The 40,962-nt window shown below is 68.6% G+C and carries 40 protein-coding genes and 1 riboswitch (1 of these 41 running past the window's edge); of the genes, 22 read left to right on the forward strand and 18 right to left on the reverse strand.

Annotation, left to right across the window (positions count from 1 at the left end; genetic code table 11):
* The 7 genes in view from H9Q09_RS19275 to H9Q09_RS19305 are tightly spaced (at most 2 nt apart) and all read right to left on the reverse strand, a layout consistent with a single transcriptional unit that may run on beyond the window.
* Window positions 1-565, reverse strand: the 5' portion of a protein-coding gene (locus H9Q09_RS19275; RefSeq protein WP_187392386.1) for a BatD family protein. Its footprint begins 656 nt before the window's first position; 565 of the gene's 1,221 nt are visible here — the first part of the coding sequence; it begins with the start codon at window positions 563-565; its stop codon lies off the left edge, out of view.
* Window positions 559-1,200 (reverse strand): tetratricopeptide repeat protein, encoded by a 642-nt coding sequence (locus tag H9Q09_RS19280; RefSeq protein ID WP_187392387.1) that lies wholly within the window; start codon window positions 1,198-1,200, stop codon window positions 559-561. Before H9Q09_RS19280 ends, H9Q09_RS19275 begins: the two co-directional genes overlap by 7 nt.
* Entirely contained in the window at window positions 1,200-2,126 is a 927-nt protein-coding gene (locus H9Q09_RS19285) for a VWA domain-containing protein (protein ID WP_187392388.1), read from the reverse strand. Before H9Q09_RS19285 ends, H9Q09_RS19280 begins: the two co-directional genes overlap by 1 nt.
* Window positions 2,123-3,079 (reverse strand): VWA domain-containing protein, encoded by a 957-nt coding sequence (locus tag H9Q09_RS19290; protein ID WP_187392389.1) that lies wholly within the window; start codon window positions 3,077-3,079, stop codon window positions 2,123-2,125. The genes H9Q09_RS19285 and H9Q09_RS19290 overlap by 4 nt, the downstream gene beginning before the upstream one ends.
* 2 nt (window positions 3,080-3,081) lie before the next feature.
* Window positions 3,082-3,513: a hypothetical protein gene (locus tag H9Q09_RS19295; RefSeq protein WP_187392390.1), complete on the reverse strand. Its 432-nt coding sequence runs from the start codon at window positions 3,511-3,513 to the stop codon at window positions 3,082-3,084.
* Window positions 3,497-4,435 (reverse strand): DUF58 domain-containing protein, encoded by a 939-nt coding sequence (locus tag H9Q09_RS19300; RefSeq protein WP_187392391.1) that lies wholly within the window; start codon window positions 4,433-4,435, stop codon window positions 3,497-3,499. Before H9Q09_RS19300 ends, H9Q09_RS19295 begins: the two co-directional genes overlap by 17 nt.
* Window positions 4,435-5,463: an AAA family ATPase gene (locus H9Q09_RS19305; RefSeq protein ID WP_187392392.1), complete on the reverse strand. Its 1,029-nt coding sequence runs from the start codon at window positions 5,461-5,463 to the stop codon at window positions 4,435-4,437. The genes H9Q09_RS19300 and H9Q09_RS19305 overlap by 1 nt, the downstream gene beginning before the upstream one ends.
* Before the next feature lie 195 nt (window positions 5,464-5,658).
* On the opposite strand from H9Q09_RS19305, the gene H9Q09_RS19310 reads away from it, so the two are divergent.
* Together H9Q09_RS19310 and H9Q09_RS19315 are read left to right on the forward strand one after the other, a co-directional pair.
* Window positions 5,659-7,014 (forward strand): ATP-binding protein, encoded by a 1,356-nt coding sequence (locus H9Q09_RS19310; protein WP_187392393.1) that lies wholly within the window; start codon window positions 5,659-5,661, stop codon window positions 7,012-7,014.
* Window positions 7,011-7,649 (forward strand): response regulator transcription factor, encoded by a 639-nt coding sequence (locus H9Q09_RS19315; protein ID WP_187392394.1) that lies wholly within the window; start codon window positions 7,011-7,013, stop codon window positions 7,647-7,649. Before H9Q09_RS19310 ends, H9Q09_RS19315 begins: the two co-directional genes overlap by 4 nt.
* Before the next feature lie 30 nt (window positions 7,650-7,679).
* Here the strand turns inward: H9Q09_RS19315 and dhaL are convergent, their stop codons facing one another.
* Window positions 7,680-8,318, reverse strand: coding sequence for a dihydroxyacetone kinase subunit DhaL (gene dhaL / locus H9Q09_RS19320; RefSeq protein WP_187392395.1), 639 nt, complete (start codon window positions 8,316-8,318; stop codon window positions 7,680-7,682).
* A gap of 39 nt (window positions 8,319-8,357) precedes the next feature.
* The gene (locus H9Q09_RS19325; RefSeq protein ID WP_081651922.1) at window positions 8,358-10,439 is read right to left on the reverse strand and encodes a bifunctional sugar-binding transcriptional regulator/dihydroxyacetone kinase subunit DhaK; all 2,082 of its coding nucleotides are present in this window, start codon (window positions 10,437-10,439) and stop codon (window positions 8,358-8,360) included.
* Between the two features lie 166 nt (window positions 10,440-10,605).
* Between H9Q09_RS19325 and H9Q09_RS19330 the strand changes: the two genes are divergently transcribed.
* The 9 genes from H9Q09_RS19330 (at window position 10,606) to H9Q09_RS19370 (ending at window position 20,110) form a co-directional block, all read left to right on the forward strand.
* A complete protein-coding gene (locus H9Q09_RS19330; RefSeq protein ID WP_230787045.1) occupies window positions 10,606-12,099 on the forward strand; it encodes a substrate-binding domain-containing protein in 1,494 nt (497 codons plus the stop codon).
* A 73-nt stretch (window positions 12,100-12,172) separates the two neighbouring features.
* Window positions 12,173-13,108 (forward strand): sugar ABC transporter permease, encoded by a 936-nt coding sequence (locus tag H9Q09_RS19335; protein ID WP_187392396.1) that lies wholly within the window; start codon window positions 12,173-12,175, stop codon window positions 13,106-13,108.
* Window positions 13,105-13,932, forward strand: a complete 828-nt coding sequence (locus tag H9Q09_RS19340) for a carbohydrate ABC transporter permease (RefSeq protein WP_024350929.1) — start codon at window positions 13,105-13,107, stop codon at window positions 13,930-13,932. Before H9Q09_RS19335 ends, H9Q09_RS19340 begins: the two co-directional genes overlap by 4 nt.
* Window positions 13,933-13,934: 2 nt before the next feature.
* Window positions 13,935-14,219, forward strand: coding sequence for a hypothetical protein (locus tag H9Q09_RS19345; protein ID WP_024350930.1), 285 nt, complete (start codon window positions 13,935-13,937; stop codon window positions 14,217-14,219).
* Between the two features lie 5 nt (window positions 14,220-14,224).
* Window positions 14,225-15,295, forward strand: coding sequence for an ABC transporter ATP-binding protein (locus H9Q09_RS19350; RefSeq protein WP_187392397.1), 1,071 nt, complete (start codon window positions 14,225-14,227; stop codon window positions 15,293-15,295).
* Between the two features lie 42 nt (window positions 15,296-15,337).
* Entirely contained in the window at window positions 15,338-16,399 is a 1,062-nt protein-coding gene (locus H9Q09_RS19355) for an ABC transporter ATP-binding protein (protein ID WP_009211308.1), read from the forward strand.
* A 17-nt stretch (window positions 16,400-16,416) separates the two neighbouring features.
* Window positions 16,417-17,370, forward strand: coding sequence for a sugar kinase (locus H9Q09_RS19360; protein ID WP_187392398.1), 954 nt, complete (start codon window positions 16,417-16,419; stop codon window positions 17,368-17,370).
* 139 nt (window positions 17,371-17,509) lie between these two features.
* Window positions 17,510-17,656, forward strand: a riboswitch (FMN riboswitch).
* Between the two features lie 81 nt (window positions 17,657-17,737).
* Window positions 17,738-18,199: a 6,7-dimethyl-8-ribityllumazine synthase gene (locus H9Q09_RS19365; protein ID WP_187392399.1), complete on the forward strand. Its 462-nt coding sequence runs from the start codon at window positions 17,738-17,740 to the stop codon at window positions 18,197-18,199.
* 165 nt (window positions 18,200-18,364) lie between these two features.
* Complete coding sequence (locus H9Q09_RS19370; protein WP_187392400.1) at window positions 18,365-20,110, forward strand: FAD-dependent oxidoreductase; 1,746 nt, start codon at window positions 18,365-18,367, stop codon at window positions 20,108-20,110.
* Window positions 20,111-20,155: 45 nt separating this feature from the next.
* Here the strand turns inward: H9Q09_RS19370 and H9Q09_RS19375 are convergent, their stop codons facing one another.
* Genes H9Q09_RS19375 through H9Q09_RS19385 form a run of 3 tightly spaced genes read right to left on the reverse strand, consistent with a single transcriptional unit; the run spans window position 20,156 to window position 22,166 of the window.
* On the reverse strand, window positions 20,156-20,617 hold the full coding sequence (locus tag H9Q09_RS19375) for an RpiB/LacA/LacB family sugar-phosphate isomerase (RefSeq protein WP_024350936.1): 462 nt from the start codon (window positions 20,615-20,617) through the stop codon (window positions 20,156-20,158).
* 14 nt (window positions 20,618-20,631) lie between these two features.
* A complete protein-coding gene (locus H9Q09_RS19380; RefSeq protein WP_187392401.1) occupies window positions 20,632-21,396 on the reverse strand; it encodes a triose-phosphate isomerase in 765 nt (254 codons plus the stop codon).
* Complete coding sequence (locus H9Q09_RS19385) at window positions 21,396-22,166, reverse strand: DeoR/GlpR family DNA-binding transcription regulator (RefSeq protein WP_187392402.1); 771 nt, start codon at window positions 22,164-22,166, stop codon at window positions 21,396-21,398. Before H9Q09_RS19385 ends, H9Q09_RS19380 begins: the two co-directional genes overlap by 1 nt.
* Before the next feature lie 285 nt (window positions 22,167-22,451).
* Between H9Q09_RS19385 and H9Q09_RS19390 the strand changes: the two genes are divergently transcribed.
* Window positions 22,452-23,420, forward strand: a complete 969-nt coding sequence (locus H9Q09_RS19390; protein WP_187392403.1) for a hydroxymethylglutaryl-CoA lyase — start codon at window positions 22,452-22,454, stop codon at window positions 23,418-23,420.
* A 51-nt stretch (window positions 23,421-23,471) separates the two neighbouring features.
* Here the strand turns inward: H9Q09_RS19390 and H9Q09_RS19395 are convergent, their stop codons facing one another.
* On the reverse strand, window positions 23,472-24,839 hold the full coding sequence (locus H9Q09_RS19395) for a diguanylate cyclase (protein ID WP_210315437.1): 1,368 nt from the start codon (window positions 24,837-24,839) through the stop codon (window positions 23,472-23,474).
* A 103-nt stretch (window positions 24,840-24,942) separates the two neighbouring features.
* Here H9Q09_RS19395 and H9Q09_RS19400 point away from each other — a divergent pair, with 103 nt between their 5' ends.
* The 6 genes from H9Q09_RS19400 to H9Q09_RS19425 all read left to right on the forward strand — a co-directional run bounded on the left by H9Q09_RS19400 (window position 24,943) and on the right by H9Q09_RS19425 (window position 29,911).
* Entirely contained in the window at window positions 24,943-25,182 is a 240-nt protein-coding gene (locus H9Q09_RS19400) for a sulfurtransferase TusA family protein (RefSeq protein ID WP_187392414.1), read from the forward strand.
* A 425-nt stretch (window positions 25,183-25,607) separates the two neighbouring features.
* Window positions 25,608-26,582, forward strand: coding sequence for a YVTN family beta-propeller repeat protein (locus tag H9Q09_RS19405; RefSeq protein ID WP_187392404.1), 975 nt, complete (start codon window positions 25,608-25,610; stop codon window positions 26,580-26,582).
* A 67-nt stretch (window positions 26,583-26,649) separates the two neighbouring features.
* Window positions 26,650-27,267, forward strand: coding sequence for a hypothetical protein (locus H9Q09_RS19410; protein ID WP_246716240.1), 618 nt, complete (start codon window positions 26,650-26,652; stop codon window positions 27,265-27,267).
* Between the two features lie 127 nt (window positions 27,268-27,394).
* Window positions 27,395-28,189: an ABC transporter ATP-binding protein gene (locus H9Q09_RS19415; RefSeq protein WP_246716241.1), complete on the forward strand. Its 795-nt coding sequence runs from the start codon at window positions 27,395-27,397 to the stop codon at window positions 28,187-28,189.
* A gap of 14 nt (window positions 28,190-28,203) precedes the next feature.
* Window positions 28,204-29,034 carry an ABC transporter permease gene (locus H9Q09_RS19420; RefSeq protein WP_035694996.1) on the forward strand — a complete coding sequence of 277 codons (831 nt, stop codon included), beginning with the start codon at window positions 28,204-28,206 and terminating at the stop codon, window positions 29,032-29,034.
* Window positions 29,035-29,098: 64 nt separating this feature from the next.
* On the forward strand, window positions 29,099-29,911 hold the full coding sequence (locus tag H9Q09_RS19425) for a hypothetical protein (protein ID WP_187392406.1): 813 nt from the start codon (window positions 29,099-29,101) through the stop codon (window positions 29,909-29,911).
* Between the two features lie 30 nt (window positions 29,912-29,941).
* Here the strand turns inward: H9Q09_RS19425 and H9Q09_RS19430 are convergent, their stop codons facing one another.
* The 3 genes from H9Q09_RS19430 to H9Q09_RS19440 all read right to left on the reverse strand — a co-directional run bounded on the left by H9Q09_RS19430 (window position 29,942) and on the right by H9Q09_RS19440 (window position 32,918).
* Window positions 29,942-30,730: an ATP-binding cassette domain-containing protein gene (locus tag H9Q09_RS19430; protein ID WP_024350947.1), complete on the reverse strand. Its 789-nt coding sequence runs from the start codon at window positions 30,728-30,730 to the stop codon at window positions 29,942-29,944.
* Window positions 30,727-31,797, reverse strand: a complete 1,071-nt coding sequence (locus H9Q09_RS19435) for an ABC transporter permease (protein ID WP_187392407.1) — start codon at window positions 31,795-31,797, stop codon at window positions 30,727-30,729. Before H9Q09_RS19435 ends, H9Q09_RS19430 begins: the two co-directional genes overlap by 4 nt.
* Window positions 31,798-31,910: 113 nt before the next feature.
* On the reverse strand, window positions 31,911-32,918 hold the full coding sequence (locus H9Q09_RS19440) for a sugar ABC transporter substrate-binding protein (protein ID WP_348646335.1): 1,008 nt from the start codon (window positions 32,916-32,918) through the stop codon (window positions 31,911-31,913).
* Window positions 32,919-33,217: 299 nt separating this feature from the next.
* On the opposite strand from H9Q09_RS19440, the gene H9Q09_RS19445 reads away from it, so the two are divergent.
* The gene (locus H9Q09_RS19445; protein WP_187392409.1) at window positions 33,218-34,471 is read left to right on the forward strand and encodes an ROK family transcriptional regulator; all 1,254 of its coding nucleotides are present in this window, start codon (window positions 33,218-33,220) and stop codon (window positions 34,469-34,471) included.
* A 220-nt stretch (window positions 34,472-34,691) separates the two neighbouring features.
* Complete coding sequence (locus H9Q09_RS19450) at window positions 34,692-35,756, forward strand: fatty acid desaturase (RefSeq protein WP_024350950.1); 1,065 nt, start codon at window positions 34,692-34,694, stop codon at window positions 35,754-35,756.
* Window positions 35,757-35,836: 80 nt separating this feature from the next.
* Here H9Q09_RS19450 and H9Q09_RS19455 read toward each other — a convergent pair whose 3' ends face one another.
* Both H9Q09_RS19455 and H9Q09_RS19460 read right to left on the reverse strand, forming a co-directional pair.
* Window positions 35,837-36,412 carry a DUF2585 domain-containing protein gene (locus H9Q09_RS19455; RefSeq protein WP_187392410.1) on the reverse strand — a complete coding sequence of 192 codons (576 nt, stop codon included), beginning with the start codon at window positions 36,410-36,412 and terminating at the stop codon, window positions 35,837-35,839.
* A gap of 71 nt (window positions 36,413-36,483) precedes the next feature.
* Window positions 36,484-38,085, reverse strand: coding sequence for a bifunctional metallophosphatase/5'-nucleotidase (locus H9Q09_RS19460; RefSeq protein ID WP_187392411.1), 1,602 nt, complete (start codon window positions 38,083-38,085; stop codon window positions 36,484-36,486).
* Between the two features lie 214 nt (window positions 38,086-38,299).
* Here H9Q09_RS19460 and betI point away from each other — a divergent pair, with 214 nt between their 5' ends.
* Window positions 38,300-38,896 carry a transcriptional regulator BetI gene (gene betI / locus H9Q09_RS19465; protein ID WP_230787013.1) on the forward strand — a complete coding sequence of 199 codons (597 nt, stop codon included), beginning with the start codon at window positions 38,300-38,302 and terminating at the stop codon, window positions 38,894-38,896.
* Window positions 38,893-40,596 (forward strand): choline dehydrogenase, encoded by a 1,704-nt coding sequence (betA, locus tag H9Q09_RS19470; RefSeq protein WP_210315438.1) that lies wholly within the window; start codon window positions 38,893-38,895, stop codon window positions 40,594-40,596. Before betI ends, betA begins: the two co-directional genes overlap by 4 nt.
* Window positions 40,597-40,962 lie beyond the last annotated feature (366 nt).

Here is a 40,962-nt window from a genome sequence, read left to right on the forward strand (position 1 = left end):
CGGCGACGATCGTCACTTTGCGCGTCGCGGTCTCGCCATTGGCCAGCATGGCCGGGTCCATGTCCCATTCGTCGCTGTAGCTCAGCGAACGGGCCGGCAGCCACCAGCCGCCCTCGGTCGCCGGGCGCGTGACGGCGGCGATGGTGACGGGCTCGGAGACGACATTGTGGACGAAGCGCTCGCCATTGTTGGCGACCAGCGTCAGCCGGTGGGTGAAGGCGCCGACGGTCAGGTCGCCGCCGCGTTCGGGGAAGATCGCCAGCCGCCGCTCGAAGACGGTCAGCTGGCGGCCGTCGATGCGCTGGGTCGTCCAGCTGTCGCGGCCAAGCTGCATCCAAGAGAAATTGCGCAGATCCGGCTGGACCAGCGTTTCCAGCGCGATGGTCACGTCGTAGAGGCCGCGAATGGTGACCAGCACCATCTCGTCCTCATAGGGGTCTGCCGGCATCGCATCGACCACCACCGCCAGCCGCGCGTCGCGCGCCGATATCTCCGGCGCCGCTTCGGCGGGTCCAGCCGCGGCGAAGAGGAACAGCGACAGCGTGAAAAGAAGCCGTCCTACCATGCGGTGTCCTCCGGCGGGTTGGCGAGGCCGAGATCCTGCCGGCGCTGATGCTCGGCGCGCAGCCGCAGCTTCAGGAAGGCGCCGGGATCGTCAGGCAGCGTCGTCAGCCAGTCCTCGCTGGCAACGACGCCCTGGCCGGTGCGCGGCCGCACGACGGAGCGCTGCTCGGCCAGTGTAAGCGCCTTGGGCACGTCGCGCTTGGTCGGTTGGGCGGCGGCGTCCTCGGCCTCGATATTGGCCGCGATACCGTCGATGTCGTTGGATTCCCCGACCACCGGGTCGATGCGGGCTGCGACGAGGGCGCGGTTGAAACGGGCGTCGGCATCGGACGGATCGGCGAACAGCACCGCGTCGAAATAGGCGACGGCCTCCGCGTAGCGACCGAGCGCGGCAAGCCCGACGCCGCGATTGTAGGTGGCCTCGGAGCCGGCCTCGCGAAACGCCAGATCGGCTTCGGCATAGTGTCCCGCACGGTAGAGCGCGACGCCGCGCACCGCCGGCTCGGTGGTGAGGCTGGCGGCCAATCCCGGCAGACCGGTGGAGAGCGCCAGCCGGCCGAAGGCGGCGGGACCGGCGGCGAGCGCTGCGGCAGTGGCCACGACCAGCGCGAGGAATGGCAGAACCCAGCGCCGCATCACACGCTCCTGCGGAACAGGGCGAGCGCCGGAAACAGCGCCAGCACGAGCAGATAACGGCCATAATCGGTGTAGTGCAGCACCGCGTAGTCGCCTTCCGCCAGCGCATCGGAGCGGCGCCGGCCGATCCCGTCCGCGACGGCGAGCGGCGCGGTGGCGTCGGCGAAGAAACCGCCACCGGCGGCGGCCAAACGCTCCAGCCCCGCCGGATCGGGCGGCGGCATGTCGCCGGGCCGCTGGCTCGGCGCCACATGGATCGCCGAGACGAAAGCGCCGTCGGCGCGCAAGGCCGCCACCTCGTCGAAGGCGGCGGGCCCCAGCCCCTCCCCGTCCGTGACCAGCACGACGTCGGCGCGCAGGATCTGCGCCTCGGCCAGCGTGCGGCGGGCCAGCGCCAGCGCCCGGTCGCTGCGGCTGCCGGGGTCGGGCACCGTCTCGCCGTCGAGGACCGCGACAAGGGAGCCGAGCGCCGCCGGATCGGTGGTGAAGGCCGTCGCCACATAGGCTTCGCCGGCATAGACGATGAGGCTGACCGGCCGGGTGCCGGCCCGCTGCAGGACAAGCTGCGCGGCGGCTTCGGCGTCGTCCAGGCTGCCGCCTTCGGCGATGGAGCGCGACAGGTCCATGGCCACGACGATGCCGTCGAGATTGCGGAAGGTCGGCGCGCCGCTGTCGCGCTGGGCGGGGCCGACGAGGGCCAGGGCCACCAGGCCGGCGACGGCGATGGGCAAAAAGGCGTGGCGGGCACTGCCCGGCACCAGGCGGCCCAGCCGCGCCAGCGCCGCCATCAGGGCGGGGTCGACGGCGCGCTCCCAGCCGGCGAGCCCCCGCGACCGGCGGGCGAAGACGACGCCGGCCGCGAGGGTCAGCACCAGGACCGCCAGCCACCAGGGCCGCAGCAGCAGAAGATCGCCTGGCAGGCTCATGCGCCGCGCCTCCATCCGATGACGAGGCCGAGGGCGCAGAGGAAGCCGAAGCCGGCCGGCCAGATCCAGTAGGAACTGTAGATTTCCGCCGCCGGCCGCTCGAAGGCGCTGGTCTCCAGCGCATCGATGGCGCGCGCCACCTGCCGCAGATCGTCGGTCGTGCGGACGCGGAAGGTCTCGCCGCCGCTGGTTTCGGCGATGGCTCTGAGGGTCGCCGTATCGACGGCGTCGCGGGATTTGGGGTCGCTCTCCAGATCCGCCGGCCCGAGCGCGATGGTGTGGACGCGGATGCCGAGCCGTTCGGCCAGCGACCCGGCATCGCGCGGCTGGACGGCGCCGGCATTGTTGACGCCGTCGGACAACAGGACGACGACGCGCGAGCGTGCACCGGAGCGGGCGAGCCGCTTCAGGGCGAGGCCCAGCCCGTCGCTGATCGCGGTGGACCGGCCGGAAATGCCGATCGTCGCCTGGTCGATGAGGCGGCCCACCGCCTCGACGTCGAAGGTCAGCGGTGCGGCGAAATAGGCGGTCTCGGCGAAGATCACCAGCCCGACGCGGTCGCCGGCCCGGGCGCGCACGAAATCGCGAGCCACCGCCTTCACCGCGTCGAGCCGGGAGACGGTTTTTCCGTCGAGGACGAAATCCTCCTGCTCCATGCTGCCCGACAGGTCGATGGCGAGGACGAGGTCGCGGCCGCTCGCCGGCAGGGCCTCGACGGCTTCGAGCTGCTGCGGACCGGCCAGGGCCACAACCAGCGCGATCCAGGTCAGCGCCGGCAGGAGCTGGCGGACGCGGGCGCGCATGCCGTCCGCTGCCCCGGTGGCCAAGCGCGCCGCGATGGAGCCGGGCACGACCAGCGCGCCGGTCGCGGCCTGGCGCGGCGGCAGGAGCAGCAGCGCGGCGAGCGGCAGCGGCAACAGAACCAGCGCGTAGGGGGTAGCGAAGCTCCACATGGTCACGCCCCTGCCCGCAGGCGCCGGCGGCCACGGGCCATCGTCAGGATCGCCGCGTCGATGGCATCGAGATCGGGCGTGGTGCCCGGCCGGTAGAGCGAGGCGCCGATGTCTTCGCGCAGGATTGCACTGGAATCGGGCCTGGTGCCTTGCCTCACCGGCGCGGCGTCGCGGCGCAGCCGGTCGATCAGCGCCGCCTGCCGGAACAGGCGATCCTCGGCCGGCAAAAGGCGCGCGGCGGCGATCTCTCGCCGGGCCATGGTCAGAGCGGTGTCGCGCCGGCGGGTGACGAGATGCAGCAGCGACAGGAGCAGAAGTCCGGCGAGGATGCCGAGCGCCACCGCGGCCAGCACTTCGGACCCGTCGAAGGCGGCGAAATCGGCCGGCAGCCGCACCGGGCGCAGCCGGGCGACGAGATCAGGATCGGTCGACATCGTCGCGCTCCAGAGCCTCGGCCATCCTGTCGTATTCGGCATCGGCCGCCACGATGCGCACCTCCGCGCCGAGCCGTTCCAGCCGTTCGCGGCGCGGATCGGACCTCGCGGCCGGGTCGGCGCCCGAGACGAAAGCCCAGCGCAGGCCTGGCAGCCCCGCCGGAGCATCGCCGGACAGGAACGGATAGGCACCGCGCGGCGGGGTCTCCTCGAAAGCATCGCGCACCAGGATCGTCACGATCCGGGCGCGGCGGCGCAGGGCCAGCGCCAGACCGTCGAAATCCGTGCCCGGCACGTCGAGGCCGGTGGCGAGGAATAGCGTGCCGCCCCGCGGCACCAGCCGGCCGGCGGGTTCGAGCAGCCGGTCGAGCGGCGCGTCGTCGAGATGGCCGGCGGCGGCGCGTTCGAGCGCGATGGCATGGGCGCGGGCGAGGCCGCCGGCGATCGCCGCCATGCCCTTCTCGCGGGCCTGCGGCGCAACATAAGCCGGCTCACCGAGGCCAAGGGCCAGCAGTCCCACACGGCCGCCCGCCTGCACGACACGCCATCCGGCCAGCATCAGAGCGTCGGCGGCGGCGACCGAGCGCAGGCGCCGGCGGGTACCCCAGAGCATGGCCGGGCGGAAATCGGCGACCAGCAGCGCCGTCTTCTCGCGTTCGTCGCGGAAGGTGCGCACATGCGGCCGGCCGGTACGGGCCGTCGTCGCGGCGTCGAGATGGCGGCTGTCGTCGCCCTCCGAAAAGGGTCGCACGTCGACGATCTCCAGCCCGTTGCCGCGGCGCTTGCCGGCAAAGCCGCCGGGCCGGCCGGTCGGCGCCAGCCGCTGCTCGGGGATGTGGCGGACGTAATGGCGCAGCCGGAACAGCGCGTCGGCATCGACGGCGATGCCGGCCTGGTCCGCCGGCGGAACGATGCGGCTCATCAGAGCGGCTGGACGAGGTCGACGAGCCGGGCGACGAGGCTGCGCGCCGTGACGCCGTCGGCCGCGGCCCGCCAGGTCGGCACGATGCGGTGGGCGAGAATGTCCGGGGCGAGCTCGCTCACATCCTCCGGCACGGCGTAGTCGCGGCCGCGCAGATAGGCACGGGCCTTGGCCGAGGCTGCCAGCGCCAGCGTACCGCGCGGCGACACCGGATGCTCGATCGCCTTGCGGATGTCGGGGGCCGGCTGGTCCTCGCGCGTCGCCATGACGAGGCGCACGATATAGTCCTTCAGGGCGGGCGCCAGATGCACCTTCGCGGCGGCCTGCCGGGCGGCGACGATCGCCGCGCTGGTCACCGGATGCGGCATCGCCGCCTCGGTCCCGCTCGCCTCGCGCTCGACGAGGTCGAGGATGGCGAGCTCGGAGCGGGCGTCGGGCATGTCGACAAGGACATGCATCAGGAAGCGGTCGAGCTGGGCCTCGGGCAGCGGGAACGTGCCCTCGTGCTCGATCGAGTTCTGGGTGGCCACCACCATGAAGGGATCGGGCAGCGCATAGGTCGTGCCGCCCGCGGTCACCTGCCCCTCGGCCATTGCCTCGAGCAGGGCCGACTGCACCTTGGGAGGGGCGCGGTTGATCTCGTCGACGAGGACGAGGGAATGGAACACCGGGCCCTGGACGAATTCGAAGACGCCCTTTTGGGGGCGGAAGACCTGGGTGCCGGTCAGGTCGGCCGGCATCAGGTCGGGCGTGCACTGGATGCGCGAGAAGGAGGATTCCAGCCCGTCGGCCAGCCGCTTGACGGCGCGGGTCTTGGCAAGACCCGGGGCGCCCTCGATGAGGAGATGGCCGCCGGTCAGGAGCCCGATCATCAGGCGTTCGACAAGGGGCTGATGGCCGATCAGGCCGGTCTCGACGGCTCGCTGCAGGGCCGAGAGGGCATGGGCGCCGCCGCCATCCGGCCCGTCGTTCGACAGAGCGGGTTCGGCGTCGCGCGAGACCGCGGTTGCATCCTGCATGGCACTCATATCCCGATAGATTCACGTCGGCGCCGCGGGCCGGTGCCACTCCACCCGGACGCCGGCACTATGTCGGATGCATCGGGTCTTGGGTAGGGCATCACGCCCGGCCGCACACAGGCAATTTGCCCGATCGGCGGCGCCCCCCTTGCGGCGGGGCTCCGGCTTGGGCCTGATCGTCGGATCGACAGGGGAGCGAACGCCATGAGCCTGATGATGGGGCTGATCCTGCGGCTCTTCGGCGTCGCCTGCGTGTGCCTGGCCGGCGCGATCGTCTATGTCGTCGCCGATACCCAGGCGGCGATCCGGACCGAGCTGAAGGCGACCGAGACCCGCGTCGCCTTCCAGCTCGAACGCATCTACATGCTGGGCAGCGGCGGCGTGGAATCGACCCATATCGCCCGGCGCTCCATCGAGATCGTCTCGGTGATGACCCCCGGCACCTGCGTCGCCTTCACCGAGCGCGATGGCGGGACGCGCCGCTTGTGCTCGGGCTGGAACGCCTTCGGCTCGGTCGCGCCGGGCTGGTTTCGCGCGGCGCTGGCCGCGGGCTTCCGGCATCCGGCGGCGGTCGAACGCGAGGTGCGCATCTTCGGCGAGGACGGGCGGCGGCTGCGCACCAGCTTCGATCCGGTCGCCGCGGCCACGCGGATCTGGCAGCAGGTGCGGATCGCGGCGGCGCTCGCGCTGGCGCTGGCGGCCGCGATGATCGCCCTGTCGAGCCTGGCCATCGCCCATGCGCTGCTTCCCGTGCAGGCGATCGTCGACGGGCTGAAACGGCTGGAGATGGGCGATATCGGCAGCCGGCTGCCCTCCTTCCGCACCGCCGAGTTCCGCCGCCTCGCCATCGCCGTCAATCGCCTCGCCAGCCGGCTGGAACGCTCCACCGCCGAGCGCGCGGTCTTGATGCGCAAGCTGTTCGAGGTGCAGGAGGACGAGCGCCGGACGCTGGCCCGCGAACTGCACGACGAGTTCGGCCAGTGCCTGACCGCCGCCGGCGCCATGGCCGCGTCGCTGGAGGCGGCCTCGCCACAGGGGCGCGACGACATCGCCGAGGACGCCCGCGCGATCGGCCGCATGGTGAAGCGGATGATGGCGACCCTGCGCGGTGCCTTCGTCCGGCTGCGGCCGCCCGACCTCGACCAGCTCGGCCTCGAGCCGAGCCTGCGCACCATGCTGCATGGCTGGGAGGCGAGCCTTGGCGGGCGGACCCGTTTCGTCCTGGAAACCGCGGGCGATCTCGCCGGCCTCGACGACGCGGCGGCGCTGAACCTCTACCGGATCGTGCAGGAATGCCTGACCAATGCCGCCCGGCACGGTTCGGCCCGGCGGATCGTCGTGCGCGTCGTCCGTGACAGCGCCGGCGGCGCGCCGGGTGTCGAACTGACTGTCATGGACGATGGCGGCGGACGGCCCGAGGCACTGGAGCGGGGTACCGGGTTCGGCATCGCCGGCATCCGCGAGCGCATCGCGGCGCTGGGCGGCACGCTCTCCATCGGCGAGGCGCAGGGCGGCATCCGCGTGGCGGCGACCATCCCCACCGGGGCGCTGCGGCCATGAGCGCCGCCCGGATCATGCTGGTCGACGACCATCCGATCGTGCGCGAGGGCTACCGCCGGCTGATCGAGCGGCGGCCGGGCTATGCGGTGGTCGCCGAAGCGGCCGATGCCGGCGAGGCCTATCGCCTGTACCGCGAGACGACGCCCGACATCGTGGTGATGGACTTGACCCTGCCCGGGCCCGGCGGGATCGAGGCGACGCGGCATATCCGGCAATGGGACGGCGGCGCCCGCATCCTGATCTTCACCATGCACCAGGGCGCGGCCTTCGCGCTGAAGGCCTTCGAGGCCGGCGCGTCCGGCTATGTGACGAAGAGCAGCGATCCGGCCGAACTGGTGCAGGCCATCGAGGCGATCCTCGCCGGCCGGCGGGCGATGAGCCCGGACATCGCCCAGGAGATCGCCGAGGAACGGGTCGACGGCCGTGCGACGGCGATCGCCGATCTGAGCCCGCGCGAGACCGAGATCCTGCGCATGCTCGCCTCGGGCATGACCTCCGACGAGATTGCCGCCGGGCTCTGCCTCAGCGTCAAGACCGTCCAGAACAACCACTACCAGATCAAGGCCAAGCTCGGCGCGCGCACCGACGCCCATCTGGTCTGGGTGGCGATCGAGGCCGGGCTGGTCCGCCGCTAGCGCAATCCCCCGATCGCCGGGACGCCGGGCTCAGCCGGTCAGCTGGGTCGCCATGACGCCGACGATCAGCGCCGTCGAGGCGGCGCCGGGGTCGATATGGCCGAGCGAGCGGTCGCCGAGCCGGGCGGCGCGGCCCTTGGAGGCCCGCATCGCCTTGGTCGCCTCGGCGCCCTCCTCGGCGGCCCGGGCGGCCGCCTGGAAGCACGCGGCCAGATCGTCGCCGCGGCCGGCCGCCTCGCTGATCGCCTCGGCCGCCGGCAGCCAGGCATCGACCATGGTCTTGTCGCCCCGCTCGGCCTTGCCGCGATCCTGGATTCCCTTGGCCATGGCGCAGAACGCGTCGACCATGGCGTCGCGGTCGAGCTCGGGCTTTCCCTTGGCCGCCGCGCCGGCCCGCATGAAGGCAGTGGCATAGAGCGGCCCGGAGGAGGCGCCGACGGCGTTGAGGAAGGTCTTTGCGGCGGTGTTGAAGACGACGGCCGGCTCGTTCTCGGCGGTGTCGAGCTGGCCCAGCGCCTCGCGGACGGCGGTGAAGCCGATCCCCATGGTCACGCCGTGGTCGGCGTCGCCGATGACGCCGTCCAGCTCCGACAGATGGTCCTTGTGTTCCTCGATGGCATCGGCGATCGCGACGAACATCGCGACGAGATGCTGGGTGGTGATGGTCATGGGCATGGTCCGTATCGGGTTGGCCGGGTCCGGCGAGGCTTAGCCAGCACGGAACATCGCACAATCGCAAGGGTGGTCGAGGAGCTCGGTCAGCTCGTCGTCGAGCAGGATCAGGGTCACGGACATGCCGGCCATTTCGAGCGACGAGCAATAGGTGCCGACCCAGGTGGCGTGCACGTCGATGCCCTTGCGCTCGAGGCGCTCGTGCACCCGCCGGTTGATCACGTAGAGCTCCATCAGCGGCGTCGAGCCGAGCGAGTTGATCAGCACCGCGACCTTCGAGCCCTTCCTGGCCGGCATCTCGGCGAAGATCCGCTCCAGCATGTCGTCGGTAACGTCGTCGGCGGTGCGCAGCGGCTCGCGCGTGACGCCCGGCTCGCCATGGATGCCCATGCCGATTTCCATCTCGTCCGGGCCGATCTCGAAATTGTGCCGCAGGGTCTGGGGCAGCGAGCACGGCGCCAGCGCCACGCCGACGGTGAAGGTGTGGTCGTTGGCCTTGCGGGCGACGCGCTCGCATTCGTCCAGCGACCACATGTGGTCGGCCGCCGCACCGGCGATCTTGAAGATGAAGAAATTGCCGGCGACGCCGCGGCGCTTCTCCTTCTGGTCGAGCGGCGCCGAGGCGACGTCGTCGGTGGAGAGCACCGTGCGGACCTCGATGTCCTCCATCGCCGCCATCTCGGCCGCCATGTCGAAATTCATCACGTCGCCGGCGTAGTTGCCGTACATGTAGAGGACGCCGGCGCCGCCATCGACGGCCTTGGTGCATTCCAGGATCGGGTCCGGCGGCGGCGAGGCGAAGACGTTGCCGATGGCGCAGGCGTCGGCGATGCCCTTGCCGACGAAGCCGACGAAGGACGGCTCGTGGCCCGAGCCGCCGCCGATGACGATCGCCACCTTGTCCTTGCGCGGGCCGTCGACGGCGATCACCGAGCGCGGGCTGTGTTCGAGCTGGCGCACATGGTTGGGATGCGCCTTCACGATCCCGTCCAGCATCTCCTCGATGATGTTCTTCGGGTCGTTGATGAGCTTCTTGGTCTTCACTGGATTGCCTCCCTGTAGCTGTGTGCGTCTGGTTCCTCGCAGGGCGCCGAGCGACTCGGGCACCCCCTCCGCCTGCAGAATGCTGTGCGCCGTGGCCGCGTCGGTGATCAGGATATTCGCATAGCCGCCGCGCAGGGCCGCCAGGATCGCCGGCACCTTGCGCGCCCCGCCGGCCACGGCGATGCGCACCTTGATCGCGCTGATCTCCTCCAGCGTCAGCCCGATGGTGCGCGCATCCAGCGGCGCGCGCACCGGCACGCCGCGATCGTCGATGAAGCGGCCGGCAACGACCGCCGTCGCCCGGTGAAAGGCGGGATGCGCCAGCTCCTCCTGGCGCACCAGCCCGCTGGCATGGATCGTGCTGTCGGGCCGGGTCGAGCAGATGCCGAAGACCACCTTGTCGGCCCGCCGCGCCATGTCGAACTGCTCGCGCAGCTGCGGCTCGTCCATCAGCACGTCGCGGACCGCGGCGCTGGAGACGACGGCCGGCGCGGTGATGTTGATCGAGCGCGCGCCGAGCGCCGTCGCCAGTTGCGAGGCGCAGAGTTCGGGGGTGAAATCCACCGGCGCCGAGGTGCCGCCGGTGAGCTGGATCACCGACAGATCCGGAACCCGGCCCGGCCCCATGCGCCGCGCCAGCGCGATCATCGTGCGGCCCCAGGCGATGCCCAGCGTGTCGCCGGGCCGGATCAGCCGCTGCAGCACCCGCGCGCCGGTCTCGCCCAGCCGCTCGTCGAGGCCCTGGTCGGTCTCGGCGCTGGGAATGACGATGCAGTCGCTGAGATTGAAGCGGTCCTTCATCGCCTGGGCGATCATCAGCTCGCTGAGCCGCGAGGTCTCCATCGACAGGGTGACAATACCGCGGGTACGCGCCTCGGCCAGATAGCCGTTCACAGTGGCCCGCGAGACGCCCATCGCCTTGGCGATCTCGTTCTGGGTCATGCCGTCGCGGGCATAGAGCCAGCCGGCCCACAGCAGCGGATCGTCGCGGAACGGCAGCGGGACCGGAGTGGCGCCGGCAGTGGGCCGACCGGAGGCGCTCTTGCGCGCTGTGGAGGTGTTCAAGGAAGCCATCTTGACATTTGTCTTATAGGATTTGAATATTGTCGCCAATAGGGTTTGCCAATCGCGATCCGACGGTCCTGGGAGGGATTCAGCCGTCGATGCCACGCGGTTGCACAGCAGCGCCGGAACGCCACGGGCCGCCGGCGGCCACTATTGCAACTGGGAGGAAACAGGCATGACGAATTCATTCGACAAACGGGCCGGCTCCGGACTGATGGTCCCGCGCCGCAGCCTTCTGAAAGGCGGGGCGGCCCTCGGGCTGTCGACCGTCCTCGGCGCTCCCTTCATCAACCGACTGCACGCCCAGGAGAGCCATCCGCTCGCCGGCCAGTCGATCGAGATGAACATTCTCGGCATCGCCGGCTGGGTGCCGTCGTCGCTGGGCGTGAAGATGTCGCCGCTCTTCGCCGAATATGTGAAGGAGAAATACGGCTACGACGTCTCCTTCAACTTCCAGGAAGCGCCCTTCGCCGACCTGTTCCAGAAGGCCGCGACCTCGCTGGTCACGCGCAGCCAGGAATTCAACATCATCATTTCCGACAGCCAGTGGCTCGGCGCGCTCGCCCAGCCGGGCTGGATCCTGCAGCTGAACGACGTCATCGCCCAGAACCCGGCGCTCGACATCGACTGGTACTCGAAGACCGTCGTCGACACCTACATGACCTATCCCGACGGCAGCCAGAACATCTGGGGCCTGCCCCAGGAGGGCGACGTCGAAGCCCTGTTCGTGCGCAAGGACTGGCTCGACGACCCGAAGGAACGCGAGGCGTTCAAGGCGAAGTACGACGTCGAGCTGCCCTCGACCTTCGAGGACTTCGAGAACCTCACGATGGACGAGTTCGAGAAGGTCGCCGACTTCTTCACCCGGCCGGACGAGCAGCGCTGGGGCTTTGCCCAGCAGTACAGCCGCGTCTACGATTTCGCGACCTGCGCCTTCAACAACTTCCTGTGGAGCCGCGGCGGCGAATTGTGGGATGCCGAGACCGGCCAGGTCGAGGGCGTCCTCAACACGCCGGAGAACGCGGCCTCGCTGGAAGAGTACAAGCGCTGGCTGAAATACTGCCCGCCGGGCGCCACCAATATCGGCATCGCCGAGGGCATCGATGTCTTCACCCAGGGCAAGGTCTTCGCCACCATCCAGTGGGCCGCCGTCGGCCCGGCGATGATCACCGAGGAACTGCAGGGCAAGGTGCTGGTCGTGCCGCCGCCCAAGCATCAGGCGCCGGGCGCCGAGCCCAAGCGGATCTACTCCATGGGCGGCCAGCCCTGGGTGATCAACGCCTTCAACGACGAGCAGAAGATGCGCGTCGCCATCGACTTCATGAACTGGTGGTACCAGCCCGAGACGGCGCTGGAATTCGCCAAGCGCGGCGGCAATCCGTGCGACAAGGCGACCCTGTCGCGGGACGATTTCGACGACATCAACCCGTGGAACCGCACCTACAAGTTCATGCTCGAGGACGGCCGCTCGCAGGATTTCTGGCATGATCCGAAATATTCGGAGATGCTGTCGGTCCAGCAGGAGGGCTATTCCTCCTTCGTGACCGGCCAGTCGACCGACGCCCAAGCGGTGATGGACTACATCGCCTGCGCACAGCAGCAGATCCTCTACGATTCCGGCACGGCGAAAGAAGCGCCGTCCGACAGCTGCGCGATGACCTCGCTGTAAGCAGGTCCACCGATCGGCCGGACGCGGAGCCCTTCCGCGTCCGGCCATCCAGTCCCAAGATCGAGGCCCGATAATGCCCCCCGTCCAGCAGCGTCGGCGGCCCTTTGCCCGCCTGTTCGACAACCGCGCCACGCTGATCCTCACGCTGCTGGCGCCGGTGATGATCTTCTTCATCGTGTTCAACACGATCCCGACGCTGTGGCTGCTCGGCCTGTCCTTCTACAATTTCTCGCTGACCAGCGGCATGCCGCCGGAATTCGTCGGCTTCCGCAATTTCTTCGCCATTCTCGCCAGCAAGAACGGCATCTGGTTCGACCTGTCGCGGACCTTCACCTTCGTCCTGTGCGGCGTCACCATCCAGACCCTCCTCGGCGCCATGCTCGGCTTCCTGTTCTGGGGGTCGAAGGACATGCCGGGCCGGCGCATCGCCCTGACCCTCCTGTTCGCGCCGATGGTACTGACGCCGGTGGCCTCGGGCACCTTCTTCCGCTTCATCTACGACCCGACCTTCGGCGTGCTGAACTATCTTGGCCGGGCGCTGTTCGACAGCGGGCCCATCGACTTCCTCGGCAATCCCGAGCTCGCCTTCTGGGCGGTGCTGGCGGTGGATTGCTGGATGTGGACGCCGTTCATGACGCTGATGACGCTGGCCGCGCTCGGCTCGGTGCCCAAGGCCGAGCTGGAGGCCGCCGAGATCGACCGCGTGCCGTTCCTGCGGCGCCTGACCCTGGTCATCTGGCACCACGGCAAGTTCATCATGATGCTCGGCATCCTCCTGCGCACCATCGACAGCTTCAAGACCCTCGACCTGATCATCCCGATGACCAAGGGCGGGCCGGGCCAGACCACGCGGCTGGTGGCGCTGGAGCTGAACAAGCAGGCCTTCGAAAGCTTCAACATGGGCTGGTCGTCGGCCTATGCCGTCCTTCTCCTCCTGATATCGATCGCCATGACCAGCGCCTTCATCTTCGTCCTCAGCCTGCGTCGCCGCCGGGAGAACGGAGCATGAGCCGCCTGCGCGAATGGCTGTACTACGCCGCCCTGTGGCTGATCGCATTGATCTTCTTCGCGCCGATCGCCTGGATCGTCATGTCGTCCTTCAAGACCCGCAGCGACATCCTGGCGGTGCCGCCGAAGCTGTTCTTCAAGCCGACGCTCGACAATTACGTCGACCTGTTCAACCGCGGCGAGATCTTCCTGCAGATCGCCAATTCGGTGGTGCTGTCCATCGGCGCCGTGCTGATCGCCGTGGTCGTCTCCTTCCTCGCCGCCTTCTGCTTCTCGCGGTTCCGGCCGAAGGGCACCGACTTCCTGATGTTCCTGCTCCTGTCGATCCGCATGCTGCCGGGACCGGCGGTGATCCTGCCGGTGTTCCTGATGTATGTCGCCTTCGGTTGGAAGGATTCGCATCTCTGGCTGATGCTGTTCTACGCGATGTTCTCGATCCCCTTCTCGGTGTGGATCCTGAAGGGCTTCCTCGACGGCGTCTCGACGCGCTTCGACGAGACCGGCATCGTCAATGGCGGTTCGTGGTTCCACGTGATCTTCAAGGTGGTGATGCCGCAGGTCCGGCCCGGCCTGATCGCCGCCTTCATCTTCAACCTGATCTTCGTGTGGAACGAATATCTCTTCAACTTCATCATCGGCGGCGTGAATACCCAGAACATTCCCTACGCCCTGTCGGTCGGTACCTATTCCGACGGCGGCGTCAACTGGACGTTCATCTCCACCATGACCTCGGTCTACATCATCGTGCCGGTGGTCTTCATCTACATCTTCCAGAAATATCTGCTGGTCGGGATGACCTTCGGCACCGTGCGGGGAGAGGTCTGACCATGAAAGCCACCCGCACCTTTCCCGAACGGCTGGAGACGATCCTGATCTTCGGCCTTCTCGCCGGCATCCTGATGATCGCCCAGCGCTACAACCTGATGGTCTACAAGGTCGGCCTGTGCGTGCTGGTCGCCTCCACCCTCCTGCAGATCGCCGTCGGCAATCTGCGCAAGGACGCCTCGGCCGGGGCCAGCCTGTTCTTCATCCTCAAGGTCCTCCTGGTCATCGCGGCCGTGTTCTCGGTCGGCATCCTGATGGTCCCGACATTCTCGCAACTCGGTCGCTGATCTCCATGTCGCTGCAGTTCCAAGGCATCACCAAGAGCTACGGCAAGACCGTCGCTCTCGACGCGCTGACCCTCGACGTCGCGCCGCAGAGCTTCACCGTCCTGTGCGGCCCGCCCCAGTCCGGCAAGTCGACCCTGTTCCGCATCCTCGTCGGGCTGGAAAAGCCCGATGCCGGGCAGATCCTTCTGTCGGGCCGCGATATCGTCGGCGATCCGCCGGCCGAGCGGCCGATCGGCTACGTGCCGCAGAACTTCGCGCTCTACCCGCACCAGACGGTGGCCCAGAACATGGCCTATCCGCTGACGCTGGCGCGCTTTCCCAAGGACGAGATCGCCGCCCGGGTCGACCGGACCGCCGGCATCCTGTCGATCACCCATCTCCTAGCCAAGACGCCGGACCAGCTCTCGGGCGGCGAGAAGCAGCGCGTCGCCGTGGCGCGCGGCCTCCTGAAGGATGCCCAGATCTTCGTCCTCGACGACCCGCTGGTCGGGCTCGACTACAAATTGCGCGAGCGGCTGATGGACGAGCTGAAATCACTGCGCGAGGAGCTGAACGCCACCTTCCTCTATGCCACCTCGGATTCGCTGGAGGCGCTGACCATGGCGCAGCGGCTGGCCGTCATCGACGAGGGCCGGGTGATCCAGGATGGCGAGGTGACCGCGGTCTATCACCAGCCGTCCCGGGCCCGCTCGCTGGACCTCATCGGCTTTCCCAACGCCAATCTCTATTCCGGCAGCGTCACCGACGGCACGGTGACGGCGGGGCCGCTGCGCCATCCCGCCGCCGGCTTTGAAGAGGGCAGCGCGGTGATCGCCGGCATCCGGCCCGAGCATGTGCGGCTGAACCCCGAAGGCCCGGCGATCGGCACCCAGCCGGCGCGGGTGACGCTGGTGGAGAATCTCGGCGGCGAGGCGGTGGTCTATCTCGATCTCGACGGCCATTCCCTGACCAGCGCGATCCCCCTGTTCGATCGCGCCCCGCCCGAATTCGACAGCACGGTCGGCGTGCGGATCGACCCGGCCGACATCCTGCTGTTCGACGGCACCAGCGGGCAGCGCCTGGCGGCTTCGCCATGACCATGTCGCAGGCCCAACGCGTTCGAGCAGGACAGAACATCCATGGCTGAAATCGTCATCGAGCACGTCACCAAGCGCTTCGGCAGCTTCACCGCCGTCGACGACGTCCACATGACCTTCGCCGACGGCGAGGTCGCCTGCCTGCTCGGCCCGTCCGGCTGCGGCAAGACCACGCTGATGCGCATGCTGGCGGGGCTCGAGCGCCCGAGCGAGGGCCGCGTCCTCTTCGGCGGGCGCGACGTGACCCGCCTGCCGCCGCGCAAGCGCAATGTCGGCATGGTCTTCCAGTATCCGGTCATGTACCCGACCCTGTCGGTGGCCGAAAACCTGGAACTGCCGATGCGCCACGACCGCAGCGTCTCGACCGCCGAGCGCAAGCGCCGCGTCGACGAAGTTCTCGACGTCCTCGACCTGCGGCCGCTGGCCGGTGCCTTCATCGAGCAGCTCGACGCCGGCAGCCGCCAGAAGGTCGCCGTCGGCCGGGCCGTGGCGCGCCAGTCCGAGATCGTCCTGTTCGACGAGCCGACCACCAATGTCGAGGTCAATGCCAAGCTGCAACTCATCCGCGCCTTCAAGCGGGTCACCAAGCGGCTGAAACAGACCATCGTCTACGTGACCCACGACCAGACCGAGGCAATGACGCTGGCCGACCGGATCGCCCTGATGAAGGACGGCCGGATCATGCAGTATGACCGCCCGCAGGTGCTCTACGGCCAGCCGACCACCGAGTTCGGCGGCTGGTTCCTCGGCAATCCCGGCATGAACTTCATTCCCGCCGAGCTCGACAGCCGCGGCATCCACGCTCCGATCCTGGCCGAACCGCTGCCTGCCCCGGCCAGCCCGCCGCGCGGCCAGCTCACCCTCGGCATCCGGCCCGAACTCGTGCGCATGACCGGCGCGCCGACCGAGGGCAGCGTCGGCGCCATCCTCGTCGACCAGGCGATCGGCATCGCCGGCCGCTACCTGACCAAGGCGAAGATCGGCGAGACGGTGGTCAAGGTGAACACCGACGGCCGGCCGCCGGCGGCGCTCGGCGGCGCCGTGCATCTGTCGGTGCCGCGCGACCGGCTGATGCTGTTTGCCGACGGCAACCGCGTCTCCTGACAGGGGAAGGGACGACCATGCGCTACGATGTCTCCGTCGTCGGGCTCTACATCCTCGACATTCTCGGGCGCCCCGTCAGCCGCATCCCGGAACGCGGCAATGTCGAGTTCATCGACGAGATCCGCCTGACCGTTGCCGGCACCGCTGGCGGCGTGGTGGTCAACACCGCCAAGCTCGGCCTGAACAGCCTGGCCGTCGGAGCGGTGGGCAACGACGAGAAGGCCGATTTCGTCCTCGGCGCGATGGACCGGCTCGGCATCGACATCTCCGCCATGCAGCGGCTCGACGGCATTCCGACCTCGGCGACGATCCTGAACATCCGGCCGAATGGCGAACGCCCGGCCCTGCACATGCGCGGCGCCTCGGACCATTTCGACGTTCCGCCAAGCCTCTACGACCAGATCTTCGACGCGCCGATCCTGCATCTGGGCGGCACCGGCCTCCTGAAGACCCTCGACGGCGAGCGCAGCCGGCTGCTGCTTGAAGAGGCCAAGCGGCGCGGCTGCACGGTGACCTTCGACCTGATCGCCGCCAGTGCGGAGACCGCGGGGCTGGTGCTGCCGCTGTTACCGTCCATCGACTATTTCATGCCCTCGATCGAGGAGGCCCGCGACATGTCGGGCCAGACGACGCCGGCCGACTGCGCCGCTTTCTATCTCGACCGGGGCGCGCAAACCTGCGTCTTCACCCTCGGCGGCGAGGGCGCCTATTACGCCGCCGCCGACGGCACGCGCCTGCATGTGCCGGCCTACGACATCGACGTGGTCGACACGACCGGCTGCGGCGATGCCTTCGACGCCGGCTTCATCACCGCACTGACCCACAGGATGGACCCGGAAGCCGCCATCGATTTCGCCCAGGGGGTTGCGGCGCTGGTGGCCAGCGGCCTCGGCTCGGATGCCGGCGTCGTGTCCTTCGACCATACGAAGGAGCGGGTCGCGGAGTTGCAGGCGGGGCGCCGCAAACGCTGACAGCCGGGAAAGGCCGGCCCCCATTGCGCCGCCGCCTCGCCCGCGCACCGACGATTGCGGCGCGCAATATCCGAACTGGCGTCCTGCCCGTTCCCGCGCCATGCGGCTTGCACGCGCGCGTCGGCGGTGCTTTATCTCCACCCGTTCTCAGGGCGGGGTGAAAGTCCCCACCGGCGGTATGCGGCGGTTGCCGCGAGCCCGCGAGCGCCCTTCGGCTTCGAAGGGGTCAGCAGATCAGGTGCGATGCCTGAGCCGACGGTCATAGTCCGGATGAGAGAGAACGTACGCAATGCGCGCCAGGCGAACGCCTCGCGTATCCGCGTCCGTGATCGCCTTGGGTGACGTGTCCGTTGCGAAGGAGATCACCATGGCACCCACCCGCTACGCATTCATCAAGGCCAACTGGCACGCCGACATCGTGTCGCGCGCCCTCGAAGGCTTCACCCAGATCATTCCCGCCGACCAAGTCGACGTCTTCGACGTGCCCGGCGCCTTCGAGATGCCGCTGATGGCCCGCGATCTCGCGATGACCGGCCGCTACAAGGCGGTCGCCGCCGCGGCCCTCGTCGTCGATGGCGGCATCTACCGGCATGATTTTGTCGCCCAGGCCGTGGTCGACGGCTTGATGCGCGCCGGCCTCGACAGCGGTGTGCCGGTCCTGTCGGTGTCGCTGACGCCGCATCACTACCAGGAGACGGCCCATCACGAGGCGATCTTCCGCGAGCATTTCGTCACCAAGGGCCGCGAGGCGGCCGAGGCAGCGCTGATGATCGTCAAGACGCGCCAGTCGATCGAGAAGCCAGCCGCCGCCATCCACCGCGTCGCCTGATCCAGGCGACGTCCGGCCTCGAACGATGATCGTGCGACCGGAAGGCACGACCCACGGTGCGCGGACGATTGCAGTCGGCGCGCCGGCGTGGCTACCCTGTCACGGCCTCGCCGCATGCGGGGCGGCGGGTCGCACACGGGCGGCACAGGGGGATCGGACGCAGGAATGAATGCCACGGACTTTCCGGCCGACGCGTCCGAGGCCCCGGACGATCTCGACGCTGCGTTCCCCTTCGACCTGCCACCCCTCGTCGAGGGCGATCCGGTGGATGTCGTCATCCTCGGCGCCGGGGTGAACGGCGCCGGGCTCTTCCGCGATCTCTGCGCCCAAGGCGTCAGTTGCCTGATCGTCGATCGGGGCGATTTCGGCGGCGGTGCCAGCGCGGCCGGCTCACGGCTGATCGAGGGCGGGCTCGCCGAACTCGAGATCGGCGATCTCGCCGGCGCCAGACAGGCCGCCAGCGAACGCAACCGGCTCCTGAAGAACGCGCCGCATTTCGTCGACATGCTGCCGGTATTGTTTCCGGTCTTTTCCTGGCTCGGCGGAGTGGGCGCAGCACTGGCGACGCTTTTCGGCACGCCCACCGTCCCGCGCCAGCGCGGCGCGATCCTCGCCCGGCTCGGCCTTGCCCTTCACGACCGCTTTGCCGCGGCGCCCGTCGACACGCCGCGCCACCAGCTCCTGAGCCGGCAGGCGGCAGGGGCAACGTTTCCCAAGCTTTCGACGGACATCACCGCCGCCGGCCTCTACCAGGATGCGCGGATCACGGCGCCCGAGCGGCTGGTCTACGAACTGGTGAAGGACGGGCTGGAGGCCTGTCCCGATTCCCGGGCCGCCAACTGGACGCGCCTCGTCTCCTGTTTCGGCGGGAGCCTCTCCTTCGAGAGCGAGGACGGAACGGATTTCGCCATGCGCCCGACGCTGGTGGTCAATGCCGCGGGTCCCTGGATCGACGAGGTCAACGCCGCCCTCAGCGCGCCCGAGGCGCAAGTTGCCGGTCGACGGCAGAGCCACATCCTGCTCGACCACGAGGCGCTGCGCCGCCAGCTCGATGGCCGGGTGCTGCGCTTCGAGATGGCGGGCGATGGCCGGGTCCTGACCGCGCAGGACTATCTCGGCCGGGTGCTCGTCGGCGCGACGGACGCCCCCACCGATGATCCGGACGAAGCGCGTTGTCCGGACGACGACATCGCGGCGCTGCTCGATGCCCTCCGCGCCGTCCTGCCGGATCTCGACTTTGCGGCCGATCAGGTGGTCTGCACCTATGCCGGGGCCGTTCCGTCGCCGGCGCCGGACGAGGCGGCCGGCCGGACGCCGCGCCCCGGCGGGTCCATGCCCGTCATGGAGGCCGACGCGGACCGGCCCTTCCCGATCCTGTCGCTGGTCGGCGGCCGGTTCACCACCTATCGCCAGTTCGCCGAAACCGCGACCGACGCGATCCTTCAGCGCCTGCAACGCAGCCGCATCCAGTCGACCGAGCATCTGGCGATCGGCGGCGGCCGCAACTATCCGGGTAATCCCCTGGCGCGGTCGGTCTGGCTCGCCGAGGCCTCGGTGGCGACGTGGCTCGACGAACCGCGGTTGGAGACCCTGCTGGAGCGTTACGGCACGACGGCGCTCTCCATCGCCCACCACATCTGCGATCATGTCGATGCCGACCGGCTGCCGGACGCCCGCTCGGTGAGCCTGCGCGAGATCGACTGGATCGCCCGCAACGAGGATGTGGTACGGCTGGAGGACATCGTCCTGCGCCGCCTGAATCTCGGTGTCGCCGGCCTGTTCACGGCGCGCGACATCGAGGCCATTGCCATTGTCGCGGCGAGCGCGCTGAAATGGTCGCCGGAACGGCGGGCGGCGGAGATCGAGGCGGTGACGACGCTGCTTCGCGACACGCGCCGCATGCGGGTCTGAGGACCTGCGCGGCGCATCCCGGACGCGCCGCGCAGGTCGAGCCGATCAGGCGCCGTGATATTTGGCGTCGAGCGCGTCGATCGCCTTCACATTGTCGGCCGAGCGGCCGTTGGGATCGAATTCGCAGGCCAGATACGCCTCGGCGATGCTCTTGGCGAGCTCGGAGCCGACCACCCGGGCGCCCATGGTGATGATCTGGGCGTTGTTGGACAGGGCCGCGCGCTCGGCCGAATAGGTGTCGTGGGTCTGCGCGGCACGGATGCCGGGCACCTTGTTGGCCGACAGGCAGACGCCGATGCCGGTGCCGCAGCACAGGATGGCCCGGTCATAGGTGCCGTCGAGAATGCCGCTGGCGACCCGGTCGGACAGGTCGGCATAGAATTTCTCGGCGCCCTCGGGCGGATTGCTGACCTCGGAGACCTCGAGGCCGGCCTTGCCGGTCAGGTGCTCGGCAAGGGCCTTGGCGAGGGGAGCTCCGGCGCTGTCGCCGGCGATCGCGAGTTTCATGGGACGTCCTTTCTTCAGATGGTGGCGGCGCAGCGGGACAGGATGTCGAGATAACCCTCGACGTTCCAGGCCGACCGCCCGATGAACAGCCCGTCGATATGGGGACAGGCAATGAGTTCGGCGCAATTGCCGGGATTGACGCTGCCGCCGTAGAGGCATGGCAGCCGGCGTCCGGTGATCTCCTCGGTCGCCGCGATGATGCGCGCCTGGCGTTCGTCGGCATAGTCGGGCGCGGCGGGCGTGCCGCTCTCGCCGATGGCCCAGACCGGCTCGTAGGCGAACAGGATCGGGGCGGCCATCTGGGCCTCGGAGAGCTTCGACAGGGCGCCCTCCACCTCGCGCCGCAGCACCGCGTCGGCACGGCCCGAGGCCTTGTCCTCGGCGCTCTCGCCAATGCAGATCAGCGGGAGCAGGCCGTGGCGGATGGCGGCCTCGGTCTTCAGCCCGACCGTCTCGTCGGTCTCGCCGAAATGCGCGCGGCGCTCCGAATGGCCGAGCTCGACCATGTCGGCCCCGCAATCGGTGAGCATCGGCGCGGAGATCTCGCCGGTCCAGGCGCCCTCGTCCGCCCAGTGCATGTTCTGGGCGCCGACCTTGACGTCGGTGCCCGTGAGGATCACCTTCACCTCGCGCAGGGCGGTGAAGGGCGGAATGACGAAACGCTGGATGCGATCGTCGCCGGGTGCCTCTGCGAGCGTCTCGGCGAAATGCCGTGCCGCGCCCAGCGTCTTGTTCATCTTCCAGCTCGTGCCGATCCAGACTTGCGGTGCTTCGGCCATCACGCGTCTTCCTCTGCCAGATACAATCGAATGCCGTCCTCTTCGAGCGCGGCGGCCTTTTCGCGGGGCAGGGCCTGCGACGTCACCACCCCGTCGAAGACGCCGAGATCGGTAAACAGATGCAGGGCGGTGCGCCCGAACTTGAAATGATCGACCATCAGATAGCTCTCAGCCGACGAGGCGATCATCCGCCGCTTGACCGCCAGCACCTCCTGGTCCTGGTGGAACGCCGTTCGGCCCTCGATCGAGGAGCTCGACAGCAGCACCACATCGGCCCGCAGCGAGGCCAGCGCCGTTTCCGTCACCACGCCGAAGAAGCCGTTGAACTTCTTCGAATAATTCCCGCCCAGCGCAATCAGTTCGATCCCCGCTTCGCCGGCAAGGCCCGCGATCACCGCCATGTTGTTGGTCACCACGGTCAGCGGCCGCTTCTCGCGCAGGAACGGCACCAAGCTCCCCGCCGTCGAGCCGTCGTCAACCATGACGCACATGCCGGGCTGGACGAAATCCGCCGCCCGCGCCGCGATGGCCCGCTTTTCCGCCGCGGCCATGCGCGCCCGGTAGCGGAAATCGCTCTCGAACTGGCCGCTGGCCTCGATCGTCGCGCCGCCGCGGGTGCGGCGCAGGAGACCGTCCGCCTCCAGTTCGTCGAGATCGCGGTGGATGGTCATCTTCGAGACGCCGAAATGCAGCGCCAGGCGATCCAGCGTCGCCGCGCCTTCCTCGACGAGGATATCGACGATGCCGCGCCTGCGATCGTCCCGTTTCACGATGACCTTCCCTTCCCGGCCGACCATGCCGGCTCAGTCTCGATGTAACAGCCCGCGGGAAATTCGCAACACACCCCGTGTGATTTTGTTATGTTCGATTGTGGCGCGGTGGGGTCGTGGCGCCATGACATAGCCGGGTCAGCGATCGCCACCGCGGCCGAACCCGCCGGCATCCCGGCGGATGCTTGGCAGGCGGCCGGCCTTCGGCGTAGAACCGCAGCAATCCGGACCGTGTGCCCCTGGCGCAGCCGGATCGGCCGACCCCCGCGCCCTTTCCGACGGCGCATGATGGACCTCGAGGAGCGTATCGCCATGACCATGTCCCTGCCCGCCAAGGTCCGCATCGTCGAGGTCGGCCCCCGCGACGGCCTGCAGAACGAGCCGAAATACCTGCCGACCGACCAGAAGATCGAACTCGTGCGGCGCCTGGCGGCGGCCGGCCTGACCGAGATCGAGGTGACGTCCTTCACCCATCCCAAATGGATCCCGAACCTCGCCGACGCGGAAGAGGTGACCCGCGCCGTCGCCGACCTGCCGGTCACGCCCTTTGCGCTGATCCCCAACCGCCGCGGTCTCGACCGGGCGATGGCCGCCGGGGCCAAGGGCGTGACGCTGGTGGTCTCTGTGACCGACGCCCACAACACCGCCAATCTCAACCGCACCACCGAAGCCTCGGTCACCGAATTGCTGGAGCTGGAGGCAGAGGCCCGGCAGGCCGGCCTGAAGACCCGCGTCTCTTTGTCGGTGGTGTTCGGCTGTCCCTTCGACGGCGCCGTCGCGCCGGAGCATGTCGCCGAGATCGCCAGCCGCTTCGTCGAGGCCGGGGCGCCGCGCATCGGGCTTTGCGACACGATCGGCGTCGCCAATCCGGCGCAGGTCCATGCCCTGTCGACGCTGATGCTGACCCGGTTCCCCGACACCGAGTTCGAGCTGCATCTCCACGACACGCGCGGCCAGGCGCTGGCCAACACGCTGGCCGGCCTGCAGGCGGGCATCCGGTCCTTCGACGCGGCAGTGGGGGGCCTTGGCGGCTGTCCCTACGCGCCGGGCGCGACCGGCAATTCGGCGACCGAGGACGTAGTGGCGATGCTGCATGCCATGGACGTGGCGACCGGCGTCGATCCGGCGGGCCTCCTCGACGCGGCGACCCTTCTCGCCGACTGGCGCGACACGCCGCTGGACAGCGCCGCCTGGCGGATCGCCCGGTCCGGCGGCGAAGCCTGCGGGACGCCGGAGGCCCGCGCCAGCGCCTGAGCATTTGCCGGAGATGGATTTGACGGCCGAGCGAATGGCCGCCTCAGGCCGTCAGGCGTCCTCGGTCAGCCGTGATCGTTCCGGGCAGGCCGCATCGGCGCCGTAGAGCACGACGCGGTTGCGGCCGGCCTGCTTGGCCAGATAGAGCGCCTCGTCGGCGCGTTTCTGCAATTGTTGCGGCGTGACGTCGCCGTCGCCCGGCTCCAATGCCGCGACACCGATGCTGATCGTCACCTGGGGCGAGACCTGCGACCCCGGATTGGCAAGCCCGGCATCGGCGATGCTGCGACGGATCCGCTCGGCGGTGGCGAGTGCCGCCTGCGTATCGACGCCGCGCAGGAGCACCAGGAACTCCTCGCCGCCATAACGGGCAACCTTGTCCCCGTCCCGCCGCACGCAATCGCCGATGAGCTTCGCCACTTCGATCAGGCAGCGATCGCCCTCGCCATGGCCGAGGCGGTCGTTGAGGTTCTTGAAGTCGTCGATGTCGCACATCAGCAGGGCGCCGGACACGCGGCTTCGCGGAGCACTCCACAGCGCGTCGAGGATCTCCGTCATCCAGCGCCGGTTGGCCACGCCGGTTAGCGGATCGGTCCGGGCGAGTTCCTCGAGCCGGTCGTTCGCGGCGGCGAGTTCCGCCACGCGGGTCTTGTCGCGCAGGTCGAGCAAAAACGCCTTCTGGGCCAGAAGCGTCATGCTGCGCCGGGCCACCACGGTCGCGCCGATGCCGCAGGCGAAGAACAGCGTCCACGCCAGGGCACTGCCGGTTCCCAGATCCGGATTGCGGAGCTGGAAGATGCAGTAGAGGCAGACGGTGATGGCCGCGATCGCCGCCGTCCAGCGCAGCGGGATGCCGAAAATGATGATGGCCGAGATCGCCACCACCATCATGATGTTCAGATAGCGTTCGTGATAGCCGCCGCCCGCCGCCTCGCCGATCAGCGCGACGCCCAGGAGGATGACTCCCATCCCGACGACCAGGGCGACGCGCTGCAGGCGCTGGGCGCGGGGCTTGCGCCAGATCAGGAAGACCGCGATGGCCACCGGTGACAGGACCGCGCCGGGCACGAGCATCGACAGGGTCACCGCCGGCGGCAGCGTCAACCAGGACAGCGTCAGCATCAGGACGTTGAGGAGAGCCACCCAGATCATCCAGGCCCGGATGATCTTGGCGGACTGGGACCAGATGCGATCGCGGAAGAGCTTGCCGATCTCGCCGTCCAGGCGGATGTCGCGCGTCCGCATGGCTAGCAATTGCTCGACATCGGTGATCACGGGCCGCGAGCCGTAGAACCGGACGCGCGCAAGCGGGCCGGATCGTCGCTTCGGAACGGACGCGGGCGGAACGGTCATGCGCGGCACATTGGTGATGTCTCCTGCGCCGAGCTTCGCAGACAAGCGTAAAAGCAAGATTGCCATATCATACCGGATCAGCCTCTTTGCCGGCCCGCCTGGGGGTGATCGGCGCCGGGGGACATTGCGCCGATTGACGGGCCGTCGCCGCTCGCCCATCGTCGCCCGCATGACCACGATCCTCGACCTCACCGGGCTGAAATGCCCGCTTCCGGCGCTGAAGACCCGCAAGGCGCTCGCCGGCATCGCGCCGGGCGGGCTCTTGGAAGTGCGCTGCACCGATCCGCTGGCGGTGATCGACATTCCCAATCTGGTCGCCGAGATGGGCTACCGGCTCGCGGCCACCGAACGCGAGGGCGAGCGCAGCGTCTTCGTGATCGAGAAATCGGCCCCGACCGCCGCCGCATGACCGGCTTTGCCGAGCGCCGTCGCGCCCCGGTGGGCAGCAAGGGATGGCATCGTCCAGCGCCCCATGAAGACCGTAAAAGCCGCCTGCGATAAAGACGGGAACTTGTCCCGTTGCCGATCGTAAGGACGCCGGGCTAGCGTCACTGCAACGGTCGTCTCCCGGCTTCCTGCCCCTCCCAAAGGCAGCGGGGCCGGGGCGACCGGGTCCAGTTTTCCCGCGGTCCCGGAACGGAGGCCGATCCGCGGGTCATCCGTCCATCGCCGGTTGCGACGGCCCGGTCAGACGGGCACGGACAGGCGCGCCACGGATCAGCGGGCGACGGGAAAAACACGGCTCGCGGGGACGGGTCGGCATGGCGTATGGTCGGCCGCCCCTGAGGGCCGCCGAGACAGACGCAGACGGGGCCAGCCCCGCCGGGAGGAAAGATGAGACGACTGACCCTGACGGCGCTCGCCGCCACGCTCGCTCTGTCGGCGAGCCCCGCCTTTGCCTACAAGATCTTCGTGTCGAACGAGAAGGGCAACGACATCACGGTGCTCGACTCGGCCGATTTCGCCGTCGTCGACACCTTCGAGGTCGGCCAGCGGCCGCGCGGCATCGCCGTCAGCCCCGACGGCAAGCATCTCTATGTCTGCGCCAGCGACAGCGACACGATCCAGGTCTACGACACCGAGACCTACGAATTCATCCGCACCCTGCCGTCGGGCCCCGACCCGGAGCTCCTGGTCGTTTCGGCGACCGGCGACCGGCTCTATGCGGCCAATGAGGACGACAATCTCGTGACCGTCATCGATCTGGAAACCGGCGCGCGGCTGGCCGAGATCCCGGTCGGCGTCGAGCCGGAAGGCATGGGGATCTCGCCCGACGGCTCGATCATCGTGAACACCTCCGAAACCACCAACATGGCGCATTTCATCGATCGGGAGACCCATCGCATCGTCGCCAATGTGCTGGTGGATTCGCGGCCGCGCTTCGCCCAGTACAAGAGCGACGGCTCGGAGGTCTGGGTGACCGCCGAGATCGGCGGCACGGTCAGCGTGATTGATGCCGACACCAAGGAGATCAAGAAGAAGATCACCTTCGAGATCCCCGGCATCCGCTCCGAGGCGATCCAGCCGGTGGGCGTGCGGATCACCGACGACGGCTCCAAGGCCTATGTGGCGCTCGGACCCGCCAACCGGATCGCGGTGATCGACGGCAACACCTACGAGGTGCTGGACTATCTGCTGGTCGGCCAGCGGGTGTGGCAGCTCGCCTTCTCGCCGGACCAGACGCATCTGTTCACCACCAACGGCATTTCCAACGACATCTCGATCATCGACGTGGCCGCCGACAAGGTCATCAAGTCGGTACAGGTGGGACGCGAGCCCTGGGGCGTGGCCGTGGCGGGAGACGAATAGCCGGCCGCGCGTCGCGGGGAGGATCTGAAGGGCTGCGTCCGGCAGCCGTGTTTTGGGGAGAGAGAGAATGAAACCAGTCTGGCTATCGCTGATGGCGGCCTTCCTGGCCTTTGCGCCGGCGACCGTCGCCGCCGCGCAGGACAGTGGCAATGCATCCGTCACCGCCGATGACGACGACGACGATGATGATGACGACGATGACGACGATGACGACGCCCATGGCGGCGCCATGGTGCCGCCGGCCAGCGAACTGGAGATGATGCCGGGCTCGGAAATGATGCCCGCCAGCGCCCTCAACGGCGACCAGATCGGCCTGCCGCCGCTGTCGCTCTCCTCGCAGATCATCACGCCCCTGACGATCGGCTCCAGTGACGATCCCTATGCGGTCAGCGCCAAGGATTTCGTCCTGCGCGCCGGCCAGCCCTATCGCTGGGACATCGTCTCGGATGGCGGCGTCGAGTACAAGTTCCATGCTCCGGCCTTCTTCCGGAGCGTCTGGAACAACCAGATCGTCATCGAGGATCGCGAGATCCACATGAACGGCGCGCCGGCCTGGCTGGAATTCGACGCCAAGGGCCCGATCACCGTGCAGTTCCAGACCATCCGTCCGGGCCGCTACGACTGGTATGTCGAGGGGCTGGACGAGAAGGAAGGCATGAAGGGCACGATCACGGTCGTTCCCTGATCCGCACCTTGGTGAACGATCACGGGCAGCCCGCCCCGCCGGACCGGCGGGCGGGTTGCCGGTGTTTTGTCGGGTGTTTTCTCACAGTCCTCGCGGTAAGGTCGGGCGGGCGCACAGATTGCAACGGATGACGATGGTTTCAGCCACCAAGCCGCATGAGCCAGGGGTCGCTGCCCTTTCCGTCGCCCATGTCAGCCATGCCTATGGCGCCCGCAAGGCGCTCGACGACGTGTCCTTCACGGTGCCGCAGGGCTCCTTCACCGCGCTGCTCGGCCCCAATGGCGCCGGCAAGTCGACGCTGTTCTCGCTGGTGACGCGCCTGTTCAACGTGCGCGAGGGCCGGATCGACATTCTCGGCTGGCCGCTCGACCGCCATCCCGGCGAGGCGCTGCGCCGGCTGGGCGTGGTGTTCCAGGCCCGCACCCTCGATCTGGAACTGTCGATCGGCCAGAACCTGACCTATCACGCCGCGCTGCACGGCATGTCCCGCGCCGCCGCCCGGCAGCGCATCGCGGAGATCCTGCAGGGCTCGGAGCTGATCGACCGGCTCGGCGACAAGGCCCGCAGCCTGTCCGGCGGCCAGCTGCGCCGCGTCGAGATCGTGCGCGCCTTCATGCATCGGCCCCGCCTGATCCTGCTCGACGAGCCGACGGTCGGGCTCGACATCCGCTCGCGCGCCGAGATCGTGGCGGAGGTCCGCCGGCTCGTCGCCGACGAGGGCGTCAGCGTCCTGTGGGCGACGCATCTGATCGACGAGATCGACGAAAGCGACCGGGTCGTCGTTCTGCATCACGGCAAGGTGCTGGCCGAAGGCCCGGTGCCCGACGTCGTAGCGGCGGAAAGCGCCGGCTCGATCCGCGACGCCTTCTCGCGGCTCACCGGGCTGGCGACGCCGAAGGTGGAACCGGAGACGATGCCATGAGCGCCACGCCCGACATGGCCGGCCGCGAGCCGGCCCGCGGCTTTCCCCTCGCGGCCTATGCGATCTGCCTGCGCGGCATCGTCGGGCGCGAGGCGCTGCGTTTCCTGCACCAGCGCGAGCGCTTCGTCTCGGCCCTGGTGCGACCGCTGCTGTGGCTGTTCATCTTCGCCGCCGGCTTCCGGCAGGTGCTCGGCGTGTCGATCACCGCGCCCTACCAGACCTATATTCTCTACGAGGTCTACATCACGCCGGGGCTGGTCGGCATGATCCTCCTGTTCAACGGCATGCAATCGTCGCTCTCGATGGTCTACGACCGCGAGACCGGGACGATGAAGACGCTCTTGGTGTCGCCACTGCCGCGCTGGTTCCTGCTGGTCGCCAAGCTCGGCGCCGGCGTCGCCGTCGGCATCCTGCAGGTCTACGTCTTCTTCGCCATCGCCTGGTTCTGGGAGGTGCAGCCGCACTGGTCGGGCTATCTCTACGTGCTGCCGGCGCTGATCATCAGCGGCCTGATGCTCGGCTCGCTGGGCATGCTGCTGTCGTCGCTGGTGCAGCAGCTGGAGAATTTCGCCGGGGTGATGAACTTCGTGATCTTCCCGATGTATTTCGCCTCCTCGGCGCTCTACCCGCTGTGGCGGGTGCAGGAATCGAGCCCGCTGCTCTACCAGATCTGCCTGTTCAACCCGTTCACCCACGCCGTCGAGCTGGTGCGCTTCGCGCTGTACGGCCAGCTCAACGCCCCGGCGCTGGCGATCGTCGTCGGCTGCACGATCGTCTTCCTCGGCGGCGCGATCATCTCCTACGACCCACAGCGCGGGCTGATCAGCCGCAAGCGCCAGCAATAGGCAGCAACCGGCGGCCGCCGATGCCGGGCCGCCATTGCGCGCCGCGATAAAAAGGAGGATCCCCATGTTCGTCCGTCTCACCGCCCGCCACTTCGCGATTGCCACCGTGTCGCTGCTGGCCCTCGCGACCGCCATCGGTGCCGGCACCGCAGCAGCGCAGGACGGCGCATCGCCGCGCGCCGTGCCAGAGGGCTTCGTCGTGCCCGGCCCCGCCCCCACCAATGCCCCGCCGGCCGCTGCAGCGTCGCCGGAGGGAAGCGCCGCGGAGACGGACGGGGAGCCGGCAGCCGGCGACGGCGCGCCGGCCGATCCGATGAGCTTTGCGCGCGGCGGCGAAAAGGGCACCACCGACTGGCCCTGCGTCCAGCGCCGGGTGGAATCGATCACTCCGGCGCAGATCTGGGCGGGACCCGATCTCGCCTTGGCCGACACGGTCGAACGGACAGCCGAGATGCGGGCGCTGATCGACCGGGTGGTGGCCCGGCGCCTGCCGCTGGAGGAGGCCGAAGCGCTGGTCCGGGCGCATGTCGCCGACCTGCCGGAGGCCGAGCGCGAGGCCGCCGCCACGGCGCTGTTCGTCGACATGCTGGCGCGACTGAACAACGAGCGCAGCGAGGTGATGGGCGGCATCGAGCGTTACGGCGCCAAGCAGAAGGCGCTGGCGGCCAAGCTGCGGGCGCAGTCGGCCGACTTCGCCGAGGTGCAGCGCGACCCCGCATCCAGCAACAACGACATCGAGAACGCCCGGCAGGCGCTGCTGTGGGACACGCGCATCTTCAACGAGCGCCGGGAGTCGCTGACCTATGTCTGCGAGGTGCCGATCCTGATCGAACAGCGCGCCTTCGGCCTGGCGCGGGCCATCGCCGGCGCGCTGTAGGGCTGCACGTCCCGACGAAGGTCGCGGCCGTCAGGCCGCGATCATGTCGGATTCCGGGGTCTTGGCGCCGGTCATCAGCGCCACGGCGTCGTTCATCGAGGCGGTCTTCGGGTCGATGACGCAGAGCCGCTTGCCGAGACGGTGGACATGGATCCGGTCGGCGACCTCGAAGACATGCGGCATGTTGTGCGAGATCAAAACGATCGGCATGCCGCGCGAGCGCACGTCCTGGATCAGCTCCAGCACCTTGCGCGATTCCTTGACGCCGAGGGCCGCCGTCGGCTCGTCGAGGATCAGCACCTTTGAGCCGAAGGCCGCGGCGCGCGCCACCGCGACGCCCTGGCGCTGGCCGCCCGACAGGGTCTCGACCGCCTGGCCGATGTTCTGGATGGTCATCAGGCCGAGTTCGGAGAGCTTGTCGCGGGCGATCCGCTCCATGGCGGTGCGGTCGAGCATCCGCAGATATTTGCCCATGAAACCCGGTTTGCGGATCTCGCGGCCGAGGAACATGTTGTCGGCGATCGACAGCGCCGGCGACAGAGCAAGGTTCTGGTACACCGTCTCGATGCCGGCATCGCGCGCCTGCATGGGCGAGGTGAAGCGCACCGGCTCGCCGTTCAGGCGGATCTCGCCCTCGTCGATGCTGACGGCGCCGGAGATCGCCTTGATCAGCGAGGACTTGCCGGCGCCGTTGTCGCCGATCACGGCGAGGATCTCGCCGGGATAGAGATCGAAATCGGCGTGATCGAGGGCGGTGACGCGGCCGTAGTTCTTGACGATGCCGCGGGCCGAGAGGACGGGTGTCTGGGACGTGCTCATGCGGAGACCTTCCTGATCCACTGGTCGATCGCGACCGCGAGAATGATCAGCCAGCCCGTGGCGAAGAGCTGCCACAGGACGTCGACGCCGGCGAGGCGCAGGCCGGAATTGAAGACGCCGACGATCAGGGCGCCGATCATCGGTCCGATGATCGAGCCACGTCCGCCGAAGAGCGAGATGCCGCCGATCACCACGGCGGTGATGGATTCCAGATTGGCCTCGAAGAAGGAGGTCGGGCTGACCGAGCCGACGCGGCCGATCGAGGCCCAGGCCGCCAGGGCGCAGATGAAGCCCGAGACCATGTAAACCGAGATCAGCGTCCGGTCGGTGCGGATGCCCGACAGTTCCGCCGCTTCCTTGTCGTCGCCGATGGCGTAGACATGCCGGCCCCAGGCGGTGCGGTTGAGGACGAACCAGAGCACGACGAAGATCACGACCATCAGGACGACGCCCCAGGTCAGGACCGCGCCGCCGATGTTGAAGCGCTCGCCGAACAGCTTCAGCAGCGGGGCCTCGGCATCCAGCGTCTGGCTGCGGATCGTCTCGCGATTGGAGAAATAATAGTTCAGCGCCAGGAAGACGTTCCAGGTGCCGAGGGTGGTGATGAAGGGCGGCAGCCGCACCTTGGTCACCAGGATGCCGTTCAGAAGGCCGGTCAGCGTGCCGACAACGAAGCCGGAGAGGATGGCCAGCGGCACCGGCAGCCCGGCCTCGACGCTGAGCCGTCCCATGATCACCGAGATCATCACCATCACCGCGGCGACCGACAGGTCGATGCCGGCGGTCAGGATGACGAGGCTCTGGGCGGCGGCGAGAATGCCGACGATCGCCACCTGCTGCATGATCAGCGACAGGTTGAAGGCGGAGAAGAAATTGTTGGAGACCACGCCGAAGACGGCGACCGACAGGAGCAGCACGATCACCGGCACCATGGTCGGTGCGCCGTGAAGGAAATGCTGGGCCGCGTCGAGCGGGCCGCGCGAGCGGCGCTCGAAGGCGGCGACCGTTACGTCGCTGTCCTTCAGGGAGGATTCGAAATCCGCTCCCCGGCTGGTCGGTTCACTCATGTCGTCTCACTCCGGTCGGCCCTGCCATGCCCCTGCATCGGGCCGGCTCGGCGAAGGTGGAAGCGGGTTTGCAGGGATGGAAAGGGGCGGCCCGAAGGCCGCCCGTTCGTCCATCATCCCCAGCAGCGATCGAGGCCTTCCGCCACGCTGATCGACTCCACACCGTCCACCGGTGCGTCGGTCACCAGGTTGACGCCGGTGTCGAAGAAGTCGAGCCCTTCGGTCGGCTGCGGCACGGTGCCGTCCTTGGCATACTGGGCGATCGCCTCGATGCCCTTGGCTGCCATGTCCAGCGGATATTGCTGGGAGGTGGCGCCGATGACGCCCTCTTCGACGTTCTTGACGCCCGGGCAGCCGCCGTCGACGGAAACGATCAGGACGTTCTCCTCCATGCCGAAGGATTTCAGCGCCTCATAGGCGCCGGCCGCGGCCGGTTCGTTGATCGTGTAGACGACGTTGATGCCCGAATCCTTCTGGAGCAGGCTCTCCATCGCGGTGCGGCCGCCTTCCTCGTTGCCGGCGGTCACGTCGTGGCCGACGATGCGCGGGTCGTCCTCGTCGCCGATCGTCGCCTCGTCCTTCACGTCGACGCCGAAGCCCTTGAGGAAGCCCTGGTCACGCAGGACGTCGACCGACGGCGCGGCCGGCGAAAGGTCGAGCAGCGCGATCTTGGCGTCGGCGGCCTTGTTGCCCATCGTCGCCTTGGCCCACTGGCCGATCAGCAGGCCGGCCTTGAAATTGTCGGTAGCGAAGGTCGCGTCGGCCGCGTCGATCGGCTCCAGCGGCGTGTCGAGGGCGATCACCAGAACGCCGTTGTCACGAGCCCGCTTGACCACGTCGGTGATCGCCTTGGTGTCAGAAGCCGCGATCAGGATGCCCTTGGCGCCGGCCGCGATGCAGCTCTCGACCGCCTGGACCTGGGTCTCGTGGTCGCCATCGACCTTGCCGGCATAGCTGGACAGCTCGATGCCGAGTTCCTCGGCCTTGGCCGTGGCGCCTTCCTTCATCTTGACGAAGAACGGGTTGATGTCGGTCTTGGTGATCAGGCAGGCGCTGGTCTTGGCGTCCTGCGCGGCGGCCGGCGTGGCGGCCGGCGTGGCGAGGGCCGCGAGGCCGACAATGGCGGTGGATGCGAGTAGCGTGCGGAATGTCACGTTGAGAACCTCCCAGAACCGTCGGCCGTCCGGCCGACATTGACGCGCCGTGAAACGCGGCGGGCCAGCCTCCTCGCCAGCCCGATCCACCCTACGAAACACCAAGCCGGAAACGCTGTCAACGATAATAAATCACGTTGATTTATTTATTGACGGCGGCATGGATCGATGCAACGCTCCGGCCGTTGCGCGCCATGTCGGGATATGGGTCGCCGTACGGTCGCGTCGACCGGGCGGCGCCATCGCAGCGCACGCAGGGAGGATGCATGGACCCCCAGGCCGACGGCGTTCCCGCCGACTTTCCGCCGATCTCCGGCCGCATGCGGGGATCCAACCAGTCCGGGCTGCGCGCCCATAACGAGCGCACCGTCCTCAGCCTGATCCGCCAGCACGGCGAACTCGCCAAGGCCGAGATCGCCCGCCGCACCGGCCTTTCGGCGCAGACTGCATCGGTCATCATGCGGGCGCTCGAGGCGGAGGAACTGGTGCTGCGGGAGATGCCGCGGCGCGGCCGGGTCGGCCAGCCTTCGATCCCGATGCGGCTCAATCCCTCCGGGGCCTTCGCCTTCGGCCTGAAGATCGGCCGCCGCTCGGTCGAACTCGTGCTGATGGATTTCCTCGGCGTGGTGCGGGCGCGCGAACGGTTGACCTATGCCTACCCGGACGTCGACCTCGTCCTCGATTTCGTGCGCGCGGCGCAGCCGCGGGTCGCCAGCGCGATCGACGCCCGGCTGCGCCTGCGGATCGTCGGCCTCGGCGTCGCCATGCCCTACGAAATGTGGTCCTGGGCCGAGGAGATCGGCGCGCCGGCCGAACGCATGGACGCCTGGCGCCGGGTCGACATCGTCGCCGAGCTCGCCGCGATCACCGGCCTGCCGGTCAACCTGGCCAATGACGCGACGGCGGCCTGCGCCGCCGAGAACGTCTTCGGCGCAACGACGTCGCTGGACTATGTCTATTTCTTCGTCGGCGCCTTTGTCGGCGGCGGGATCGTCATGGGCGGCGACCTCGTCACCGGACGCACCGGCAATGCCGGCGCGCTGGGCTCGATGCCGGTGCCGCGCGCCGCCCGCGAGGGGGTGGCCGGCGTCCGGCTGGACGGCTTCGAACAGCTGATCAACTTCGCCTCGATCCATGTCCTGGAGAAGATGATCGCGGCCGAGGGCGGCGATCCGCTGGTCCTGTGGAAGGATGCCGGCGCTTGGGACGAACTCGGCACCGTCCTCGACCACTGGCTGGGCATCGCCGCGCGCGGCCTCGCCTATGCCATCGTCTCCGCCAGCGCGGTCTATGATTTCGAATGCGCGGTGATCGACGGCGGCTTTCCCGAGAACGTGCGGGCACGGCTGGTCGAGGCGACCCGGCGGGCCATGGTGCGGCTCAGGCGCCAGGGCCTGACGCCCCTCGACATCCGCGCCGGGACGATGGGCGCCGGCGCCCGCGAGATCGGCTCGGCGAGCCTGCCGTTCTTTGCGAGGTTCCTGCTCGACCACCGGGGGCTGTCCGCCGAGGCAGCGTGAGGGCGGCAATACGAGTCACGGGGAAATTGATCGGCCGGACGCGTCGCAACCTTGCCTCAATGCGCCATGATGATAGACACGTCAGCAGGGAATACCCCCTGCCCTCGGAGGAGCGCGAGCCGGTTCGCTCCCGCATCTCTCCTCGTTTCCCCGCCAGCCGCCCGATCCGCGATCGGTCGATGGCGCTCGGTCGGCGAGGGCACCCCAGCTTGGATACTCCTTGACCTCCACCGATACGGTCGGCACCGCAGCCGACGCCAAGACCATCTCCTGGACCAAAGCGCTTGCACGGTACCGCAAGCCGGATACCGCGCGCAGCGTCTGGGAGATCGCCGTCACCGCCATTCCCTTCGTCGCCCTGTGGGCCCTGACCGCCGTCGCGGTCACCCACGGCCACTGGTGGGGGCTGATCCTCACCGTGCCGGCCGCCGGCTTCCTGGTGCGGCTGTTCATGCTGCAGCACGATTGCGGCCATGGCTCGCTGTTCGCCCGCCGCGCGGTCAACGACTGGACCGGCCGGGTCATCGGCGTCGTCACCTTCACGCCCTACGACTACTGGCGCCGCACCCATGCCGTGCACCACGCCACCACCGGCAATCTCGACCAGCGCGGCATCGGCGACGTCGATACGCTGACCGTCGCCGAATACAACGCCCTGACCAAATGGGGCCGCATCCGCTACCGGCTCTACCGCCACCCGGCGGTGATGTTCGGCCTCGGGCCCGCATGGCTGTTCATCTGCCAGTACCGCCTGCCGGTCGGCCTGATGCGCGCCGGCGTGCAGCCCTGGACCTCGACGCTCGCCACCAATCTCGGCATTGCCATCCCGGCGGCGCTGCTGATCTGGGCGATGGGCCTCGTGCCCTTCCTGGCGGTGCAGCTGCCGATCACCCTGATGGCCGCGACGGCCGGCGTCTGGCTGTTCTACGTGCAGCACCAGTTCGAGGAGACCCATTGGTCGGAGAGCGACGAGTGGAAGTTCCAGCACGCCGCGCTGCACGGCTCGTCGCATTACGACCTGCCGCCGGTGCTGCGCTGGTTCACCGGCAATATCGGCATCCATCACGTGCATCACCTGTCGAGCACGGTGCCGTTCTACCGCCTGCCGGAGGTGCTGCGCGAATTTCCCGAACTGCACGGGCTCGGCCGCATCACCATTCGCCAGAGCTTCAACTGCGTGAAGCTGGTCCTGTGGGACGAGAGCGCCCGCCGGCTGGTGTCGTTCCGCGATGCAGCCAAGTCGCTCGGCGCACGGCTCGAACCTGCCCCCGCCACCGCGGCCTGAGACGTATAGATGGCAGCGGCGCGTTCGAGGGACGCGCCGCTGCCCGACTTATCTGCCTGCTGCCTTTTGCCCGGCCGCGCCTAGGCGCCGCCCTGCCAGGCTTTCACCGCGTCCAGCGGCCACAGCAGCATCAGGACATTGAGGGTGAGATTGTCGCGGATCATCCAGCCGACGAAGATCTCAAGCCCCACGGCGATCGTCACGGTCAGCCAGATCGGCAGCCGGCTCGCCAGCCAGAACCCCAGCACCATGAAGCCGATGTCGGCCACCGAGTTCAGGACGCTGTCGCCGTAATAGTCGAGGGCAATCGTCGCCTCGCGGTAGCGCTGGATCACCGCATCGGTGTTCTCGGCGATCTCCCAGGCGCATTCGACCACCAGGGCCAGGATCAGCCGCGTGCCGAAGCTGGCCCGCCGCAGGACCAGCCAGCCGGCGAAGAAGAACAGGAAGCCGTGGATCAGGTGCGACGGCGAGTACCAGTCGGACAGATGCTGGGAATTTTCCGAACTGACCACGACGCCGTGCCACAGCTTGATCGTGCCGCATTCGCAGATCGGCGTGCGGCCCATGGCCAGCAGGATCGCCGCCGTGGCGACGACGATCGCCAGCGCGGCCAGTCCCTCGATCCAGCCGATCCTGTTCAGTCTCTCGGTCATCGACGCCCCTCGCGCAAAAAGGCCGGCGCTGGCGCCGGCCCTGTCCCCATAGCGCGGCGGGCGGGACGCGCCTACTGCATCTCGGTGATGCGGCCTTCGGTGAAGGGCGCATAGGCGGCGTTGTCGCCGGCGAGATACTCGACCACCACCTCTTCCAGCGCCGGGCCGAAATCATAGGCCTCGGTGCCCTTCTCGGCGAAGACGCCATAGCCATCGCCGCCGCCGCGCATGAAATTGTTGGAGACGACGAGATAGGTCTTCTCCGGATCGAGCGGCACGTAGCCCTCGCCCTCGCGGATCTCGACCGAGCGGATGCGGTCCTCGCCCGGCGTGCCGGCCCGCGACCAGCTGTATCTGAGCCCCGCCACCTGCGGGAAGCGGCCGCCGCCCTCCTCGACCTCGGAGACGCCGTTCTCGAGCGCCTCCTTGATGTCGGCGCCGGTCAGCTTGAAGGTCGACAGCGTGTTCTGGAAGGGCAGCACCGTCAGCACGTCGCCCATGGTGATCTCGCCGGCGTCGATCGAGGCGCGCAGGCCGCCGCCATTGACGATGGCGACCGCCGTGCCCTGATCGGCGACACGGGCCAGCATGGCGTCGGCGACGAAATTGCCCATCTCGCATTCCTGCGCCCGGCAGGTGTCGCGCGACCCGTCGATGGGGTCCTCGGTGCGGCCGACGACCTTCTCGCGGATTTCCTGCAGGGGCTTGGCCAGTTCCTCGATGCGCGTCTTGAGATCGCTGTCCTCGGCGATCTCGCCATCCATGATCACCGGATTGCCGACCGCGGCGGTGACCACGCCGGAATCGTCGAAGGTCACCGTCAGCTCGCCGAGATACTTGCCATAGGCGTAGGCCTGGACGATCGGCACGTCGACGCCATCCGGGTTCGGCACCATGGTCGGATAGGGACCGGCGGCCTTCTCGTCGGTGTTGGACAAGAGCGTGTTGGAGTGGCCGCCGACGATGACGTCGATGCCGCTGACGGCCGCGGCGATGCGCTGGTCGACGGCGTAGCCGGAATGGCTGAGGAGCACGATCTTGGTGACCCCCTCGCCGGTCAGCCGGTCGACCTCGGCGCGGACCGCCTCGATGGGATCGGAAAAGCGCACATTGGGGCCGGCGCTCGACAATTCACCGGTGTCGGCCGGCGTCACACCGATCAGGCCGATCGTCTCGCCGTCCTTCTCGATCACCGCCGAGGGCTTCAGCGTGTCGGCGAGTTCCGGCTCGGCCGAGATGTCGGCATTGGCGAGCAGGATCGGGAACTCGACCTCTTCCATGAAGGCCCGCAGCACCTTCGGACCGTCGTCGAATTCGTGGTTGCCGACGGTCATCGCGTCATAGCCGAGCGCGTTCATCATCTCGGCCGCGGCCTTGCCCTTGTAGCGGGTGTAGAACAGCGTGCCCTGGAACTGGTCGCCGCCATCGACGAGCAGCGTGTTGGGATGGGCCTCGCGCGCCGCGCGGATGCCCGACAGGAGCCGCGCCGACCCGCCGAAGCACTTGGCTTCCGCCAGTTCGTCGGCCGAACAGGTGGAATCGTATTTGTTGATCGGCTCGATCCGGCTGTGCATGTCGTTGGTGTGCAGGATCGTCAGCGTGTAATCGGCGAGTGCCGGACCCGCCATTGCCGCCGTCAGCGCGATCGCCGCGACCCCTGTCAGTAGCCTCATGTCACATCTCTTTCGCTGGGGGATGCCAGGATCCCGAGGTAGGCCGGGCGGATCGCAGGGCGTGCCGCGCATCCGTGATGATTGGCAGAGGAGAGGCGGTTTGAACAGGGTCGCGGATAGGCTCCGCAGCCGCTTCCCCGACCTCTGGGGCACGGACCTCGCCACAATTGATTGACTGATCAATCAACATCATTATCTTTACGGCATGACCCAGTTGAAAACGCCCCGCCTCGGCCGTGGCGGAATCGAGACCGAGCGTCGCCAGGCGCTGATCGGTGCCGTGATCGGCGCCGTCGAGCAGGCCGGCTCGATCGAAGTGACCATGGCCGACATCGCGGCGCGGGCCGGCGTCTCGCCCGCCCTCGCCCACCATTATTTCGGCGCCAAGGACGATCTGCTGATCGCCGCCATGCGCCAGCTGCTGCGCGAGTTCCGCGCCGAGGTCACCCGGCGGCTGATCGCATCGCGCACGCCGCGCGAGCGCGTCTCGGCGGTGATCGAGGCGGCCTTCGACGAAAGCCAGTTCCGCCGCGAGGCGATCAGCGCCTGGCTGGTCTTCTACGTCTATGCCCGGCGCTCCTCGGAAGCGGCGCGCCTGCTGCGCGTCTATTTCCGGCGGCTGGAGACCAATCTCATCTCGGGCCTGGAGCCACTGGTCGGCCCCGTCGCCGCGGTCTCCGTCGCCGCGGCCGCCGGCGCCATGATCGACGGTGTCTGGCTGCGCCAGGCCCTGACACCCCTCACCGCGCCCGATCGCGCCGCCGCCGTGCGGATGATCGAGCGGGTCATCGACGCGGAGATCGCCCCATGAAGACCCTCGACGAAGCCGACTACGTCGTCGTCGGCTCCGGCTCGGCCGGTTCGGCGCTGGCCTACCGCCTGTCGGAATCCGGCCGCTACGACGTCGTCGTGGTCGAGGCCGGCGGCACGGATGCGGGACCCTTCATCCAGATGCCGGGCGCGCTGTCCTTCCCGATGAACATGGCGCGCTACGACTGGGGCTACCGGGCCGAGCCGGAAGAGACGCTGGCCGGCCGCCGGCTGGCGACGCCTCGCGGCCGCGTCATCGGCGGCTCGTCCTCGATCAACGGCATGGTCTATGTGCGCGGCCACGCCAGAGATTTCGACCATTGGGCCGAGAGCGGCGCGGCAGGCTGGGGCTACGGCGACGTCCTGCCCTATTTCAAGCGGATGGAGTGCTTCGAGGGCGGCGGCACCGAGCCCCGCGCCGACGGGCTGCCGGCCGGCGATCCGGCCTGGCGCGGCATGTCCGGCCCGCTCAACGTCCAGCGCGGCGCCATGGAGAACCCGCTCTACGGCGCCTTCATCGAGGCCGGCAGACAGGCCGGCTATCCGCTGACCGACGACTATAACGGCGAAAAGCCGGAGGGCTTCGGCCCGATGCAGCAGACGATCTGGCGCGGCCGGCGCTGGTCGGCCGCCAACGCCTATCTGCGCCCCGCCATGGCCCGCGGCAATTGCCGGCTGGTGCATGGCAATGTCGCGCGCATCGCCTTCGAGGGCACCCGCGCCATCGGCGTCGAGATCGGCCGGCGGGGCCGGCGCACCGGCATCGTGCGGGCCCGGCGCGAGGTGGTGCTGGCCGCCGGTGCCATCAATTCCCCGACCATCCTCATGCATTCGGGCATCGGCGATCCGGCGGACCTGTCGCGCGTCGGCATCCGCACCCGGGTGACGCGGCCCGGCGTCGGTCAGAACCTGCAGGACCATCTGGAGGTCTATATCCAGCAATCCTGCACCCAGCCGATCACCCTCAACGGCTATCTGCACCTCTTCGCGAAGGGCCGCGTCGGGCTGGAATGGATGCTGATGCACACCGGTTACGGCGCCACCAACCATTTCGAGGCGGCGGGCTTCATCCGTTCGGCACCGGGGATCGAATATCCCGACATCCAGTATCATTTCCTGCCCGGTGCGATCCGCTATGACGGCCAGGCCGCGGCCCCCGGCCACGGCTTCCAGGCCCATGTGGGGCCGATGCGCTCCAAGTCGCGCGGCCGGATCCGGCTGAAGAGCGACGATCCGGGCGCCGCGCCCTCGATCCGCTTCAACTACATGACGCATCCGGACGACTTTCCCGAGTTTCGCCAGGCGATCCGGCTGACCCGCGAGCTCTTCGCCCAGGCCGCCTTCGACGATTTTCGCGGGCCGGAAATCCAGCCCGGCGCGGCGGTGCAGAGCGATGCCGAACTCGACGCCTTTATCGCCGAACATGCCGAGAGCGCCTATCATCCCTGCGGCACCTGCCGCCTCGGCGCGCCGGACGATCCGGACGCGGTGGTCGACCCGGCCTGCCGGGTCATCGGCACCGAGAACCTGCGGCTGGCCGATTCCTCGATCTTCCCGCGCATCCCCTACGGCAATCTCAACGGCCCCTCCATCATGGTCGGCGAGAAGGCCGCCGACCACATTCTGGGCGACGGCATGCTGGCCCCCGAGCCCGACAAGCAGCCCTGGATCGACCCCCACTGGCGCGAACGCCAGCGGTAGGGCGGTCGGCCGGCGCGCAATGTGCGTGCGGGGCGTGCCGGCAAGGCCGTGACCTCTAACAAGGTCGTCGTCGAGGGTGGGGTGCGCGTGTTTGACGTGGTGCGGGTGGCAGCGTCGAGCTGCTGCCAACCTCGCCGGAAGAGCGCCTTCATCAATCAAGGTCGTCATCCTCGGGCTTGACCCGAGGACCCATGCCGTGACCGGTGACGCATCACTAATCTCCGACGGAGTGGGCACCGAACCGCCGAGGAATGGGTCCTCGGGTCAAGCCCGAGCAACTGTGTGAGTATGCGTCAAGGGGTGGCTGGGCGCGGCTGATATTCTCCGGTTCGGATTGCCACGTTGAGCGTGACGAGGAGCTTGCGG

The organism is Aurantimonas sp. DM33-3 (genome assembly GCF_014334315.1).
In the GTDB taxonomy this organism is placed as follows: domain Bacteria; phylum Pseudomonadota; class Alphaproteobacteria; order Rhizobiales; family Rhizobiaceae; genus Aurantimonas; species Aurantimonas coralicida.

What these genes read in the sequence shown, in the direction of transcription:
- H9Q09_RS19295 (WP_187392390.1), bottom strand. Translation starts at nt 3,513, where the DNA reads ATGTCGACCGATCCTGATCTCGTCGCCCGGCTGCGCCCGGTGCGGCTG.
- H9Q09_RS19340 (WP_024350929.1), top strand. Translation starts at nt 13,105, where the DNA reads ATGAGCCGCCTGCGCGAATGGCTGTACTACGCCGCCCTGTGGCTGATC.
- H9Q09_RS19455 (WP_187392410.1), bottom strand. Translation starts at nt 36,412, where the DNA reads ATGACCGAGAGACTGAACAGGATCGGCTGGATCGAGGGACTGGCCGCG.
- dhaL (WP_187392395.1), bottom strand. Translation starts at nt 8,318, where the DNA reads ATGACCATCACCACCCAGCATCTCGTCGCGATGTTCGTCGCGATCGCC.
- H9Q09_RS19290 (WP_187392389.1), bottom strand. Translation starts at nt 3,079, where the DNA reads ATGTGGAGCTTCGCTACCCCCTACGCGCTGGTTCTGTTGCCGCTGCCG.
- H9Q09_RS19405 (WP_187392404.1), top strand. Translation starts at nt 25,608, where the DNA reads ATGAGACGACTGACCCTGACGGCGCTCGCCGCCACGCTCGCTCTGTCG.
- H9Q09_RS19410 (WP_246716240.1), top strand. Translation starts at nt 26,650, where the DNA reads ATGAAACCAGTCTGGCTATCGCTGATGGCGGCCTTCCTGGCCTTTGCG.
- H9Q09_RS19365 (WP_187392399.1), top strand. Translation starts at nt 17,738, where the DNA reads ATGGCACCCACCCGCTACGCATTCATCAAGGCCAACTGGCACGCCGAC.
- H9Q09_RS19395 (WP_210315437.1), bottom strand. Translation starts at nt 24,839, where the DNA reads ATGGCAATCTTGCTTTTACGCTTGTCTGCGAAGCTCGGCGCAGGAGAC.
- H9Q09_RS19345 (WP_024350930.1), top strand. Translation starts at nt 13,935, where the DNA reads ATGAAAGCCACCCGCACCTTTCCCGAACGGCTGGAGACGATCCTGATC.
- H9Q09_RS19335 (WP_187392396.1), top strand. Translation starts at nt 12,173, where the DNA reads ATGCCCCCCGTCCAGCAGCGTCGGCGGCCCTTTGCCCGCCTGTTCGAC.
- betA (WP_210315438.1), top strand. Translation starts at nt 38,893, where the DNA reads ATGAAGACCCTCGACGAAGCCGACTACGTCGTCGTCGGCTCCGGCTCG.
- H9Q09_RS19350 (WP_187392397.1), top strand. Translation starts at nt 14,225, where the DNA reads ATGTCGCTGCAGTTCCAAGGCATCACCAAGAGCTACGGCAAGACCGTC.
- H9Q09_RS19390 (WP_187392403.1), top strand. Translation starts at nt 22,452, where the DNA reads ATGATGGACCTCGAGGAGCGTATCGCCATGACCATGTCCCTGCCCGCC.
- H9Q09_RS19360 (WP_187392398.1), top strand. Translation starts at nt 16,417, where the DNA reads ATGCGCTACGATGTCTCCGTCGTCGGGCTCTACATCCTCGACATTCTC.
- H9Q09_RS19460 (WP_187392411.1), bottom strand. Translation starts at nt 38,085, where the DNA reads ATGAGGCTACTGACAGGGGTCGCGGCGATCGCGCTGACGGCGGCAATG.
- H9Q09_RS19400 (WP_187392414.1), top strand. Translation starts at nt 24,943, where the DNA reads ATGACCACGATCCTCGACCTCACCGGGCTGAAATGCCCGCTTCCGGCG.
- H9Q09_RS19300 (WP_187392391.1), bottom strand. Translation starts at nt 4,435, where the DNA reads ATGAGCCGCATCGTTCCGCCGGCGGACCAGGCCGGCATCGCCGTCGAT.
- H9Q09_RS19380 (WP_187392401.1), bottom strand. Translation starts at nt 21,396, where the DNA reads ATGGCCGAAGCACCGCAAGTCTGGATCGGCACGAGCTGGAAGATGAAC.
- H9Q09_RS19435 (WP_187392407.1), bottom strand. Translation starts at nt 31,797, where the DNA reads ATGAGTGAACCGACCAGCCGGGGAGCGGATTTCGAATCCTCCCTGAAG.
- H9Q09_RS19415 (WP_246716241.1), top strand. Translation starts at nt 27,395, where the DNA reads ATGACGATGGTTTCAGCCACCAAGCCGCATGAGCCAGGGGTCGCTGCC.
- H9Q09_RS19330 (WP_230787045.1), top strand. Translation starts at nt 10,606, where the DNA reads ATGACGAATTCATTCGACAAACGGGCCGGCTCCGGACTGATGGTCCCG.
- H9Q09_RS19305 (WP_187392392.1), bottom strand. Translation starts at nt 5,463, where the DNA reads ATGAGTGCCATGCAGGATGCAACCGCGGTCTCGCGCGACGCCGAACCC.
- H9Q09_RS19280 (WP_187392387.1), bottom strand. Translation starts at nt 1,200, where the DNA reads ATGCGGCGCTGGGTTCTGCCATTCCTCGCGCTGGTCGTGGCCACTGCC.
- H9Q09_RS19430 (WP_024350947.1), bottom strand. Translation starts at nt 30,730, where the DNA reads ATGAGCACGTCCCAGACACCCGTCCTCTCGGCCCGCGGCATCGTCAAG.
- H9Q09_RS19355 (WP_009211308.1), top strand. Translation starts at nt 15,338, where the DNA reads ATGGCTGAAATCGTCATCGAGCACGTCACCAAGCGCTTCGGCAGCTTC.
- H9Q09_RS19445 (WP_187392409.1), top strand. Translation starts at nt 33,218, where the DNA reads ATGGACCCCCAGGCCGACGGCGTTCCCGCCGACTTTCCGCCGATCTCC.
- H9Q09_RS19285 (WP_187392388.1), bottom strand. Translation starts at nt 2,126, where the DNA reads ATGAGCCTGCCAGGCGATCTTCTGCTGCTGCGGCCCTGGTGGCTGGCG.
- H9Q09_RS19370 (WP_187392400.1), top strand. Translation starts at nt 18,365, where the DNA reads ATGAATGCCACGGACTTTCCGGCCGACGCGTCCGAGGCCCCGGACGAT.
- H9Q09_RS19315 (WP_187392394.1), top strand. Translation starts at nt 7,011, where the DNA reads ATGAGCGCCGCCCGGATCATGCTGGTCGACGACCATCCGATCGTGCGC.
- H9Q09_RS19310 (WP_187392393.1), top strand. Translation starts at nt 5,659, where the DNA reads ATGAGCCTGATGATGGGGCTGATCCTGCGGCTCTTCGGCGTCGCCTGC.
- H9Q09_RS19375 (WP_024350936.1), bottom strand. Translation starts at nt 20,617, where the DNA reads ATGAAACTCGCGATCGCCGGCGACAGCGCCGGAGCTCCCCTCGCCAAG.
- H9Q09_RS19420 (WP_035694996.1), top strand. Translation starts at nt 28,204, where the DNA reads ATGGCCGGCCGCGAGCCGGCCCGCGGCTTTCCCCTCGCGGCCTATGCG.
- H9Q09_RS19325 (WP_081651922.1), bottom strand. Translation starts at nt 10,439, where the DNA reads ATGGCTTCCTTGAACACCTCCACAGCGCGCAAGAGCGCCTCCGGTCGG.
- H9Q09_RS19425 (WP_187392406.1), top strand. Translation starts at nt 29,099, where the DNA reads ATGTTCGTCCGTCTCACCGCCCGCCACTTCGCGATTGCCACCGTGTCG.